Source organism: Devosia sp., assembly GCF_017744655.1.
In the GTDB taxonomy this organism is placed as follows: Bacteria; Pseudomonadota; Alphaproteobacteria; order Rhizobiales; family Devosiaceae; genus Devosia.
On sequence record NZ_JAGIAW010000010.1, the window covers coordinates 56816 to 113521 of the forward strand.

Below are 56706 nucleotides of genomic sequence, written 5' to 3' on the forward strand. Positions count from 1 at the left end.
GAATCGTTCATGCTCATCGTGTGTTGGCGCCAGCCTTTGGGGCTAGCGCTCCTTCGTGTACGGAATGCCCGAGGCTTTTGGTGCCACGGCGCGGCCGATGAAGCCGGCGAGCAGGATCACCGTCAGGATGTAGGGCAGAGCCTGAATGGCCTGAACCGGGACTTCGCCGATGATGGGGAAGACCTGGCCCTGGATACGGAACTGAACCGCATCGAGGAAGCCGAACATCAGACAGACCAAGAGGGCTGGACCCGGACGCCACTTGGCAAAGATCAGCGCGGCAAGCGCGATATAGCCACGGCCAGCGGACATGTTGTTGTTGAAGCCGGCCGACTGGGCGATCGAGAGATAGGCACCGCCAATGCCCACGAGCACCGCGGTGATGATCAGCGCCTGATAGCGGAGGCGCGTGACCGAAATACCGGCGGTATCGATGGCCTTGGGGTTTTCACCTACAGCGCGGAGGCGCAGGCCGAAGCGGGTACGGAAGAGCACCCAGGCGGTGACCGGCACGGCGATGAAGGCGAAATAGGTGATGATGTTGTGGCCCGAGATCAGCTCGTAATAGATCTGACCGAGGATCGGGACTTCGCGCAGTTCATTGGCGAATGGCAGGGTGATCGGGTTGAAGCGCTGGTCGCCAGCGAGCTGGGGCGTATAGCCGCCGCGCTTGAACCAGGACTGGCCGAGGAAGGTTGTCAAACCAGCAGCGAGGAAGTTGAGCGCCACGCCGGAAATGGTCTGGTTGCCCTTGAAGTTGATCGAGGCGAGGCCGTGAATGCCCGAGAACAGCAGGGCTGCGCCAATGCCGGCGAGGAGGCCCAGCCAGGCGGAACCAGACACAGCAGCCATGGCGGCGGCGGCAAAGGCACCGGCCAAGAGCTTACCTTCAAGGCCGATGTCGACGATGCCGGCGCGCTCGGAATAGAGACCGGCGAGACAGGCGAGGATCAGCGGGACCGCGAGGCGGACCGTCGAGTCCAAGATGAGGGTAATATCGACGAGATAGCTTTCCATCACTTGGCTCCCGTCGGGCTACTGGATCGGGTGAGCACTCGCGCCAGTGGCGCGCGCAGCATGTCGCCCATGGCGCCGGTGAAGAGAATGACGAGAGCCTGGATGGTCACGATCATTTCGCGGGTGATGCCGGGCATCTGGAAGGCCAGTTCCTGACCGCCCTGGTACAGGATACCGAACAGCAGTGCCGAGAGGCCGACGCCGACGGGATGCCCGCGGCCCATGAAGGCGACGGCAATGCCGACGAAGCCGGCGCCATTGACGAAGTTGAGGATCAGGCGGCCCTGGACTCCACCGACATTGTTGACCGCGACCATGGCGGCGAGGACGCCGGACATGGCCATGACGATCATGATCATCTTCTGATTGGAAATACCGGCATAGTTGGCGGCGACCGGGTTCTGCCCTAGGGCGCGGACGGCATAGCCGAACTTGGTGCGCCAGATCAGCCAGTAGATGAAGACCAGCGCAATGATGGCGAGGAAGAAGGTCAGGTTGACCGGGGAATTCTTGAACAGCTCGATAAAGGTGCGCAGCTGCGGCACGCGGGTGATGGCTTCGAGCGGGGCGCTTTCATCGGAATTGACGCCGGCCGGCTTCAAGACGCGCGAGATGAGGAAACCCATCATCGAGGTGGCGATGAAGTTGAAGAGGATGGTGGTGATAACGACGTGGCTACCGCGCTTCGCCTGCAGATAGCCGGGCACGAAGGCCCAGAGCGCGCCGAAGGCACCGCCGCAGATGATCATCAGCGGGAAGACAATAGCCCAATGCGTGCCATTGAGTGCCAGACCAATGAGGATGACGCCGAGGCCACCGACATAGGCCTGACCCTCGGGGCCGATATTGAAGAGGCCGGCGTGATAGGCCAGCGACACGGCGAGGCCGGCAAAGATGAAGTCGGTGGTGTAGTAGAGCGTGTAGCCGAAGCCTGAGCCGTAGCCGAAGGCGCCATAGAGCATGATGCCCACGGCCTGCAGCGGGTTCTGGCCGACGGCGAGAACGATGAGGCCGCCGACGAGGAAGGCCAGAACGACATTGAGGAGCGGCAGGAGGACGACGTCGGCCCAGCGCGGCAAAGGGGTCATCAGTTGGGATCCTTGCCGGAATTGTCTTGCGGGCTCATCTGCGTGAGGGTCTGCTGCACGGGCGTTTCATGGGGGGCGAGCGTGCCGGGCTCGGAAACGGTGCCGACATCGTCGGCATGCGAGCCGGTCATCAGCAGGCCGAGTTCGGTTTCGTCTGATGTGGCCGGGTCGGCTTCGCCGACGATCTTGCCGTCGAAAATCACCAGAATACGGTCGGCGAGCGAGCGGATTTCATCCAGTTCCACCGAGACGAGCAGGATGGCCTTGCCGGCATCGCGCATCTTGATGATCTGATTGTGGATGAACTCAATGGCGCCGATATCGACGCCGCGGGTCGGCTGGCCGACGATGAGCACGTCGGGATTGCGCTCCATCTCGCGGGCCAGAACGATCTTCTGCTGATTGCCGCCGGAGAAATTGGCGGTTTTCAGATCGAGGTTCGGCGGACGGATGTCGAATTTCTTGATGTATTCTTCGGCTGTCTCACGGGCCTTGGCGATGTCGAGGCCGGGGCCCGAGCCATAGGCGTGCTGATAGCCGAGGATGGAATTTTCCCACTCAGAGAAAGTGGTCACGAGGCCCATGCGCAGGCGATCTTCGGGAACGTGGGCGAGGCCAGCGGCACGGGCACGCGCGGCGCCGTCGTCGCCTTCAAGGCTCAGCACTTCGCCATTGAGGAGAATGGTGCCCAGAAGCTGATCGCGCATGCCGGCAATGGATTCGAGGAGTTCGGACTGGCCGTTGCCAGCGACGCCGGCAATGCCGACGATTTCACCGGCACGGACCTGGAACGAGACGCCCTTGACACGCGGCACCTTGAAATCGTCGGTGACGACGAGATCCTGCACATCGAGCAGGACTTTCCCGGGGCTGGCAGGGCCTTTTTCGACACGCAGGAGCACGCGGCGGCCAACCATCAGCTCGGCCAATTCGCCGGGCGAGGTGTCCTTGGTGGTCAGGGTCTTGACCATGGCACCCTGGCGCATGACCGAGACTTCGTCGGTGATGGCCATGATTTCACGCAGCTTGTGCGTGATGAGGATAATGGTTTTGCCTTCCTCGCGCAGTTTGCCGAGGATGCGGAAGAGGTGATCGGCCTCGTCGGGTGTGAGAACGCCGGTGGGCTCGTCGAGAATGAGGGTTTCGGCACCGCGATAGAGCGCCTTCAGGATTTCGACGCGCTGCTGCTGGCCCACCGAGAGGTTTTCGATGATGGCGTCGGGATCGACTTCGAGGCCGTAGTCGCGGGCCAGCGCCTTGAGCTGGGTGCGCGCCTTGTTCAGCGTCGGAGCGAGAAAGGCGGAATCCTCGGCGCCGAGCACGACGTTTTCGAGGACGGAGAAATTGTCGACCAGCATGAAGTGCTGGTGAACCATGCCGATGCCGAGCGCGAGCGCGTGGCGCGAATCGGTGATGGTCGCCGGCGTGCCGTTGACGCGGATTTCGCCGCTGTCGGCCGTGTAGAAGCCGTAGAGGATCGACATCAGGGTCGATTTGCCAGCGCCGTTTTCGCCAACGATGCCATGCACCGTGCCGCGTTTGATCGCGAGGTGAATGTCACGATTGGCGTGGACCGGGCCGAAATGCTTGTTGATGCCGACAAGCTCGATAGCGAGCGGGGCAGCAGCGGCCCCTTCGGACCGCTGCGCATTTGTCGGGTGAAGACTTGTCATTGGAAGTCCTCCCCTTCTTCGTTCGCTTAGAGAGACGGGCAGGCCTTGTCGGTGCGGAAGTCATGCACGGTGACAGCGCCCGAGATGATGTCGGCAGAGGCCTTTTCGACCGCGGCTTTCATGTCATCGGTGATGAGCGAAGCATTGTTGTCGTCGAAGGCAGCGCCAACGCCGTCTTCGGCGAGACCCAGAACGATCGTACCGGGAGCCCAGGTGCCGTCTTCAACGCCCTTCATGGCGTTGTAGGTGGCAACGTCGACGCGCTTGACCATGGAGGTCAGGACCGAGCCGGGGTGCAGGTGGTTCTGGTTGCTATCAACGCCGATGCCGAACTTGCCGGCGTCGGCAGCAGCCTGGAGCACGCCAGCGCCGGCGCCACCGGCAACCTGGAAGATCACGTCAGCGCCCTGGTCGAGCTGGGACTTGGCGACCTCGGTGGCCTTGCCGGGATCGTTGAAGGCTTCAAAGCCGGTGCCGACATAGGTTTCGAGCACTTCGATGTCCGGGTTAACGGACTTGGCGCCCTGAGCATAGCCGCAGGCGAAGGCTTCGAGCAGGTCGAAGTTGAAGGCCGGGACGACGCCGATCTTGCCCGATTCCGACTTCATCGCAGCAAGGATACCGACGAGGTAGGAGCCTTCCTGTTCCTTGAAGACGACCGACTGCACGTTGGGCAGGTCGACGACGGTGTCGATGATGGTGAACTTGGTATCCGGGAATTCCGGCGCGACGGTCTTCAGCGCGGTTTCCCACGAGAAGCCGGGCATGACGATCGGGTTATTGCCGCGCGAAGCGAACTGGCGGATGGCCTGTTCGCGCATGGCGTCGCCCGAGATTTCGAGATCCTGATAGGCGCCGCCTTCGGCCTTGAACATTTCGGCGCCGTTATAGGCGGCTTCGTTGAACGACTTGTCGAACTTGCCACCGCCGTCATAGACGAGAGCGGCGTCAGCGAAGGCTGCACCAGCCATGAGTGCGCTCAGAGCAACGCCGCCAGCAACGGCCTTGGTAAGGGTCGAGAATTTCATTGATTAGTCTCCCTGTCTCGCAGCGGACGCAAGAAATGCACCCTCGTTTATCCGCATGCGCTGAAGGGCGATAAAATCGTGCAATCACGCCCTTCGCAAGAGGGACGATGTCAAATTTTTCCGATTGGTCAAAAATTGGCGTTAATTCTCCAGGCCAGCGCCTTACCAGCGGGCGAGAACGGCTGAGAACAGGGTGCCGAGATCGACATCGGCATAAAGCACGGCAAGCACGGCGGCGAAGGCGATGACGTAGAGGGCGAGGCTATCGCGGGATGAACTGGACATGTGCGATTTGAGACAAATTGTAATGAACGATGCACTGTCTCTACATCGCAGGCGGCGGCGGGATTAAGGCCGGTTCGGGGCGGATATGGACGTGGTTAAGAGCTGGTAAACGCTCAGCTATTTTCGCGCGGCAGTGGGGTGACCTCGACGCCTGCGGCATTGCCGAAACGCTCGAAAAAGCCGTCGATGATGCGCTGGGCGGAATTGCCGATGATGGCCTTGCCCAGCTTCATGATCTGGCCTGAGGCGCCGCCATTGGCGATGAAGGTGAGGATGGTGTTTTCCCCATCATCTTCGAGAATGACATCGGCGCTGCCTTCCGCGAGGCCCAGCATGCCGCCCTTGCCGCGACCGGAAAGGGTGTAGCTGACGGCAGGCACGATATTGGACAGTGCGAGTTCGCCTTTGAAGGTCGGGTGCATGACGCCGAGGTTGACCTTGATCTCGAGGTCAAGCGTATCGGGGCCAGACCAGGCGATCAAATGGCAGCCGGGAATAGCGGCTTTGAGCATTTCGGGATCGTTGAGCGCATCCCAGATGCGGGCGCGCGGGGCACTCATTTTGTAGCGTCCACCGAACTCCATCAGATCTGCCTTCCTATGTCGCAAAGCCGGCATAATGCTTGGGCAAGACTGATCTCATTCATGGTGGCGAACCCTACTCTTTACGTGCGGCTTTTTCGCACCAATATGGACTAAATAGTTGCAGGGATCGGGGGATGCAATTGTCAGCGGAGCCCCCACGCGCAATCTAGGGCTTAGGCAAATGCCGGCCCCAAAGCCAAACTATGCCAGGGAGCAGATGATGACCGACCAAGTGACGACCGCCCCGCAGACCAGCGCGCCGGCCATTGCCGAAAAGCCGTTGCAGTACCTGGACAAGGCGGTCAACGCCATCCGCGACCTTGGTATCTGGCCCGAACAGCAGGGCGAACAGCCGATCACCGGGCTTTTGAGCCAGATCACAGAATTGGACGAAACCCGCGTCATCCTGATCGGGCGCACGCTCTCTCAGGCGAGCGCCTTCAACGAAGTGGTGCGCGAGCAGGTTGCCGCCATGAAGATCGGCGAGCGCTACGAGGACATCACCAAGGGCTTTGACTCGATCCGCGACGATGCCAAAGGCATGGTCGACCAGCTGGCCGACAACAAACTCGATCTTTTCGAGCGTGCTTCCAACGTGTGGATGAAAGTAAGCCGCGGCGATATCGCGACGCGCTTCAACAAGATTCGCGACACATATCTGGAAGTCACCAAGGACACCAAGGACCAGATCGACCGCGAGCAGACGATCCTCGAAGCCTATCGCGATTTCCGCGGTGCCCTGAAGCAGTCCGAAGTGATGGCACTTGAAGTGCTGCAGACGGCGGAAAAGCGCCTCGAAGAGCAGAAGAACATCCTGCAGAAGGCGGCTGACGAACTGGCCGCTTTTGCCGGCGATGTGCCGGCCGATCGCGCCCGCCTCGAAATGGCGCGCGACGAAAAGCTGCGCGACATGCAGAACGAGGAAAAGCGCTACCAGATCGCCAAGGACCTCTCTGACAACCTGACCATTTCCTACAATACTTCGGAAGTGGTGATGGCGCGGCTGATGCAGACTACCAATGCCAAGGAACGCGTCTATCAGCAGTCGATCTCGTTCTTCTCGACCAACGAAACCGTGCTAACCGCCCTCTCCGCCTCGTTCACCGGCATGTTTGGCCTCCATGAATCGACGGCCACGCTCAATGCGATGAAGGAAGGTATGTCCAAGAGCCTCGAAACGCTCTCTGAGATTGGCGACAAGGTGCAGGAAGAAGCGGTCAAAGCCGGCTATGGCCCGACCGTGCGTGCCGATGCCGTCAAGAAGCTCGTCGATTCCGTCGTCAACTTTCAGGAAAAGAGCCGTACCATCATCAATGAGATGCGTATTGCCTCGACCAAGAACTCTGCCGAGATCCGCGATGCGGTGGAAGACGGCAAGCGGCGCCTGGCGACCCTCGCCGCCGAGGGCAATGCCCTGCTGCTCGAAACCAAGAACTGAAACTCTCCCACTGTCATCCCGGCCCTCGGATCAGGTCCGAGGGCGAACTGCGGGGTTCCATCCTGAGATCTCAAGATGGGCCCCGGCCTTCGCCGGGGTGACAATCGAGAGTGGAACGAGCCTACAAAAACACGGAACACTCTGAATTTATGCATAGCGGCGACGGGATTAAGAAAAGAGGATGAGCGACGCGACGGCCAAATCGGCTGCTCCACTCGATGAAGTCATGTTGGCCATGGATGTGGTGGATACGCTCCGCCATCGCCAGGATCTGGTAACGCGCGAACTCGACGGCACGGCACGCGAAGGCCAGCTGATCGAGCGTCTGCGCGAAATCTACCGGCAGCAAGGCATCGAGGTTCCGGACCATATTCTCAAGGAAGGCGTCGAAGCGCTGGCGGAAAGCCGCTTCGCCTATGACCCGCCTGCCCCCGGGCTCAATACCAACCTCGCCCGCCTCTATGTGAGCCGCAAAAGCTGGGGCCGCCCGGTACTACTGGCGCTCGGCGCCCTTCTGGTGTTGGGCGTAGGCTATTTCGGCATCTACCAACCCTTCCAGGCGGGACGAGCGCATCAGCAACAGATCGAGCTGACCGAGGGCCTGCCGGCGCAAATGGATGCGCTCTACAACACCATTTTCGAAGAAACGAAGGTGCAGCAGGCTGTGGTTCAGGCCGAGGCGCTGGTCAGCCGGGGCAAGGCCTTTGCCTCCGAAGGCAATCGGCCCGGCGCCGAAGGGATCGTCGAAGACCTGACGGCGCTGCGCGACAAGCTGCGCCAGGAATATGTCGTGCGTGTCGTCAATCGCTCGGACGAACAATCGGGCTTCTGGACCTTTCCGGAAATCAATACCGATGCCACGAACTACTATCTCGTCGTCGAGGCGATCGATCCGAACGGCAAGGCGCTGAGCCTGCCCATTCTCAACGAGGAAACGGGCGAAACCGAAGTGGTTGCTCAGTGGGGCCAGCGCGTACCTGAAGCGGTCTACAATGCCGTGGCGGCCGACAAGCGCGACGATGGCATTATCCAGACCAATGAGGTGGGGCTCAAATCCGACGGTTTCCTCGATGTCCAATATCAGATGCCGGTGCTGGACGGCGCGGTGACCCGGTGGTGATGGCATGAGCATAGGTGGTCCACAGGCTCTGGCGAGCCTGGAAGAAGCGATGCGCGACATCCGGCGCGAGGAAGACGAGATTTCCCGCCGTCTGGCGCGCTCGACCGAAATCGTCGCCAAGATCAAGGAAAGCGAAGCGGAGCTGTTTCGCCAATTGGCGCAGCTGCGTCTCGATCCGGCTATTCAATCCGAACTCGACGGGCGCATTTCGAGCGCCGAAAGCAAGGCGCGTGAATCGCTGAAGTCGCATGGCAAGGCCGTAGACAAGGCGCAACAGACCATCGAGGAACTGGAAGCAGCGCGGGTTTCGCTGGTCGAACGCCGCCGCAATGCCGTTGCCGATCTTGCGGAAACGCAGAAGGCGCTCGATGCACTGTCTCAGCAGGTTTCGGCTCAGCTTAAAACCGATCCGGCCTATGTCGAGAAGCAGACGGCAGCACAGGCGCTTGGCGAGGTAGCCGACCAGTCGATGGAAAAGACCCGGCTCGCCGAACAGGATCGGGAAGAAAAGGGTAAGCCATATCGCGACGACCCGCTCTTCATGTATCTGTGGGATAGCGGCTATGGCACCTCGGCCTATAAGGCCAACAATCTCATTCGCTATCTCGATGGCCTGGTGGCGGGTCTGGTCGGCTTTCACAAGGCGCGGCCCAATTACGCCATGCTCAACGATATTCCCTTGCGCCTGCGCGAGCATGCCGAGCGGCAGGAGGCCAATGCGCAGGCCGCGGAAGCCGAACTCGAGACGCTAGCGAACAAGGCGGCGGACGCTGCCGGCGCGAAACCTCTGCGCGAGGCCAAGAGCAAGGCCGAGGCCGACATGCAGGCCATTGATGCCGCCATCGTCGAGGCCGAGGACAAGCGCAACGAGGCCGGCGAAGCTCTGCAATCCCTGACCAATGGCAGCGACCCGGCTCTGGCGTCGGCGGCTGAGGCTCTTGCCGCCGCGCTCGGCCAGGAAGACATTCAGACCCTCCTTGCCGAGGCGCGGCGCACCCGCACCGGCAAGGACGACACCATCGTCGCCCAGATCGATGAATCGCGCACCCGCATGCGCGAGGAAGAAGAGGAAAACCGGGACCTGCGCGAGCGCAGCAAGACCCTCGCCGCGCGACGGCGGGAACTCGAAGACATTCAGTGGGAATTCAAGAAGCAGCGCTTTGACGACCCACGCTCGACCTTCCGGGAAGACAAGCTGGTCGGAGACTTGCTCAACGACTTCCTGCGCGGCGGCATTTCGGCGGCGAGCTATTGGGACCAGTGGCGGAAAAGCCAGAACTGGGCGCCGGGCAATGAATGGGGCGCAGGCAATTCCTCGACGCGCCGCAGCGGCGGCCAATCCTCCCCCTGGGGTGACCAGGGCGGCGGCGGTTTCAACTGGCCGGACGGCAGCTTTGGCGGCTCGTCATCGAGCGGGCGGAAATCGAAGCCGTCGAGCGGGGGGTTTGGCGGCGGCTGGGGCGGCGGCGGAAGCAGTGGCGGCGGATTCTCACGGCCGCGCACAGGCGATGCCGGCACGCGCAAGCATACGGGCTTCAAGACGGGCGGCGGGTTTTAGTTTTTTGGGAACTGGCGCCGGGATCTCGATTTCCATCCACGATGTCATTCCCGCGAAAGCGGGAACCCCTGTTTGGAAACGGAGGTCCCCGCTTGCGCGGGGATGACACGCGGTGGGGACAGGCATCAGAGCTGACCGGTAGTAAAGTGTCCTCGGGTCAGGCCCGAGGATGACGTTCGGTGCCTAAACCGGCTGGCTGCCCAGCACCGCAAGCAGGCGCGGGTTGATCTTGCCGCTTTCGCTCATGCCGGTGCCACGCTCGAAAGTGCGGATGGCTTCGGCGGTCTTGGGGCCGGCGACGCCGTCGGGGGTGCCGACATTGAAGCCGAGACGATTGAGCGCCTGCTGCACACGGGAAACGACTTCCTTGTTGGAAATCGCCTCGCCGGGATCGAAATCGGCCGCCCAGGTGCCGATGGGGGCGAAATTGACGTTGAGGGCGATGGGCTCGCTGGTCCAGGTCTCGACTTCGCCGCCAATGCGGTTGACGGCATCGGCCGTGAGGGATTTGGCGATATCGTCGCGCGCCTTGCCGGCATCGGCGTCACCTGCCTTGGCGGCGAGTGAGAACCACTTGTAGGACTGCTCGAAATCCTGTTCGACGCCGAGACCGCGGGCATAGAGCATGCCGAGGTTGAACTGGCTATCGACCATGCCGAGGGTGGCGGCCTGGGTGAACCACTGGGCCGCTTCCTCGAACTGCTGTTCACCCAACTGACCGCTGGCATAGAGCGCGGCAAGATTGTGCATGGCCATGCGATTGCCGGCTTCGGCGGCGCGCTGGTACCAGAGGCGGGCCATTTCGAGGTCTTTTTCGACGCCCGTGCCGGCTTCGTAGAGATTGCCGAGGCGGTATTGCGCAGGCACGAAACCCTGGGCTGCCGAGCGCTCGTACCACTTGGCGGCTTCCTCGGGGCTCGCTTCGATGGCGCGGCCTTCGGTGTAGATGGCAGCGATTTCGAACTGGGCCTTGGCGTCGCCATCGGCAGCGGCCTGACGCAGCGGCTCGGGGCCGAGTGCTTCGGGTGGTAGTTCGAACTGTTCGGGGGCGACAGAGGCGGCGATGGAACCCGTCGGCGGAGTCGCGTCGTCGGTGATCGTTTCGACCGCTGCATCGGCAGCGCCGCTCGTGTCCTGAGCCAGGAGGGTCGGCGGCATGGGCGTTTCGGTGGCGCGGGTAAAGCTCATGCGCTCGCCCGGATTGATCGAGCCGACGGCGGTAGCATCGACCATGTCGATGACGCGGGGCGCAACGAGTTCGGAGACTTCGGCGGCCGGGGTCGGATCGACCGGGCTCGTCGTCGGCGTGGTCTCGGTCGAGGTGGCGGCGGCGGGTTGGGGCGCTGGCGTCGAACGCATGCGCTGCATGACGAGATTGAGCGTCAGCATGGAGACGGCGACGACTGCGGCGGCGAGCAGCAGCGTGCGGCGGTTGCGCATGAGGAAGTTTGGACGCGCCTCTTCGGCTTCATCGCTCGGGGCGACGGCGACGGGCGCCTCTGGCACCGGCTTGCGTGGACGACGCTTTTCGGCCTTGGGCTCGGGCGCCGGAGTGGGCGCGGCTTCTTCAGCGGCAGCCTTGGGCTGGGGACGGACACGCGCCAAGGCGCGGCCGATCAGCGAATTGCCGCTCGCGGGTTCAGTGACTTGCTCTTGCCGGGCGCGCTGGGCGCGGCGGGCGGCGGCAACGAAAGTGCTGGTATTGGAGACCGGGGCTTCGACGGCCGGGGCCGACGTCTCAGCGCGCGCGGGGGCGGCGAAACCATCGCGATCGAACTGGGCAAAGCTCGACTGCGGGCGCGGCGGGCGCTCGACCTTTTCGGGGTCGAAGGCGGGCTGAACTTCGGGGCGTGCGGAACGGGCCGGTTCGGGAGCAGGTGTAGCAGGACGCGGGGCGGGTGCGGCAGCGCGGGGCTGGGGCACGTCAGCGAAGCCGCGATCGACCAGCGGGGCTTCGTCGGCCGGGTTGGACGGCATGGTATCAGCGCGCTTCTTGCCGTTGAGGCTCGACAGGATGGAATCGAGACGAGCGGTGCTCGGCTCTTCGACGGCGGCGTCGAATTCAGACGCATGGCTCTGGGGTTTTGCGGACTGCGGCGCGGGCATCTCGGCGCGGGTCGGGGCGGCGGCTGGAGCCGGGGCGGAGGTGCGCGAGGCGAGTGCGGCTTCGAGGCGGGCCAAGCGTTCGGCGGTGTCCTTGCCGGCGGTATTGAAGACGGCGGTCATGCGCTTTTCGAGCGCATCAAAACCTTCGGGATTGAGGACGGGAACCGGGGCGCCGGATTTGACGAAGGCGGCGGAGGTCTTTTCGGCAACGAGGCTGGCGATGGTTTCGGCGTCGGCACCCGCCCCCTTGCTGACGGAGCGCACGAGGCTCGAAATCCGGTCTTCGATGGTTTTGAGGCTTTCGGGGCCGAACATGGCGACGGGGGCCGGGGCCTTGCGGCTCATGGCGTCGCTGGTGCGTTCGGCAACGAGGGTCGCGAGAGTTTCGAAATCGGGCTTATCGCCGGCATCGTGATAGAGCCGGGCCAGACCATCGAGCTGAGCGCCGGCTTCGTCCATGCGCGTCATCAGGGCCTTGAGCTGGCCTTCGACGGCGGAGGTATCGACCGGAGCGACCTTGCTCGAAAGGGCTTCAAGCTGGCTCTCGAGGCGCGTAAAGCGCGGCTCCATGGTTTTGAGCACGGATTGTTGCAGGGCGGCGATGTCGTCCTTGAGCGCCAGGACGTCGTCGCTGCTGCCATCGACGGACTGGAGGCGCTGCGCCAGGGTTTCGACGCGGGAGGCGAGGAGTTCCGGATTGGCGGCACTGTCGCGCAGGGCCTGGGTGACCTCGGCCATTTCGCTGGTCAGGCGTTCGAAATCGCCGCCGGAAATACTCATATTGCGCTCGATGGCGTCGATGCGATCATAGACGCTGCGCACATTGGCTTCGATGGAGGCCATGGCCGGCTCGAAATTGCCCTTGGGGGCAAATTCGGCGCGCTCCTCGCGGATGATCTCGCGCTCCATCTGCTGGGCCTGGAGTTCGGCGAGTTTTGCGACGGTGGCCGAAACATCGTCGAGGCGCGAATTGACGGCGGAGAGATCGACCTTGGGGGCTTGGCTCATCATCGAGGCAAGAGCGCCGATCTGGGTTTCCAAGCGCTTGACCTGGCCGGTTTCGCCGACGGCGCCAGCGAGGAGTTCGACAACCTGGGTCAGTTGTTCGACCTGGGAAGCGACTTCGAGGACGTCAGAAGAACTGTTGCGGGCAGTGCGAAGCTGGCCTTCGAGGCGACCGAGGCGATCGCCCATGCCGGAAACAAGGCTTGAAAGCTCGCGGAATTCGGGCATTTCGGAGGGACGGCGATCAATGGCCGAAATGGTCTGCGCGCCCTGGCGGCTGCGGATTTCGGCAATAGCGGCGTTGAGATCGTCGGCTTCGTCCTCATGCGGGGTGAAGCGATCGACGGCGCGCTTGACGCTGCGCAGGGCCTCGGAGCGGCGACGACTTGCCGGATCGGGTGTGTTGACCTGATCGCGCAGGTGCCGGACGCGGCTGGAGACCCCTCCCCCGTCCGATACGGCGCCGAAGCGACTTTCCACCTGATCGAGCAAAGCGACCAATTCGCCGCGCAGGGCCTGCCAATCCCCGGCGCCAGGATCGAAAGCGGTATCGGCGTAGTCCGATTGCGGATAAGCGCGGGCCATGGTCAGTCCCTGTCAAAGCGAGCGCGTGCCAAGCCGAAGCAGCACGAAGGTCTAACGGTCACTTTTGGGAAAACATGGTAAAGAAGCCGTTAAGGATTGCTGCAATATGCAAATGCCCCGGGCGGAAAAGAGTGGTTTTCTGGTTTCGCCCCCTGATTTGGAGTAGTTTAGGCCCATGACTCGTCGCCGCATCATCATCGTGGATGACCATCCCCTGTTCCGGGCGGCGCTGCGCCAGACGCTGGCCGGAGGCGATGCTACGGTCAGCGTGGAAGAGGCGGGCGACCTCGCAAATCTCAGCAAATCGCTCGATGCCGATCGCGATTGCGATCTCGTGCTGCTCGATCTCAATATGCCGGGCGTGCGTGGCTTTTCGGGGCTCCTGCTCGTTCGGGCGCAGTATCCGGAAATTCCGGTGATGATCATTTCGGCCGTGGAAGACGCGACCGTGGTGCGGCGCGCATTTGAGCTTGGGGCTTCGGGGTACCTGCATAAATCCGAGGGACCGACCGAGATCCGCCGCGCCATCGAGACGGTGCTGGCCGGCGAAGTGTTCGTGCCCAAGGGAACGACGATCACCGGGGACGACGAGCAATCGGGGTTGATGAAGCGGCTGGCAAGCCTGACGCCGCAGCAGGTGCGCGTGTTGATGATGCTCAGCGATGGGCTGATGAACAAGCAGATCGCCTATGAGCTGTCCATTTCGGAAGCGACGGTGAAGGCGCATGTTTCCGCCATTTTGCAGAAGCTCGATGTGGATAGCCGCACGCAGGCCGTCATTGCCGCAGCGCGAATTGAAGAGGGACAATTCGAAGCTCTCTTTGCGACTGGAGCTGAAAAAGCTTAGGCTCGTCCGGCACATAGAGAAGGACGAGGCGATGAAGCCCAAGATCAACATCATCACCATCGGCGTCGACGAACTCGAACGCGCCTTTGTGTTTTATCGCGCGCTGTTCGATATCGAGGACGACAAGATCGGTGCGGGCGAGGATCACGTCGCCTTCTTTTTCGACGACAGCTTTTCCTTCGTGCTGTTTCCGCGCGAGCAGATCGCGCAGACGGCGGGAAAACCCGAGGCGCTGGAGGGCACGCCAGGGTTTGTCCTGAGCCATCAGGCCGAAAACGCTGAGGAGGTCGACACCATTCTTGAGCGTGTACTGATCGGCGGCGGCTCGATCATTGCCGCGGGAACCGAAACGGAATGGGGCTATTCGGCCTATTTCGAGGATACCGAAGGCAATGTCTGGGAATTGATGGCGTCGCCGACGGCGAATTAGCGGTGGTCTGCGCTCGGCGCCCCCCTCACCCGTCTCGCGCTACGCGCGATCCACCCTCTCCCCAAGAGGGAGAGGAATGGTGGCTCCCTCTTGTTTCTTCTCCCCCTCGGGGAGAAGGTGGCGCGCAGCGCCGGATGAGGGGGGCGCAAGTGAGAGCGCAGGAGCTGCCCCACATAAAAATTCCAACCATTTGATACAATTTTGTCCTGTTTTTCTGGAACCTTGACCACTTGTTGACGGTCTAGCCGTTAGCCTCTGGCGCAAACAACCAATGCAAAACGGGACCCAGGGTCTTGCAGATCTATCTGCCGATCGCCGAGCTTTCCGTGAACCTCTTCTTTCTCGTGGGGATCGGAGGGGCGGTCGGCTTTTTGTCGGGTCTGTTCGGCGTGGGCGGCGGTTTTCTGCTGACACCACTGCTGATCTTCTCGGGTGTGCCGGCGCCGGTGGCCGTTGCCTCGGTGACGGGACAGGTGGTGGCAGCGTCGACCTCGGGTGCGCTCAGTCATTATAGGCGCGGCGGCATCGACCTCCATCTCGCCATGTATCTCATTCTCTCGGGTATTTTGGGCGCGTTTGGCGGGGTCGCGACGTTCTCCGTGCTGCGCGCAGCGGGCCAGCTCGATCTCGTGATTGCCGTGGGCTTTGTGGTTCTGCTCGGTTTCGTCGGCATCTTGATGCTGCAGGAAGCGGTGCGGGCGCTGTTGAAAAGCCGGCAGGGCGTGGTGGTGCGCGAGCGCCTGCCCAATCAGCATAGCTGGATCCATGGCCTGCCCTGGCGCGTGCGCTTCAAGAAGAGCCGGCTCTATATCAGCGTGCTTCCGGTCCTCGCCATTGGCCTCTTCATCGGCTTTGTCGGCTCGCTGCTCGGCATTGGCGGCGGCTTCGTCATGGTGCCGGCGCTGGTTTATCTCTTGCGCGTGCCGGGCAATGTCGTCATTGGCACATCGCTGGCGCAGGTCGTGGCCATGATGGCGGCGACGACGATCATGCATGCCGTGCAAAGCCAGAGCGTCGATATCCTGCTCGCCTTCTGCCTGATGGTCGGTGGCACGGCCGGGGCGCAATTTGGTGCTGCGGCCGGGCAGCATCTGCGCGGCGAACAGTTGCGCGGACTTTTGGCGCTGCTGGTGTTGGCTGTCGCCATTCGCTTCGGCCTGTCGCTGGTGCTGGCGCCGGACGATGTGTTCTCCATGGCCGTGACGAGTGTGGTGCGATGAGCCGCCTTCTCGCGCTTTTGCTTATCGTACTCCTGTCGGCAGTGCCGGTTTGTGCGGCGGCGCGGCTGGTTTCGGGCGTTTCCAACGATACGATCCAGATCACGTCGAGCTTTGACGGCGAAAGATTGACCTTTTTCGGCACCATTGCGCCGGAGGCGGGATCGGGGCAGCGCTATGTCGAGGGGCCGTTCGATGTGGTGATCGTGGTGCTTGGACCGACGCAGGATCGGGTGGCGCGCGAAAAAACGCATAATTTCGGCATCTGGCTCAATACCGAGCAGGTCGAGTTCAAGCGCTTTCCGAGCTATTTTCATGTGCTCTCGAGCCGGCGGTTGCTGGAGATCGCCGACATTAACCTCCTCAACCAGAATTTCATCCTGCCTGAAGCCCATGCGATGATTCCCAATATTGCGGGGTTCATGAAGACGCTGGTGTTCGGGCGCGAGCTGATCCGGCTGATGTCGGAACAGGGGCTGTTCGGGGTGCAGGAAAATGGCGTCCAGTTCATGTCGGACACGTTCTATACGGCGCAGCTGACCCTGCCCAGTAGCGCGCCGCCGGGTCCCTATATCGCCCAGACCTATGTGTTCCAGAACGGGCAGATCATCGCGCGCAAGTCCGAAGGGTTTGCGGTACGCAAGATCGCCTTCGAGCGGTTTCTGGCGCAATCGGCGACGCAATATCCGCTGCTCTATGGCATTGCCTGCGTGATCCTGGCGCTGTTTACCGGGTGGTTGGGCGGGGTGCTGTTTAGGCGGTAGATGGCAGTTTGGCTGGGTATTCCGACCGACCACTAGCTGTCATCCCGGCGTAGGCCGGGAGCCATCTTGAGATCTCAGGATGGGCCCCGGCCTAGAGCCGGGGTGACAAATAGGGGGTGGTGCGGCTGTAGTGCCAGAACCGCCTCACCCGCGCACCAGGCGCTTTGTGGACACCGGATAGGTCCGGTCGCGGCCCAGCATGGTTACTTCCACCGTTGGCCAGTTCAGCAGACCGAAGAAGGCGGGCGACAGGATGTTGAGGGCGCCGGTGGAGCTGCCATAGGCAGGCAGGATCAGGAGGCGATTGTCGTGGACGAAGCAAGCGCTGCGCGCGGTGCGGCCGGTCATGGCGATACGGGCGGCGGGATGGAGATGGCCGGCGACGAGGCCGGGTTTTCCCTTTTTGGGCTCGTGCGAAAGGGTAAGCCCGTCGAGTTCGAGTTCGGCGCAGCAGAACCCGCCGATGGCATGGGGCGCGGGGTCGTGATTGCCCGAGAGCCAGGTGCAGTCGACGTTTTCGACGATGGCATCGAGGCGGAGGCGTTCGGTTGGGCCGAGGAGCGTGCTGGAATCGACGCGGTGAAAAGTGTCGCCGAGGGAGATCAGCTTTTGGGCGCCGGTGCGGCGCAAGTCGGCTTCGAGGCGGGAGAGCGTCATGCCCGTATCGTAGGGCGGCAGCATCTGGCCGCGGCGGGCGAAGCTGGCCATTTTCTCGAAGTGGAGATCGGCGACGAGCAGGGTTTGCCGGGCGTGCCAATAGAGCGCGCCGGACGGCAAGGGCTCGAAATTGTGGCCGGCGAAGCGCAGCAAGGGGGACTCGGTCGATTGGGCTAGGGCTACGCTGTTCATATGGTCATTCGACATCCATTCGAAAGGCCCCCTCACCCGGCCTTTTGGCCGACCTCTCCCCCAGAGGGAGAGGTGAAGAGCCCCCTCATCCGGCGCTATGCGCCACCTTCTCCCCGAGGGGGAGAAGAATAAGGGTCAGAGTTCGCCGATGGCTTCCCGAATGAGTTCGTCGGCTGCATCAGCCATAGCCGATTCGCGGGCTTCGCCGAAAATCGGCTCCTTGCCGATGTCGAGCATGACCGGCACGGCGAGGGGCGAAATCTGGTGCAGGGGCTTGTGGACGATGTGAGATTTGATGCGGGCAAGCATATTGCCGAGGCGTTCGATATCGAGGAGGCCGCGGGCAGCGTCGCTGCGGGTGGCTTCGATGAGGATGTGGTCGGGCTCGTGTTGGTAGAGCACGTCGTAGATGATGTCCGAACTCATGGTGATCTGGCGGCCGGATTTTTCCTTGCCGGGGTGGCGGCGCTCGATGAGGCCGGAGATGATAGCGCAGTTGCGGAAAGTGCGCTTCATCAGGGCTGACTCGTCGAGCCAGGATTCCAGATCATCCCCGAGCATGTCCTCGTCGAAGAGTTCATCGAGCGAGAGGCGATTGGTGCGGATGAGGGCCGAGAGATCGCCGAGGCCCCAGACGGCGAGGGCATACTCCGAGGCGACGAAGCCGAGCGGGCGGGCGCGCATGCGTTCGAGCCTTCGGGTGAGCAGCATGCCGAGGGTCTGGTGCGCGAGGCGACCTTCGAAGGGGTAACAGACCATGAAATGATTGGTGCCGCGCGGGAAGGTCTCCACCAAGAGACTGTCGCGGCGAGGGAGAACGGAAAAATCGCGCTGCAGGCGGAGCCAATCCGCAACCTGGTTTGGGAGTTTTTGCCACTCGTCCGGCGTGTCCATGATGCGGCGGACGCGTTCGGCGAGATAGGTCGAGAGCGGGAATTTTCCGCCCATATAGGATGGGATTTTCGGGTTTTGCGCGACGGCGCGGGAGACGAAAGCTTCGTTGTCCTTGATGCCTTCGAAGGCGACGATTTCGCCGCCGAACATGAAGGTATCACCGACTGAGAGCGTGCCGAAAAAGTATTCCTCCATTTCGCCGAGGACCCGGCCGCCGGCGCCGATGGGGCCGGTGGTGCGGCCGCGCTTCTGCTCCTTGGAGCGGATGAGGCGGACGCGAACCATGGGCTCTTCGATGATGGTGCCGATGTTCAAGCGGTATTGCTGGGCTACCGAGGGATGGGAAAGGCGCCAGGTGAGGTCGGGGTTTTGCTTGAGACGCGCATAACGCTCATAGGCGCGGAGGGCATAGCCGCCGGTGGCGACGAAATCGAGGACGCGGTCGAATTTTGCGCGCGTGAGATCGCGATAGGGCCAGGCGCGGGTGACTTCGGCATAGAGATCGTCGGCCAGAAAGGGTTCGGCGCAGGCCATGCCGAGGACGTGCTGGGCGAGGACGTCGTAGCCGCCGGGATGGGGATCTTCGCTATCCTGATGATTTTCGGCGACGGCTTCGACGGCGGCTTCGCATTCGAGAACTTCGAAGCGGTTGGAGGGGACGAGCAGGGCTTTTGAGGGTTCGTCGAGCCGGTGATTGGCGCGGCCGATGCGCTGCAGCATGCGCGAGGAGCCTTTTGGGGCGCCGACCTGCACGACGAGATCGACATCGCCCCAGTCGATGCCGAGGTCGAGGGTCGAGGTGCAGACGACAGCTTTCAGCCGGCCATCGGACATGGCGGCTTCCACCTTCCGGCGCTGTTCCACCGAGAGGGAGCCGTGGTGGAGGGCGATGGGCAGCATGTCGTCGTTGATGTCCCAGAGGCCCTGGAAGAGCATTTCGGCCTGGGAGCGGGTGTTGACGAAGAGGAGCGTCGTCTTGTGCTGCTTGATCGTCTCGTAGAGTTCGCGGTGAGCGTATTTGGCGGAGTGGCCGGCCCAGGGGAGGCGCTCTTCGGTTTCGAGGATGGCGAGGTCGGGCGGGGCGCCGCCGATCATGCGGAGGAGATCGGTGGGACGATCGGGATGGGGCTGGGCGATCCAATCGCGGAGGAGATCGGGGCGGGCGACCGTGGCCGAGAGCGCAGTGATGCGCATGTCGGGCGCGAGCTTGGCGAGGCGTGCGAGGCCAAGTGACAAAAGGTCGCCGCGCTTGGAGGTGACGAGCGCATGGAGTTCGTCGAGGACGACGCGGCGGAGGGTGCCGAACATGAGTTCGGCATGGGGGTGCGAGATGAGGAGCGCCAGTTGTTCGGGGGTGGTCAGGAGGATGTGGGGTGGTTTTACGCGCTGGCGGGTGCGTTTGCTGGCGGAGGTGTCGCCGGTGCGGGCTTCGACGGTGATGGGTAGACCCATGTCGGTGATGGGGTTGGAGAGGTTGCGGTGCACGTCGACCGCGAGGGCTTTTAGGGGCGAGATATAGAGGGTGTGGAGGCCTTGGAACTTGCCGTCGACCAGTTCGGAAAGGCTCGGGAGAAAGCCGGCCATGGTCTTGCCGGCGCCGGTGGGGGCGATGAGGAGCTGGCTCGCTCCGGATTGATAGCTGCGTAAAACGTCGAGCTGGTGCTGGCGGGGCGACCAGCCACGCGCGGCGAACCAGTTGGCGATGACAGGTGGGAGGGTGGTGATCATGGCTCTCCCCTGCTCTTCCTTCTCCCCTTGAGGGAGAAGGTGCCCGAAGGGCGGATGAGGGGTATTCTTTCCGCGCCCCTCAACTGGCTCCTCTGCGGAGGAGAGATACCCCTCACCCTGATTTTCTGCTGAACGCAGAAAATCTGTCCCTCTCCCTCAAGGGGCGAGGGAGAGTGCGGCGATCGGGGGAGCGCGAAAGTTGACAACAGGCACCTACTGCAAATCACCCACAAGCCTATATGATGGTCTCAACACTGCCAAACGGAGCCGCCTGATGACAGAAGACAGCCGACCCGCATCTCGTTCCGGTCTCGAGCGCCTATTGGGCGATCGGCCGGGGTCCCTCGCCATCAAGCTGGTGCTGATTTCGCTGTTTGTCGGCTTCATCATGTCGGTGTTCGGGTTCGACGCCGCCGATCTGGTGCGCGGGGCTGTGGAGGCCGTTCGCGATATGCTCAGAGATGGTGGTGCGGTGTTCCGGCAGCTGGGGACCTATGTGCTGACCGGTGCAGCGATTGTGTTGCCGGTCTGGTTGATCCTGCGCCTGATGCAGAGGCGCTGATGCTTGAGGGGCGGTTGACACTTACACCCATCGACGCACTGACTGAATTGACATGGAAAGCGCAGGAGCTGGCCGAGAGAGCCGGCGGCAAGCGCGTGGCCATTGGGCTGGCGGGAGGCCCCGGGACCGGCAAATCGACGCTGGCCGCGGAGCTGGTAGCGGCGCTGAATGTGTCGGCGCCGGGCTCGGCAGCGCTGGTGCCGATGGATGGTTTCCATATGAAGCATGCCAAGCTCGAGGCCATGGGGCAGACCGATTTCAAGGGTGCGCCGCATACATTCGAGGGCGGGGAGTTTGTTGCGTTTCTGGCCCGTCTGAAGGCGGCGACGGAAGCGATGAGTGGGCCGGGTTACTCGCGAAAAATCGAGGATACGGTCGACGACGCTTTTACGATCGCGCCGGAGGTGAAGGTGCTGGTGGTGGAGGGGAACTATTTGCTGCTGGGTGATGCGCCCTGGGCCGAGGTAAAGTCGCTGCTCGATTTTTCTGCCTTCATCACTGTGCCGCGCGAGATGGTGCGGGCGCGGTTGATGAAGCGGCATGGCGAAGAGGGGCTCTTCACCGAGGAGCGCAATCGGGCGCATATCGAGCGCAATGATTTACCGAACTATGATCGCGTGATGCTCTCGCAGGATCGGGCGGATGTGGTGATCACGCTGGATGTCGAGCGGTGAATAACTGGGGCATTGCCATGGCAATTCTCATCGGCGCGGGGATGGTTGCCGGCGCGATCCTATTGCGGCCCAGTCCATTTCAGGAATGCGTCGCAATCATCTCGGCCGATATCGTTCACCAGAACCTGACGGCGACGCTTGATCCACGCGATGTCGAAGTCGAGGCAGCGAAAGTCTGCTCGGGGGCGGCATTGTAGGCACGTCCTCGTGGTTCGAGGCTTCGCTACGCTATGCACCTCACCATGAGGACTACTGAGGTGTGATTACCCTATGAAACCTCGCCCTCCCCCCTTGCCCAGGCGTCGGTCTTGATGCCGACCAGTTCGGAAATGTTCTTCTTGCCCGCCGAGCGCACGCCGGCGACGAGGCCGCGCTTGAGGCGGTCGAGCAGGTCGAGGCCGCCAAAGACCATGGCCGAATAGAGCTGGATAGCATTGGCGCCGGCTTCGATTTTTGACAGGGCAGTTTGCGGGGAATGGATGCCGCCGACGCCGACCAGTGGCAGCGTGCCGACGCGCTGGCGCATCTGGGCGAGGCGCTGGGTGGAGAGTGGGAAGAGCGGTTTGCCCGAGAGGCCGCCTGTCTCTTCTGCGTTTTCTATGCCGGCGACGGGATCGCGCGAAATGGTGGTGTTGGAGACGATGAGGCCGTCGAGATCGGTCGCGAGGATGACGCGGGCTATGCCGTCCATGGCGGCTTCATCGAGATCGGGCGCGATCTTGAGGAGGACAGGCACGCGGGTTTTCGCCTTGGCTCGTGCGCTCAGGACCGCGTCGAGAAGCCTGGTGAGCGCTTCGTCGGCCTGCAGATTGCGGAGGCCCGGGGTGTTGGGCGAGGAGATGTTGACGGTGAGATAGTCGGCGAGGTCGGCGAAGCGGTTTACGCCCAACACATAGTCGGCGACGAAATCGTCGCTGTCCTTGTTGGCGCCGATATTGACGCCGAGCGCGGCGGGGACGCGCAGGCCCTTAAGGCGTACGAAGGCCGCCTCGTGTCCCTCATTGTTAAAGCCCATGCGATTGATGACGCCATCGGCGGGGCCGATGCGGAAGAGGCGCGGCTTGGGATTGCCCACCTGCGGGCGTGGGGTAACGGTGCCGATTTCGACCATGCCGAAACCCATAAGGGCGAGCGGACGCGGGACTTCGGCATTCTTGTCAAAGCCCGCGGCCATGCCGACCGGGTTCTTCAATTCCAGGCCGCAGAGGGTTGTTGCGAGTTCGGGCGGGTCCTTCTGCTCCTGCTGCGGGGCGAGACCCAGGCGCAGGGCGGTGATGGTGGCCCCGTGGGCGGTCTCGGGGTCCATGCGCAGCAACGTGTCGCGTGTCAGATTGGCGAGGCCGGCATTGCGCAGCAGCGGAGCGAAGGCAGAAAGGATCATTTGACACCTGCGGGCAGGGTACAGGAGCCGTCGGCGGCGACGCTGATCGGTTCCTCCCAGAGGATGGAGGACAGTTTCAAGGGGCCACCATAAAGATGCGGGAAGAGTTCGCCGCCGCGGGAGGGTTCCCAAACCAGGTCGTCGCCCAGATCGGCCGTCGGGACGGCGAGTAGCAGGAGACCCGCCTGACCGGCGAAATGCAGGCGCAGGGTTTCGGCCAATTGCGCCGCCGTCGAAAAGTGCATGTAGCCATCCTTGTGGTCGATGGGCATGCCTTCGAACTGGCCAGAAACGCGCGCCGGCGCAAAGGCCACGGCAGTGGTGATTTTGTAGATCAGCTCGGGTATCGACATGGGCGCGAACCTAGTTAAGTGATCAAGTCTGGGCAAGCATGATTGCGCGGGCTTTACAGGGGGAACGGCTGACATTAATCTAGGATTAATTTCCTCAATCCTGATCAATGTCCTTTTAACGGCTTCACCATGCTTTCTCACCGGGCTATCTGGGATGGTATCGACGCGCTGGCGCAGCGCCATGGCCATTCGGTTTCGGCCCTGGCGCGGCTGGCCGGGCTTGATGCAACCGCGTTCAACGTGTCCAAGCGCGTGAGCAAGGATGGACGCGAGCGCTGGCCATCGACCGAGAGCATTTCCAAAATTCTGGAAGCCACGGGGGAAGGGTTTGACAGCTTTCTCGCTGGAGCGGGAGCATTCATGCAGACCAGCAATACGCCCTATGGGCAGACGGTGCCGCTGCTGGGCCTGGCCCAGGCCGGCGCTGGCGGCTTTTTCGACAGTGCCGGTTTTCCGGCCGGGGAAGGCTGGGACGAGGTCACCCTGCCCTCGCCGGTCGATCCCGGGATTTATGCGCTTGAAATCCAGGGCGACAGCATGGAGCCGCTTTATCGCGAGGGTGACCGCGTGGTGGTTTCGCCCACCGAGCAGGTGCGGCGCGGCGACCGGGTGGTGGTGAAGACGCGCGAAGGCGAGGTGATGGCCAAAATCCTCTATCGCCAGAGCGCCAAGCAGATCGAACTGCATTCGCTCAATCCGGCCTATGAGCCACGGGTGCTCAATACCAGGGATATCGAATGGATCGCGCGGATCATCTGGGCCAGCCAGTGAGGGTTGCGTCGGCGACAACGGCGGATGCCGCGGACTGGTTGGCCATGCGGACGGCGTTGTGGCCGGGCGGTCGCGATGAAGAACATGCGGCCGATATTGCCGAACTGCTTGATGATGCCGGAGAGACGATCAACCTGATCGCACGTGGTGCGGACGGGACGGCGCTGGGCTTTGCCGAGGCGGCGCTGCGGCGCGATTATGTGAATGGTTGCAAGACGTCGCCGGTGGCGTTTCTCGAAGGGATTTTTGTAACACCCGAGGCGCGTGGGCAGGGCGTGGCACGGGCACTGGTTGTTGCCGTGGAGGCCTGGGCGCGAGAGCAGGGTTGTTCGGAATTTGCCTCGGACGCGGCTCTGGAGAATTTTGCGAGCCTCGATATGCATCGCGCGCTGGGTTTTGTGGAGACCCAGCGGGTGGTGTTTTTCAGGAAAGTGTTGGGGTAGCAGGGGTTCCGCTTTCGCGGGGAATGACACTAGGCTTGGGGCTGCTATTCGAGCATGGCTCTATGGCTAATCGCGCGGTGAGAGCGCTTCACCGTTCATCTGAAACACCAAAAACTCGATTGTCACCCCGGGCTCGACCCGGGGCCTATCTTGATATCTCAGGATGAGCCCCGGCCTGAAGCCGGGGTGATCGGTGTGTGGGAAGGTATCAGTTCAAACGTGAAATGCCCTAACCTTACGAGGCCATGTGAAGCTCTCCAGCCAGCGCCTTGGCGATGAGCTTGCGGGTGTTTTCGATGCCGTAGAGTGCGGCGAAGGAGCCGAAGCGGGGGCCGCGTTCCTGGCCAATCAGCACCTGATAGAGCATCTGGAAGAAGTCGCCGGAGACACCGGGACCGCCAGTGGGGCTCTTTTTCGTGTGGTCCTGATAGCGCTCGATGGTGCGAGCGACATCAAGGGCGGCCGTCTGGATGGTTTCGTTGTCGGCGTCGGCCGGGAGAGCGGCGAAGGCGGCAGAGACCGCTTCGAGCGCAGAGCGTTCGACATCGTCTGGGGCACGATAGGTCTTCTTCACAAAATCGCGGAAGTAGCGCATGGCGTAGCCGACCAGCGCATCGAGATGCGGATGGGTCTTGGCTGACACGCCCGGCGCATAGGCCGAGATATAGCCCCACATGACTTCCGGGGTTTCTGGATTGGATGCGGTAGCAAGGTTGAGCAGCAGCGCGAAGGTGACCGGCATGTCGACCTTGGGCACATTGCCATAGTGGACGTGGAAGGCCGGGTTTTCGAGGCGCGCAGCAGCATCCTGCTTTTCATAGGCTGCGACGTGGGCGAAATATTCGTCCACGGCACGCGGGATGACGTCGAAATGCAGGCGCTTGGCAACGCGCGGCTTCTGGAACATGTAGAGGCCGAGGCTCTCGGTCGGCGCATAGGTCAACCATTCGTCGATGGTCAGGCCATTGCCCTTGGACTTGGAGATCTTCTGGCCCTCGGCATCGAGGAACAATTCATACACGTAGTGCTCGGGCGGGGTGCCGCCGAGGATCGCGCAGATCTTGTCGTAGATGTGCTGATTGGTCTGGTGGTCCTTGCCGAACATTTCGAAATCGACGCCCAGCGCGGCCCAGCGCATGCCGAAGTCGGGCTTCCACTGCAGCTTGACGTGGCCGCCTGTGACTGGAACGGTGGTGTCGCGGCCGTCTTCGTCGGCGAAGGTGACCGTGCCGTCCTTGGCGTTGACTTCCTTCATCGGCACATAGAGCACACGGCCGGAAATCGGGGAGATCGGCAGGAAGGGCGAATAGGTTGCCTGGCGCTCGGCCCCGAGGGTCGGCAGCATCACATCCATGATCGCCTGATAGCGCTCGGCGGCGAGGCGCAGGACGGTGTCGAACTTGCCCGACCGATAGTAATCGGTGGCGCTGGCGAATTCGTAGTCGAACCCAAAGGTATCGAGGAAACGACGGAGCATGGCGTTGTTGTGGTGGCCAAAGCTCTCGTATTCGTTGGTCCAGGGATCGGGAACCGAGGTCAGCGGCTTTTGCAGATGCGGCTCCATCGCCTCCTTGGAGGGGACGGTATCCGGAATCTTGCGCATGCCATCGAGATCGTCCGAGAAGCACAGGAGCCGCGTCGGGATTTGGTCGCGCGTCAGAAGGCGGAAGGCGGTGCGGACCATGGTGGTGCGCGCCACTTCGCCAAAGGTGCCGATATGGGGCAGGCCCGAGGGGCCATAACCGGTCTCGAACAGGGCCTCGCCCTTGCCCGACTTTTCCAGCCGTTTGACGATCTTGCGTGCTTCTTCGAACGGCCAGGCGCGAGCGGACTGCGCAGGCTCAAAGAACGACGGATCGAGGGCGGGCAAAACAGCGGGCGACACTGGGCGATAGCCTTTCGGGTGGTGCAGGAAGGTAGAAGAATGGCGGTGTCGCATTCCCCTTGGCTTACGTCAATGTCGCAGGTGGTTGCGAAAGCGGGCGGCGCACCCTAGTTTTTGAACCACTTACCATTGCTGGAAGGCGCCATGACCATCTCTGCCCACGACGCTCTCATCCATCTGATGCTGGTGGCCGCCTCTTCGGACAGCACGATGACCGAACGCGAGCTCATCCGCATCCAGGCGCTGATCGACCGGCTGCCGGTATTCGAAGGCTTTGACAAGTCGCGGCTGACCGAGGTGGCCAATGAATGCGCGGACCTGCTCAACGGGCCGGATGGCCTCGATCGAGTGGTCGACAATGCGCTGGCGGCACTGCCGAAAAAGCTGGAAGACACCGCCTATGCGCTGGCGGTCGAGATCACGTCCGTTGACCTGCATCTCGAGCAGGAAGAGCTGCGCTATCTCGAAATGCTGCGGGATAAGTTGACGCTTGACCGGCTGACGACGGCGGCGATTGAAGTCGCGGCGCGGGCGCGGCATCGGCGGATGCCGAGCTAGTTCTTTTTCGACAGCCTTCCATCGGTCGTCACCACCGGGCTTGCCCCGGTGGTCCCCAGCGGAGGCGAGATGGATTGCCGGTACGAGCCCGGCAATGACGACGGGTTGGATGGTTTAGAGAAGCACTGGCCGCTTAGTAAAATCCCACCGGGAACCAGCGCAGGTAGAGTTCGTCGAGGGCGCCGTTTTCCTTGAGGCGGACCAGGGCCCAATCGATGGCGTGGCGGGCGGCGTCGTTGCCGGCGGGGACGGCGATGGTGAGGCCTTCGCCGAAGAGTTCGGGACGGAAATAGGGCTCGCCGGCAAAGGAGCAGCAGGCGGGATTGTCGTTGAGCCAGAAGGCGGAGCGCATGGCGTCGCCGAAATAGGCGTCCACCTTTTCGTCGCGCAGGGCGGTCAGGGCTTCAATTTCGGAATCGAAGGTTTCGAGCGTCACGTTGGGCAGGTAGCGCGCCATGAAATCGGCATGGGCTGATCCGGCGCGGATGGCGACGGTTTTGCCGGAGAGGTTTGCGACCGAGAAGGCGGCGACGTCATCGGTGCGGGTGACGAAGCGGCCCGGCAACGCGAGATAGGTCGAGGAAAAGTCGAATTTTGCGCCGTTTTCAGGGGTGACGGCGAGGCCGGCGATGAGGGCGTCGCCTTGCGCATCGGCGAGGGCATTGGCGGCTTGGTCCCAGGGCCAGGCCTGGAGCGTGCAGGCGATGTTGACCTCGGCGCAGATGCGCTTGGCGAGGTCGACGTTGAAGCCGATCAGCTCGCCATTGGTGTCACGGAAATTGAAGGGTGGGAAATCGGCCGTGGTGAGGAAGCGGATCGCCGGGACGGAACCCTGCAAGGGCAGGATTTCGCGGGCGTCGGGATCGGCGTGGTAGGGGAGTGGCTGGGCGAGTGTGGGGGTGGCGAAGGCCAGTCCACATAGAGCGAGCACCGCAAAACCAAGCCACACAATCCCCCTCCCCATCCCTCCCCGCAAGGGGGAGGGTGCCGAGCTGGTGCACTTGAACGGCCCTCGTCCCAAACGCGATGCGACACCTCCCCCCTGGCGGGGGAGGTTGGGAGGGGAGGCCGGTCGTGCACGGAGCAGATCAGTCATATCGGCGCTAAACCTGATCCAGCGCGTACATCAGGTCTGCGATCAGATCATCGGCATCTTCGAGGCCGACCGAGAGGCGCAACAGGCCCGGGGTGACGCCGGTTTCGAGGCGGACTTCTTCGGTGAGGCGCGCGTGGGTGGTGGTGCGCGGGTGGGTGATGAGCGATTTGGCATCGCCGAGATTATTCGAGATCAGCACCACCGCGAGGGAATCCGAGAGCGCGAAGGCCGCTTCCTGACCGCCCTTGAGGTCGAGGGCAAGGAGGGTCGAGCCGCGGCTCATCTGGCGCTTGGCGAGATCGTATTGCGGATGGCTCTTGTGGTGCGGATAGATGACGCGGTTGACCTTTGGATGCGATGCCAGCGCTTCGGCGATCTTTTCGGCGCTGTCGGTCATCTGGCGGATGCGCAGGGCGTAGGTTTCGAGGCCTTTCAGCAATACCCAGGCATTGAAAGCGCTGAGCGTGGCGCCGGTCTGGCGGAGGAAGGTGTGGACGTCGGCTTCGATGATGGCCTTTGAGCCGAGCACGATGCCGCCGAGCACCCTGCCCTGCCCGTCGATATGCTTGGTCGCCGAATAGGTGACGAGGTCGGCGCCGAGTTCGAGCGGTTTTTGGTAGAGGGCGGTCGAAAAGACATTGTCGACGATCAGCTTGGCGCCATGAGCGTGGGCGATGTCGGCGACGGCCTTGATGTCGACCAGCTCGAGCGTCGGATTGGTCGGGGTCTCAACGAAGACGACCCTGGTGTTCGGGCGCATGGCGCGCGCGAAATTTTCGGGGTCGCGGCCGTCGACGAGCGTCGATTCAACGCCGAAGCGCGGGGCGTAGTCTTCGACCACGTAGCGGCAACCACCGAAAAGCGCCTGGGCAGCGACGATGTGGTCACCGGCGCGCACCTGGCTCATCACCGCATTGGTGACGGCGGCCATGCCCGAGGCGAAACCGCGGGCAGCTTCAGCGCCTTCGATCAGCGCCATGCGCTCCTGGAACATGTCGACGGTTGGATTGGCAAAGCGCGAATAATTGTGGGCACCGGGGATCTTGTTGAGGAACAGGTCCTCGGCATGCTGCGAGCTCGGGTAGGAATAGCCGGAATTGAGATAGATGGCTTCGCTGGTTTCGTTGAAGGGCGAACGCTTGCCCCCGCCATGGACCATCTGCGTCGCCGCCGAGCGCCGTTTGGGATCAAGGAGGGGATTTTTATCTCTAGACATAACTTCGCCTTCGAACAAAAAAACCGGCACGCGAGTGGCGGCCGGTTACCAACGGTCTTTAGCAATTTCTTTAAAGTGGCTGCAAGCGACCGGCCAAATCACCACTGGAAATGACTAAACCGCAATTGGCCGGTGGCGTCAATGTTCAGGCTTTGCTAGGGAGAACGACCCCTGATTTGCCGGAGCATCGCACCATGGCAGAGGCCTGGCCGCAAGGCGTCTTTCCTGCACGATTGATCGAAAAGCTGCATGCGCAAGGCGCGATCGTGACGGCGCAGCCATTCGATGCCGATCAGGTACAGCCGGCAAGCCTTGACCTGAGGCTCGGCGATGTTGCCTATCGGGTGCGCTCGAGCTTTTTGCCGGGGCCGGCTCACTCCATGGTAGACCGGATCGAGGCGCTGAAACTGCATGAGATCGACCTGACGCGCGGGGCGGTGCTGGAGCGCGGTTGCGTCTATCTCGTGCCGCTGCAGGAAAGCCTCGACCTGCCAGCGGAGGTGAGTGCCTCGGCCAATCCCAAGAGTTCGACCGGGCGGCTCGATGTTTTTACCCGCGTCATTGGCGATCGGGCGCGCGGTTTTGACCAGATGCCGGCGGGATACAAGGGCCCGCTTTATCTCGAAGTCAGCCCGCGCACCTTTCCGGTGCTGGTGCGGACGGGTTCGCGCCTGAGCCAGATGCGCTTCCGCTGCGGAGATACGCGGCTTACTTCGGCCGAGCATCAGGCGCTGCATGCCAGCGATACGCTTGTCATCGGCGGTGACCAGCCGGTAGGCGAAGGTGTGGCATTGTCCATCGATCTTCAGGGCGAAGGCCGTAATGGGCTGATCGGGTTCCGCTCGAAGCGCCATACCGGTGTTGTCGATGTCGACAAAAAGAACGCACTCGACGTGCTCGACTTCTGGGAGCCGCTCTATAATCGCGGGCAACTTGAACTGACGCTCGACCCGGATGAATTCTATATCCTCGTATCGCACGAAGCCGTACATGTGCCGCCCAGCCATGCAGCTGAAATGGTACCCTTCGACCCTCTGGTGGGCGAATTCCGCGTACACTATGCAGGCTTTTTCGATCCCGGCTTTGGCCACTCCTCGGCCGGTGGCACAGGCAGCCGTGCGGTGCTGGAAGTGCGCAGCCGCGAAGTGCCATTCCTTCTCGGGCACGGGCAGAGCATCGGCAAGCTGATCTACGAAAAGCTCGCGGAACAGCCGGATCGCCTCTATGGCTCGGCGCTCGGCTCGAACTATCAGGCGCAGACGCTGAAGCTTTCGAAACACTTCAAGCCGTACCCCTGAGGGCGGCTTGACGGCTTCGCAGATTTCCCGCATCTAGTGGCGCGTCGCGGGTGTATCTCAATGGTAGAGAAGCAGCTTCCCAAGCTGATGACGAGGGTTCGATTCCCTTCACCCGCTCCAATCCCCACAAGAGCCCACCTGATGTCAGCGGTGCCACACCAGGCTCGAGCAGAGCGGGCGTGTTCCGGTGCGCGGACGTAAAGAAGGCCGAAAACGGTGATCCATTTTCGGCCCCAACTCGTCAGTCGCTTTTGTGTCGAAGCGACTACAGCTTACAGCGCGAAGAGCTTTTTCACCTCGTCGGCGGTGACCTTGCGGCCATAGTCGGCGAGCTGGAAGCTTTCGGCGAATTCGTGGCCGCCGCTCATGCCCGGCAGCGCGTACATGAATTCCGGCCAATATTTCAGGATGAAAGCACGCTCGGCGGCCCAGTCGCCGATCTTCGGGGCTTCGTTGAGGAAGCCGCGTTCGAAGGGCGCGAATTCGTAGAACTGGGTGGCGTGGGCGGCGCAGGCTTTGAGCTTGGCATCGATGGACGAGGCGACATCGAAGACGACATCGTGCCTGTGCACATCGAGGGCGCCGTAGTCGATCATTTTCAGGCAGATCGGGGCTTCGGCCAGCGGCGGCACTTCGGGGCAGATATTGCCATTGGTGCAGAAGCCGGAGGCTTCGCGCACGACCTTGCCGGCATTGCGGTTATCGAGGTGCCCCGGGCAATCGTCGTGGAAGGTGATGACCACATCGGCCTGCCAACGGCGAATGGAGGAGATGACGGCCGTGCGCAAGGCGAGGTCCGGCATCAGTTCGCCATCGTGGATATCGAGGATTTCATAGTCGAGCACGCCAAGATGGCGAGCGGCGGCATAGGCCTCGCGGGCGCGGCGGCGTTTTAGCGGATCGCGGTCCATCTGGTAGTGACCGGCATCGCCATTGGTGAGCGACATGAATTTGACGGCCACGCCACGATCGGCAAGGCGCCGCATGGTACCGCCGGTATACATTTCCGCTTCGTCGGGATGGGCTTCGATGACGAGCACTTTGAGCGGATAAAACATGGTCGGTATTACTCCTTTGCAGTAGAGGCGGCGCGCAGCACATCGGCGGCCGCCTTGAGGGTGGCGCCGCTGCGCGACACGAAACCCTCGAGTTCGTCGAGAGAGGGATTGGGTGAAAAATAGTCGTCCGGCGCGATCATCGTGCCGGCGCGGACGCCATCCTCGAAGACGCGGGAGAGGCGGATCAGCTCGAGGATTTCCCCGAGCACGGCATCCGGCTGGCGGGCCTGCCAATCGGGGTCGAAAAGCGGGATCTGGTTTTTGTCCGAGCCCCAGACATTTTCGATGGTGAAATTGGGCAGGCTGCCGGCTTCGAAGATGGCGCCGAGGACTTTGACCCAATCGATGACGCCATCGCCGCAGGCGCGGGTCTGGCGTTCGAGACCATGCGGACGCGCGAAGAGCACGATATCGCGCATGTGGGTTTTGCGCACGAAGGGGGCGAGGCGGCGCGTGGCAGCGACCGGGTCTTCGCCGCGCACCACCACATTGGCGAGATCGAGGGTGACGCCCAAGGTGTCGTCGCCCACTTGTTCGATCAGGCGGACGATTTCGGCCGTGGTGATCTCTTCGTGCGTTTCGACGGCGATGACGGCGCCGCGATCTCTAAGAACAGGCTTGAGTTTGAGCAGGAATTTTCTGGTGGCGTCGAGCTGGTCGGGCCAATCGACATCGGTGCGATAGCGGTCGATGGCATGAAGGCCCCAGCTATGGCGCTGGTAATTGGCCGTATCGCCCCAGAGAGCGGTGCAGCCAATGGCCGTGGTGGCCTCGATCATGCGGGTCATGCCGAGCACATAATCGCCCTGGCCGATATCGCGAACTTCGGGGGCTTCGGGTGTGTTGTAGGGATTGATCTTACCGAGGCCCATTTCGAGATAGAGGCCGAGTTCATCGGCGCGCTGTTTTACGGCGGCGAGGAAGCCGGCATCGAGCGTGGGTGAGACGTCGAGTACGGTGCGGAAGAAGACGCCGGCATGGCCGAGGGCGGCGCAGCGTTCGAGGAGAGCGATGGGGCCGAGTTCGGCGGCGCGCGGAAACTTTCTTCCGTCTATGCCGACGCGAAGTTCTGGAATGGTTGCAGTCATGGGAGGGCCACTTCTGGTTGGTCTGTCGGCAGCCCCAGCCCGCCGGGGACGGCGGCGATGAGGCGGCGCGTATAGTCGTGCTGGGGATTTTTGAGAACCGCCTTGGCGGACCCCTCTTCGACGAGCTTGCCGCGATGCATCACGGCGATGCGGTCGGCGATATAGCCGGCGCTGACCACGTCATGGGTGATGTAGAGCACTGCGACGCCCTGCTCATCGCGGAGGCGCGCGATGAGGTTGAGGATGTCGCGCCGGATCGAGACGTCGAGCATGGAAACCGGCTCGTCGGCCACCAGCAGCTTTGGCGAGGCGGCGAGCGCGCGGGCAAGACCGACACGCTGGCGCTGGCCGCCGGACAGCTCGTGCGGGCGACGGTCGAGATAGCTTTCGGTGGGGGTGAGGCCCACTTCGGTGAGGAGCGCGGCGACGCGGGCTTCCACATCGCGCTTGTCCGTTCCGGGCGCCGAGATTACGGCGCGGCGGAGGTGGTGGCCGATGGTATGGAGCGGATTGAGCGAACCATAGACATCCTGGAACACCATCTGCGCGGCACGTGGCGTACCGGGACGGCGGCGGGAAACCGGAACGGGTGTGTGGCCATCGACGAGGATATCGCCCGAGGTCGGACGGATGAGGCCGGTGACGATGCGCCCGAAGGTGGATTTTCCGCTGCCGGAGGCGCCCACCAGAGCAACAATTTCGCTTGGGGCGAGGCGGAAGGACATGTCGTCGACAGCCCGCAGAACGGCGCTGCCGGTGAAGGGATTGCGACCGTAGCTTTTGACGAGGTGGTGCGTTTCGAGGACGGGCGGAACGGGTCCCCGCTCGGCAACGGGTTGGATTGTCGTGAAATCGACCTTGGGCGTCGCCGAGAGCAAAGCCTTGGAATAGGGATGCTCCTGATGCTTGCGGAAGGTGGCGGTATCAGCCGCCTCGACGATCTTTCCGTCCTTCATCACCGCAATCCGGTCGGCCACGTCGAAGAGCAGCGGCAGGTCGTGGGTGATGAGGAGGACCGCAAAGCCCATGCGCTTTTGCAGGGCTTTTACCGTCACAAAGATTTCCTGCTGCACGATCACGTCGAGGGCCGTGGTCGGCTCGTCGAGAATGATCAATTGCGGCGAGAGGGCGAGCGCCATGGCGATGACAACGCGTTGCCGCTGGCCACCGGAAAGTTCATGCGGGAAAGCGCTGAGGCGGCTGGGGTCGATGTCGACCATTTCCAGCAGCTCGGCCGGCGTCTTGATGCCGCCACCGCGTTCGAGGACTTCCTTGAGCTGGGCGGAGATGCGCTTGACCGGATTGAGCGAGGTCAGAGCGTTTTGCAGCACGATGGAAGCCGTGTGCCAGCGCAGTTCGCGCACGCGATCAGAATTGGCAGTCAGCATGTCGTGGCCCGCGACGCGGATTTCGCCGCCGGTGATGACGCCCGGGGCGCGCAGCAGCCGCAGGATCGATTGGGCGATGGTGGATTTGCCGCAGCCCGATTCCCCGGCCAGGCCCATGAATTCGCCCGGCGCGATGCTGAAGGAGACTTTGTCTACCGCCGTGCGAATGCCGTCTTCGGTGGCATAGCCGACGGAGAGATTGGTGATTTCAAGAGCGGGAACGAGATCAGGCATCGCGCTTCACCGGGGTCATGAGCGAGGCGCTCGGTTTGCGGAAGCCGGCCTTTCGCAAGAGGCGATCGGCGCGGAGGCGCGGATTGCCCAATTCGTCGACGGCATTGTTGATGAGGGCGAGGGAGAAGGCCGTGAGCGCGATGGCCATGCCGGGGACCACAAAGGTCCACCAGGCGCCGCGGATCAGGGCCGAGGTATTTTGCGCCCAGAAGAGCATGGAGCCCCAGGTGACCTGGCCGCCATCGCCGAGGCCCAGAAATTCGAGCGAGGCCTGGGCGGTGATGGCAAAAATCACCTGATTGACGAAATAGGCGGCAACGACCGAACCCATATTTGGGAGGAGTTCAATGGCGACGATGCGCCAGCGGCGCTCGCCCACGTCTTCGGCGGCGGCAATGAATTCGCGTTCGCGGAGGCTCAATGCCTGAGAGCGGAAGAGGCGGGCGCCAAAGGCCCAGCCCGTGATGGTGAGCACCATGATCATGGTTGCCGGACCCGGCGTGAGGAAGGCGGCAAGGACGACGATCAGGGGCAGCGAGGGAATGACGAGGAAGACATTGGTGACGAGGGTCAGCACGTCATCGACCCAGCCGCGGAAATAGGCCGAGGTCAGCGCCACGATGAGCGCGAGCAGCGTGGTCAGAACCGCGATGGTGAAGGCGATCCAGAGTGTGTTCTGGCCGCCATAGAGGAATTGGCTGAGGACATCCTGCCCCTGCCCCGTCGTGCCGAAGGGATGGGCCCAGGAGGGGAATTCGTTGATGCCGCCGGTGGCGCGGGTGGGGTTGTAGGGGGCAATCCAGCGGGCCAGCGCCGTGCTGCCCACGAGGATCACAAGGATGACGACGCCGACGAGAACCGGGATGGACCCGAGGGCCTGACGCCGAATTTTGCCAAAAGTTTCGTAGAAGGACATGGCTCAGGCTCCCTGTCCGGCGCGGACACGCGGGTCGAGCAGCACATAGAGCGTGTCGACGAGAAAATTGGCTGCGAGCACGGAAAGCGTGATGATGAGGAAGAGCGCCTGCATCAGCGGATAATCGACGGCGCTGACGGCGCGCATGAGCGAATAGCCGAGGCCGGGATAGGTGAAGACTATCTCGGTGAGCAATTGGCCCGAGAAGACGCCACCGATCGCCGCACCGAGGGCGGTGATATTGGGCAGGAGCGCGGTGCGTACGGCGTGGGAGAAGAGCACGCGGCGGGGTTTGAGACCCTTGGCTTCGGCGAGCGTGAGATAGTCTTCGCTCAGGACGCCGATCATGGCGTTGCGCATGTTGAGGGTCCATGGCCCGAGCGAGACCAGCACCACGGTGAAAGCAGGGGCGATCAGGTGATAGAGCACATCGCCAATGCCCGAGAGGGTGAAGGGCGGCGGATTGACGCTCGAATAGGCATTGCCCATCGGGAACCACTTCAGCTTGAAGCAGAAGATGTAGAAGAGCAGCAGCGCCAGGAAGAAATAAGGGAAGGAGCCGAGGAAGAGCAGCACGGGTGGCGCGAACCGGTCAAAAATGCCGCCGCGTCGCCAGGCTGCGAGGGCGCCGAGGGCTGAACCAATGACGAAGCTCAGGAGCACTGAGGTCAGGCCGAGGAGTACGGACCAGCCGATGCCAGCCGCGATAATGTCGCTGACCTGAGCCGGGAAATTGGAGAGCGAACGGCCGAAATCGCCGCGCAGGATATTGCCGAGATAGGTCAGGTATTGCTGGAACAGCGGATCGTCGGTGAGGCCATAGGCCTGCCGCAGGGCTGCAAGGGATTCTTCGTTCAGCGTCGTCGAATAGGTGGCGACGATGGTCGAGGCCGGATCGCCCGGCGTCAGGCGCGGCAGGAAGAAGTTCACGGTGATGGCGACGAAGGCGGCCAGCACATAGAACGCCAAACGCTTAGCAATGTAGAGCATGAAAGGGCCTCCAAAGTGGGGCCCCCGCAAGCGGGAGCCCCGGTAGCGCCGAATGGGAGCTATTCAGCGCGACGTTCGAGCTTCGGCCAGACCAGCAGGGGACCATTGGTCATCTGCAGGCTCAAAGGCGCGTAAGCATTTTCTGCATTGGGAAAACCGGTGAACCGGGTGGTGTTGTAGAGGCCCCAATCCGGTTGCTCGTAAAGCGGAATAGCAGGCGCTGCTTCGTTAAACATGCCTTCAAGCTGGGCAATGATCGACTTCTGCTCGGCAGCGTCGGTGGAGGCGGCGAACTTGGCGAGAAGCTCGTCCACCGCCGGGTCGCCATAGCGCTGCTGGTTGTTCGGCGATGCCGTGCCCACCGGTTGAACCGACGAGGTCGCCATGTTGTTGCGATAGAACTCGAAGGGTGTGGCCGTACGCTGGGCGGTGCCAAGCGAGAGGTCGAACTGGCCGGTGAAGGTGGAATTGGTCCAGCTATCGGCTGTGGTCGTGCGCAGGGTTACGTCCATGCCGATATCGGCGAGGTTTTCCGCGACGATCTGGCTGGCCGAGACCCAGTCGTTCCAACCCGAGGGGACGATGATGTCATAGGCCATGGGCTGGCCATCCTTGTCGACGCGGATGCCATCGGCGCCGCGGGCATAGCCGGCATCGTCGAGCAGTTTGTTGGCCGCGTCGGGATCGATATTGACCCAGGAGGCACCGGCTTCGACGACGGCCGGATCGATCCAGTCCTTGAACGGACCTTCGGGCAGGCCGGTGGCATTGCCGGGCACGGACTTGCCCCAGACGCCGGTATTGATCATGCGCTGCCGATCGAGCGCGAGGCTCATGGCCTTTCGCACCGTCGTGTCGCCCAAGGCGCCGTCAGTGGTATTGGCGAGCAGCATCACGACGGAGGTGCGCGGCCACCAATAGCCAAAGTGTTCGGGATCGAGTGCCACGAAAGTGGTGTCCGGGTCGGGCACGAGCCCACCCCAATCGATATTGCCCGAGAGCACCGCGGCGCTGACCTGGTCATTGCCGTTAAAACCCTGGACGAAGACGCCTTCGATATTGAGGGGCTGCCAGTAATTGGGGTTCTTCGTCACCTGGTAGCGATCAGTGCCAAAGGCATCGATGGTGGTGAAGGGGCCGGTGCCGACCGGTTCTGAATTCTCGAAGGTAACGGGATCGGCCACGTCCTTCCAGACGTGCTCGGGCACGATGAACTGATCGACGATGGCGTAAAGGCCCGGCGTATAGGTGGTCGAGAAGGTGAATTTCACCGTCGTATCGTCAACGGCTTCGACGGCACTGAGATATTGACCGAAGGCGCCGGCGGCGGGGCCGATCAGGCCCGGATTGTCCTTCATCAGATTGAAGGTGAAGGCGACGTCGGCGGCGGTGAAGGCCTCGCCATCGGACCATTTGACGTCGTCGCGCAGGGTGAGCGTCAGGCTCAGCGCATCGGCAGACCACTCATAGCCCGTTGCCAGCCACGGATCGAGCTGACCCGTCGCATAGTTCTGGATCATGGTCGGTTCATACATGGTGCGGGTGCTGACCCAGCGCGCCGTGGGCGAGAAGGGATTGAAAGTGCGCGTAAAGCTGTTGCCGCCTTCAGCCACGATGCGCACGAGCTGATCGAGCGGCACTTCGGCCATGGCCGGAAGCGGCGCAGAGAGGGCCGCGACGCCTGCCAGGCCGGCCAAAGCCAGGGCGCGCAAACTTCTGGACAAGTGCCAGGGGGACTTCTTCAAACTTGAATGTCTGTGCATAAACGTCTCCGGGGAAGGCTGCTTCATCATCAGGGTGGTCCATCTCCTCACGGGAGGCCGCGTGCCGCGCTGCCTCCCGTGAACACGCGCTCACGAGCATGCTCGAGTGCGAGTTCTACGGCGCCCGCCCGCACGGCATTGCTGCTCACGGCGGTGGGAACAATTTGTGGAATGGCGATCGGCAGGCGCTTCAGCACGCCGATGACGCTGTCGCACAGCGCCCGCCCCCCGGCCCGGCCGACATCGCCGCCGAGCACGACCATTTCAGGATCGAGAATACCGATAGCGCCGGTAAGCGCCGCTGCGACCCGATAGCCAAGCTCGGCAAAGAAGGCCTCTTGCCCGTCGCGCGCCGCCTGGGCGATGGCATCGATGCTGTCGCTGCCGGCAAGACCGTATTTGGCAACGAGCGCGTCGATGGCCGAGACGTTGAGCAGGTCTTCGACGAGCGCCATGCGGACGTCTTCGCCAGGCTGGGCAAAACGATCGGGCACCATGGCGCCGCCCAATTCACCGGCCGTGCCGGTCGAGCCATGGATCAGGCGGCCGCCGATGACGGCGCCGGCGCCGACGCCATCGCCAACCCAGAGCAGGATGAAAGACTGGATGGAGGTGGCGGCGCCAAAAGTCATTTCTTCGATGGCGACGAGATTGACGTCGTTCTCGATCAGCACATGGCGATGGCCGAGCACTTCCTGCAGCGCGTCGGGGATGTGGTAGCCTTCCCAATTGGGAATCTGCTGGCCCTTGCGCAGGTTGCCCGCCGTCATATCGACAATGCCGGGGAGGCCGACGACGAGCTGGTCGATCTGCTTGATCTCGATGCCGGCTTCCTTGGTCACCGCTTGCAGGACTGCGGTGAGGCGCTCGTGAGCGTCGTAGCGTTCGCCGGGCTGCCCCTCGTGCCTGAAGGTGCCGATGATATTGCCGGCGATGTCGGCGATTGCCGCGTCTATTCCGTGCGTTCCGACATCGATGCCCGCGACGAAGGAGGCGGCGGGGTCAAGACCCCACAGACCTGCCTTGGGGCCATAGGTGCCGGCCTTTTCGCCGTCGCGGCGAATGAGGTTCACCGCTTCGAGCCGGCGCAGCAGATCGGACATGGCGGGCTTGGAAAGGCCGGTAAAGGCCTCGAGTTCCATGCGCGTTAGGGCACCCTCGCTGAGGAGGCGCTGCAGCACCGCCTTTTCATTGAGATTGCGAAGCAGCCTGGGACTGCCGGAGAGAACTTCCATCACCACTTGACCGTCTGGTAACTTTCCTTACAGTGATTAAGGTCTCATCTGAAACCGCTTGTCAAGAGACTGTCACAGGGTCGATGCCACCGATGAACACCAGAGCCCCCTCGCCTTTCGACGGCGCCTATCACGCACAAAGAATTCAACAGGGCCGAAGCCTGATGGAGCAGAAGGGGCTAGAGGCGATTCTGCTTTTTTCGGCGCCGCGCGGCCTTGCGGCAGGAACGCGGACGAGCGGAAATCTGGGCTGGTTTGCCGGGTTCAGCCCGATCTGGGCGCCGTCATTACTGGTGCTCACGGCAGACCGGGCAACGATCATTGCGCCAGGAAAGAACGAGGTTCGGCTTTTCTCGACGCGCGTCGGAGCGGCGTTTGACGTTGTAGGCGCGGGACCGGACGGGATCATGGCGACCGCATTGGAATTGCTCGGGAAGTGCCAATGGGTTGGTACGGCGGGAACCGACGAATTGCCGCCCCGCTTTGTTGCCCAGCTTGCGGCCGCCCTGCCCCAAGCCGTCGCCCTGGATGCCGAATTGCAGGCGCTGCGATTGACGCGGGCGCCGATCGAAACCGAATTGCACCGTCGGGCCAGCGCCATTTCCGATGCCATGATCGAACGCGCCTTTGCCTATGCGGCGGAGCCCGGCGCGACGCCGGCGGGCCTGATGGCGGAAGTCGAGCATGAGGGGCGCCGGCATGGTGCCGATGTCTCGCGGCTCTGGCTTTCCACTGGCCCCAAGCCGCCGGTGACCTATTTTGAAATGTTCGAATTGCCCGAAACGCTGGAACGCGGCGATCGGGTGCAGCTGGGTACCATGGTTTCCTATGAGGGCTATTTTGCCCAGGGGTTGCGTATCGGCAGTATCGGACCGGCGGACCCGGCGCTGGCTGACGCAATCGCGCGGATCGAAGCAATCCAGGACGATGCTCTGGCGCTGATGCGGCCCGGGCGGCCGGCGCATGAAATGGGCGATCTCATCGAAAGCCGGATCGACGCCATCTGCCCCTATACGCGCGAGAGCGATCCCTTCCGCTTCCAATCCTGCCATGGTCTGGGGCTCGATTATTCCGAGCCCGGCCTTGCTGCCGCGCTCGCGCCGCAGCGCGACCGGAGCCGCGATGACCATGGTCCGGTGCTTCAACCGGGCATGGTGTTTGAAATCCACCCCAATTTTTCGCTGCCCGAACTCGGTCATGTCTGCGCCGGGGATGTGGCTCTCGTCACCGAAACCGGGGCCGAATGGCTCACCCGGTTTCCGCGCGGCGTCTTTCCGATCACCTGAAGGAGTTGTCATGTACGCATTGATGCGCGGCAGCATTCCCAATGCCGGCAATGAGCCGTTCGAGGTTCTCAAAAAGGCCGCGGCTTTGGGGGCTTCGGAGGTCACCTTCTACAGCCTTTTCGAACTGAGCCCTACGCTGGACAAGGGCGCTTTGGGCGAGCTCAAGGCCGAGGCCGACCGCCTTGGTATCGCTATTGGCGCGAGCCTTGATTGGCTCAATCCGCTCCGCCTCGACCGTCACGGGCGGGAACTGGAGCTTGGCCAGGGGGAATTGTTGGGCGGCGTGGCAAGACTGCTCGAAACCGGAGCCAGCCTCGGCATGACCGACATGTTTTTTACCATCGGGACGCTGGAGGACCGGGCGGGCAATTGGGCGGCGCAACTCGATGCCGTTGGTGCGCTGCTCGCAAGCCTTCGGCCCAATCTTGCCGATCTCGGCATGCGGGCACTGGTCAAGACGCATGAGGAAATCACCTCTTATGAGTGCCTGGCTCTGATCGAGCGCGTCGGGGCCGACAGGCTCGGGGTGTCGTACGATCCGGTGAACATGCTGGTGCGGATCGAAGACCCAATCGCGGCAGCAAAACGTCTCGCGCCGCATATTGCCCAAGTGCATGTGGACGATGCGATATTGCGGCCGGAAGAGCCGGAATCCATTCGCCGCCATCTCGTGCCGGCGGGCGAAGGCATCATCGACTGGGGCGCGATTTTCGCGCTTGTGCCCGAAGCCAAGCGACTGATCGAACTGCACAATGGGCAATTCGCCATGCCTGTCTTCAACACCGACTGGCTCAAATCGCAGCCCTATATCGACCTCGGCGAATATGCGGGGCTTGTCGGCAAAGCAGTTGGCAAGCGCGAACCGGAGGTTGCGGACCAAGGCAAAAACGGAGATCGTCTCGCAGCAGCGATAGGGATTTGCGTGGCGGCAACGGCGCGCCCCAAGCAGTGAACCAATAGGGATTTTTGATGTCGCCACAGATACGCCAGGCACGCCCGGAAGACAGGGACGCCCTCTTTTCGATCTGTCTGCTTACGGCGGATGGTGGGGCCGATGCTTCAGCTCTCTATTCGGACCCCGACTATCCGGGACTGGTGTGGTCGGTGCCCTATCTCGATTTCGCCCCCGACCATGCCTTTGTGCTGGAGGATGACGGCGCCGTCATCGGCTATGTGGTCGGAACGACGGACACACAGGCTTTTGAACAGCGACTCGACGCCGAGTGGTGGCCCATGCTGGCGGAGAAATATGCCGGACGCGAGGCGGCCACCAAGCAGGACAAGAATGTTCTCGACCGCATTCGCCAGCCCAAACATGGCAATGCCTCGCTCTCGGATCGCTATCCCGCGCATCTCCACATCAACCTTTTGCCGCCGGCCCAATCGGGCGGCTGGGGCCGCAAGATGATCGAAGCAGAACTCGATTCACTGCGGAAGGCCGGCGCCAAGGCGATGCATCTCGGGCTCAGCCTGACCAATGATCGCGCCTATGGCTTTTACAAGCATATCGGGCTCAGCGAGATTGGCCGCGACGAGGCTATCTGGATGGGGATTACGCTCTAGCGTCTCGGCGCCGTCGAAGCTGATCAGCGGGTTGTTATCGAGATAGTCCACGGCCGAGCGCGTTCGCCTATCCCCTGCACATCGCCAAGCCGCCGCAGGCCGAGAGCACATTGCTGACAGTGGGAGTCGCCCCGAGAGCGTCACCGCGGCAGGTTCCGGCAGGCGCCAGAGTGTTGCGTCTCGTCGTATCGCGATCAGCGCAGTTCCTGCGCGAGTCCGATAAGGAGGCCTTCAGGTCCGCGGATGTAGCAAAGCCTATAGACGCCCTCATAGTCGACAACTTCGCCCGCGAGTTCAGCGCCGCGCTTGAACAGTCTGGTGAGGGTTTCGTCGAGATCGTCCACCGCGAACATGACGCGGAGATAGCCCAGGGCATTGACCGGTGCCTTGCGGTGATCGGCAATGACCTCTGGCCTCAGGAAACGCGAGAGTTCGAGCCGGCTGTGGCCGTCGGGCGTGCGCATCATGGCGATCTCGACATGCTGGTCGCCCAGCCCCGTGACCCGTCCGGCCCATTCGCCTTCGATCGTGGCGCGGCCCTCGAGCTCAAGGCCGAGTTCGAGAAAGAAATCGATCGCCCCGCCGAGATCAGCGACGACGATACCGACATTGTCCATGCGTTTGAGTGCCATAAAACCAGCCTACAAAGTGTCGCCCGCGCCGTAAACTCACAAAGCCGGCGACCGGAGGCAAGACGCGCCGCCTCCCCGGATCAAATTGCATATATTTGTTGACTCTATAATTCATATTAAATAGGGCTGCATTCGCGTAGCCAGCCGCCAGTCATCGCCAGCTCAGCCAGCCTCGCCTTTTCCTTATTCTCGGGGGCACCGATGAGCCGATCATTTCGGCCGGCAGAGCACAAGCGTGCTCGCCCGGCTATAACTGCGCACGCCTTGCTTTTGGCCACCGCACTTGTCTCTAGCCTGGCAACTGCAGGCGGTGCGCTGGCCCAGACCAGCGCGGCAGACCTTTCCAACACCCAGATTACGCTCCTCGAGCGGCTGGTCATTTCGGCGACACGCCAGAGCAAACGCCTGCTCGAAGTGCCGCAGACCATCACCGTGGTCACCCAGAACGATCTCGAAAATCGTGTCGTGCGCGATATGCAGGACCTCGTGCGTTATGAGCCGGGTGTGTCCGTCGATCGCCAAACCTCGATCACCAATCCCTGGGGCCAGCTCAACAGCTTTTCCATCCGCGGCATGGGTGGAAATCGCGTGCTGATGATGGTGGATGGCTCGCGCATCCAGGAACGCATCACAGACGGCAGCCGCGACTTTGTCGACACCTGGAACCTGCAGGCGGTCGAACTCGTGCGTGGCCCGAACTCGGTGCTGTGGGGCGCCGATGCGCTCGGCGGCACGGTCGCCATGCGCACCCGCGATCCCGCGGACCTGCTCGAAGGCCAGGACAAGAACTGGGCGCTGGAAGTGCGCACGGCCTTTGACAGCTACGACAATTCCTGGCGCAAGCAGGTTACCGGTGCCTATGATTTTGGCGCCGTGCAGGTGCTCGGCAGCTTTGGGCATATTTCATCCCAGGAGGCCAAGCTCACCAAGGGCGATCCCAATGGTGGTATCTGGAACAGTTGCACGCGTCCGGCCTATATCCGCTGCAACGAGCTCTTCCCGGCTGACACCAATGCGTACAACGCGCTGGTCAAGGTCGTTGTGACGCCGAATGACGATCACAAGATCACGCTGACGGGCGAGTATTTTGATCGCAATACGGTCATCCAGCAGATCTGGGATTCGAGTTCCACGCAGGGTGCGCCGACGACTACGGCGTATAATAGCACCGGTTACCCCCGTGAGCTGGACATGGAACGCTACCGTCTGGCCATCGAGCACGATTGGCAGGTCGGGACTGAGTGGCTCGACAGCGTCAAGTGGAACCTCAGCTACTCGCCGCAGCGGCGCATCACGAACAGCACGTCCTATCGCACCTACTCAAACCGCAAGCAGACCGTTTACCAGCTGCGTGACTATGGCGAGAACTTCCTTGAAGCCGACCTGCAACTGGTCTCCTCCTTTGCGGCAGGTCCGACGTTCCACACCCTGACCTACGGGTTTGACGGCGACTACACACAGACCAATTATGAGGGCCGCAACGAGACGTGGAGCTCGCTGACCAACAGCACGACTTACGCTTACAATCAGGGCTTCTCGTTCCCGAAAACGCAGACGGTTCGCGCCGACTTCTACATTCAGGACGAGATCAAATTGCTGGATGATCGCCTGACCATCACGCCGGGTCTGCGCTGGGCCAACTATCGCATCACGCCCGACGGCACGTATACAGGTCTCACGGGTTACACGCCCCAGGCGGTCAGCAGCTCGGAGCTGATCAAGAAGCTGTCGCTGCAGTACCAGTTGACCGATGCCTTCTCGGTCTATGCCGCTTATGGCGAAGGCTTCAAGATGCCCAACGCGCAGCAACTGTTCCAGTCGAGCTCGGGTATCGGCAACTTTGGCCTTGTCAATCTGGTGCCCAATCCGAACCTGAAGCCGGAATCGGTCAAGAACTATGAAGTCGGCCTGCGCGGCGAGTTCGAACAGGGCTGGTTCTCGGTGTCGGGCTTCTATTCGAAGTACTCCAACTTCATCCGCGGCCTGCAGGTCGCCCCGGGTGCCGTCCTCCTGCCCTCCGGCGACTGGTCGATGTACTGGTCCGACAACGTGGAAGCCGTCGATCTCTACGGCATCGAAGTCGGTGCAGAGTACGAGTTCTACGAGAACATCTTCGCCTCGGCCAACCTGACCTGGCAGCGCGGCACGCAGCAGGTTAGTTCCGGTGCAGCGACCACGCCATTCGATGGCGCCGTCCCGCTGACCGCCGTTCTCGGCCTACGCTACGAGATGCCGGAACACGGGCTCGAGTTCGAACTGCTGACCACGCTGGCGGCCGGCCCGACCGAGCGCGCGTCGGCCACGGCCTTCAAGCCCGATGGCTATGCCCTTCTCGACGGCTACGTCACCTGGAAGCCGACTGAAAATGTGGAGGTCAATTTTGGTGTCCAGAATATTTTCGACACCCGCTACTTCCCGAACACCTTGACAGGCTACGCCACGACCGCTCCGGCCAATGTCGCGGCCCAGAATCCGCTCGAAGGCCAGGTTGGTCCCGGACGGACGTTCAAGGTCGGCACCACGGTGCGCTTCTAAGGCACTCGAAAGGGACGCCCAAGGGCGTCCCACCTTCTCTCGGAGCAGACGATGTCACGAATTTTCGCCCAGTTCTGGCGCCTCATGCAGCTTTGCCTTGCCGGACCGGGCGGGAAATGGAGCATTGCGCTCTTTGCCCTCATCGTCGCGCTCGACCTGGGCGGGGTCTATGCCACTATTCTGATCGTCAGTTGGACCGGCGCCTTTTATGGCGCGCTTGAAGCCATGGATGGCGCCGAGGCTGTTCGGCAGGTCGGGATTTTCGGGATGATCGTCGCGGGCAATTCGGCCCGGCATCTCATTGGCCAATTGATGAGGAAGCGCTTGGAAATGCTCTGGCGCGGTCGCCTGACCTCGGGCGCGCTCGATATTTGGCTTGCCAACAAGGCCTACTGGCACATAGCCAATGCCACATTCGCGCATTGGGGCAACGCATCCGGCGGCCCGAAGGGCTATGCCGTCGACAATCCCGACCAGCGCATCGCCGATGATTGCCGGATTTTCATCACCGCGCTCCTTGGCGAAGTGCTCGATATGATCAGCCGCATTGTCGGGCTTTTTTCCTATATCGCGCTCCTCTGGAGCCTCACCAATTTTCCGCTCTCGCTTGCGCCCATCGGCATCAATATCGAGATCCCGAACTATATGATCTGGGCCGCCTTCATCTATGTGGCGCTGGCCAGCCTGCTGACGCATGCACTGGGTCATCCGCTCAAGGGACTTATGGTCGAACAGCAGCGTCGTGAGGCCAATTTCCGTTTCGCGCTGGCGCGGCTGCGTTCGAATTTTGATGAAGTGGCAATGAGCAATGGCGAACGGGCCGAGCGCGGCGTCTTCGATATGCGTTTTAATGCCATTGTCACTAACTGGAAGAAATTGGTGAATCGCGAGCTGATCCTCGGCTGCTTCACCTATCCCTTCAATCACTCGGTGCTGCGCATCCCCCTCTTTGTCGCCCTGCCCGGCTATCTTGCGGGCCACGTCGCCTTCGGCGGCCTGATGCAGCTCAGCACCGCCTTTTCCAGCGTCGTCACCAGCCTGTCCTGGTTCATCTTTTCCTATCGCGATCTTGCAGAACTCGTCGCGGCCTCTTCCCGCCTCGATAATTTCCTCGAAGCGGCCAAAGCTGCGGGCGCGACCGGGCGCGGTATCGTGCACGAGACCGCTGCGGGCCCCGTCCTGTCGCTGCGCGATGTCCGGGTCAACACGCCTGAAGCGCGGCCTCTGCTCGAAGTACCGATGATGGATATCAAACAGGGCGAGGCCGTCTGGCTGCGCGGCGCCTCAGGCCTTGGCAAGACGACGTTGATGAAGGCACTAGCCGGTCTCTGGCCGCATGGCGCAGGCACCATATTCTCGCCCGAGGCGAGCAAGACCTTCCTGCCGCAGCGCCCTTATTTCCCCATCGGCACGGTCCGCGACGCCCTGGCCTATCCGCGCGCTGTGGGCGACTATTCCGCGGAAACTCTGGATGCCACGCTCGAAAAGGTCGGCCTCAGCCACATCGCGGGCGTGGAATTCGGCCGCTCGGATACGCGCACCGGCCATGGCCTGTCCGGTGGCGAACAGCAGAGGTTGGCGCTCGCCCGCCTTCTCCTGCTGCGACCGCAATGGGCTTTGCTCGACGAGCCGGCCTCGGCGCTGGATCAAGCGGCGGAGGCAGAACTCTTTGCCTTGCTGCGCCGCGAATTGCCGGACGCCACCTTCATCATTGTCGCCCATCGCCAGCCGCAGGGACTTGGCGAGGTGCGTGTTGTGCATCTCGGCCCGGCCGTGGTTTCCACCCCATCCACTCTCCCCCAACTGCCAGACATAGTGCCAGCATGACCACCAATCGCCGCGAGATCCTGCCCGTTCCACCCGCTTCGGTCATCCGCAAGCTTCCCGCCATGGGCGATCTGATGATCACCGCCAAGCAGAACGGGGCTACGCATGAACGCATCGGCACCGTCGAGACGGTCAGCATCGAGGATGGCTGGCTCGTCTGCGGCGGGGCGGCCCACGATAGCCGCATCGACCCCACCCTGATTACCTCCGTCATTATCGACCGCACCTCGGTGATGCAGGAAAAGGTCTATCCGCGTATCGATTTCCGCCGCGGCGAAGAGGTTCTCTTCAGCGTCGTCGGTTTTGCCGGCATCGAGCCTTTCGATGCAGCGCTCGCCGAATTTGGCCCCGGCGAGGCTTTGCCCGAGGAACCCAAGGAGCCGCGCGCCAAGCGCGAGGATGCCAGTCTCGAAGACGCTGGCGCGCTGCCGCTGCAAGCGGCGCTCGAGGCCGGCACGAAGGTTTCGATCGGCTTCAGGCGTCCCGGTTTTGAGCAGAACTGGACCGGCGTCATCGAAAGCGTCAAGCCGGCCATGGGTTTCATCAATGTCATGCGCTCCGACTTCCATCTGCACCTGTTGGCCAACACTGTTTCGAGCTGGAATGATGGCGGAGCGCTCGACGCCGATGGCGTTCCGACCGGCCTGTCCCTGACACTGCACGACGAAACGGTCCCGGCATGACCGGTATTCCGCACGAACCCGGTCGCTGGCTCGACGGCGCGACCGGAACGCCGCTAAGCCACGGCGAGGTGATTGCGCGCATGGCGCATCGCCGCGTCGTGCTCCTCGGGGAAACCCACGACCGGTTCGACATCCACCGCTGGCAATTGCATGTCTGTGCCGGGCTTTTGGCCCAGCGCAGCGATATTGCCCTCGGCTTTGAAATGTTTCCGCGCCGCTGCCAGTCCGTGCTCGATCGCTGGGTGGCCGGCGAACTGAGCGCCGCCGATTTTCTGGAAAGGGCCGAATGGGACACCGTCTGGCGGTTCGATCCCGAGCTTTATATGCCGCTCTTCCAGTTCTGCCGCCAATTTCGTTTGCCCATGCTGGCGCTCAATTGCGAGCGGCCACTGGTCACCCGTGTCGGCAAGGAGGGCTGGGACGCCATTCCGGAAGAGGAACGCGATGGCCTGACGCCCGCCGTGCCGGCCAGCCTCGCCCATCGCCAATATCTCTTCGACATCACCGGCGGCGGCCGGTCAGATCGCCCCGTCACCCATGCCGCCGATCCCGGTTTTGACCGCTTCGTGCGTGCTCAACAGACCTGGGACCGGGCCTTTGCCTGCAATATTGCCAAGGCGCTCGACGCCGGCATTGCCGGCCAGATCGTCGGCATTATTGGCCGCGGTCACATGGACTTTGGCCACGGTACGCCTTTCCAGTTGGCCCAACTCGGCATCGATGACACGGCCATTCTACTGCCGTCAGACGAGGCAGAGTTCGGCTCGGACCACCGGAATATCGGCGACGCGCTGTTTCGCTTGCCCGGACCGCCAGACCGCGCTGCCCCCAGAAAACCCCTCCCTATCGAGAAGACTGTCAATGCGTAATCCCCTCTTTCCCGCCCTCCTTGCGCTCGGCCTTGCGCTGGCGCCCGTCAGTGCTCAGGAGGCGGCACCGAGTGCCGGCCTGCCCGGCGGCGCGCAATCGCTCAATGAGGAGCACGGCGACTGGACCGTTTCCTGCCGGGTGGAACAGGCCGCAAAGCTCTGCGTCATGTCGCAGACTTTGGCCAATAGCCAGAATGGTCAGCCGGTGTTGTCGATCGAGCTCGCGACGCCCGCCGTCGACAAGGCCGAAGGCATGTTGTTGCTGCCCTTCGGGCTTCGCCTTGCCGATGGCGCGACCCTCAAGGTCGACGGAACGGCTCTGGGCGGCAATTGGGCCTTTGTGACCTGCATCGCCACGGGCTGTCTCGTGCCCGTCACCTTGGACGCCAGCCAGATCAGCACGCTGCGCGCCGGCACGGAACTTGTCATCACCGCGCTCGGCGCTGGTGGGGGAGAACCGGTAGACCTCAAGGTGTCGCTGACCGGCTTTGCCCGGGCGGCCAACCGCTCGGTCGAACTCAGCCTCTAAATGCGAAATCTGGAAGCGACCCGAATGGCCGCTTCCAGATCACGGCTGTTGCAATGGGGTCGCTTCTAACCCCAGCGGACGCCGGAGCGCCGCGGGCTTGACGGCGCAAGGGACGTGGCTGCCAACCGTGCCGCCAGGAGGTCAAATATCCGCCGGCCCTTGCGGACATGCCAGCGCAGGGTGGCCCGAACGATCTGGACCGTTGTCATCGCCCCGCTTCCCATAGCGCTACTGCATCGGGACCGGCGGGGTAGCGCAACTGTTCCGTGCCATCCGTCGCGGCGCGCCAGATTGCCTCGGCCACGTCGCTTTCGCTGGTCGTCATTGCCGGCTTGGCAAAGGCTGCAAAGATGGGTCCTGCAACTTCGGCATAGGCCGGCGGGATCAGGTCCGCGATCGGCAGTTCGGTATTGGCGGTAAAGCGGGTGGTCGGCGCATAACCCGGCTCCACCAGTTTGACCCGGATATTGAAGCCGCGCAGTTCCTCCGCCAATGAGCCCGAAAAGCCCTCGATAGCCATTTTGGTCGCCGTATAGGCGGCGGCAAAGGGGGACGGCGCCAGAGTGACACTGGACGTGACGTTGATGATCGTCCCGCCACCATTTTCGCGCATGCCGGCGAGAGCTGCCTGCACCATGGCCATAGTGCCAATTGTATTGGTTTCGAAGAGTTTTCGGACATGGTTCAGCGGCGAGGCCTCGAAGGCGCCGACCATGCCGATGCCGGCATTATTGACCAGAACGTCGATCGGCCCGGCGGCATGGAGGCCGGCCGCGATGCTGTCGCTGTCGGTGACATCGATGGGCAGGACGCGGATGCGGTCGTCTGCCGGCAAGAGTTCGGGCTGCGGCCGGCGCATGGCGGCAATGACCTTCCAGCCCTGACGATGAAAGTGGCGGGCCGTTTCGAGGCCATAGCCCGAGGACGTGCCGGTGATGAGAATGGTGTTCATGATGATGTTCCTTTGTGTGCGGTGAGTGGGATGCTGCCGATCAGGCAGCGGCGTTGAGGAAGCGGCCGAGCCATGCCGTGCGGGCCTGGCGGGCGGTGGTGGAAAGAGGTGCGTCAGGGAACATGGCGTCGAAGCCATGGAAGCCGCCGGCCCAGATATGCAGTTCGGCCTGGCCGCCCGCCGCCCAGATGCGGCTCGCATAATCGGCATTTTCGTCGCGAAAGACTTCCGCCGTGCCCGCGTCGATATAGGCGGTCGGGAGGCCCGAAAGATCGGCTGCGCGGGCTGCGGAAACATAGGGCGACACTTCGGTTTCGCCGGTACCGCCGAGGACCGATTTCCAGCCGAAGGCATTCTTTTCCTGCGTCCAGACGCCGGGATCGCCGGCATATTGGCGGCTGGATATGGTGTCGTTCCGGTGGTCCAGCATCGGACAGATGAGGATTTGCGCTGAGATCGCGGGGCCGCCGAGATCGCGGGCCATGAGGACCATGCCTGCAGCGAGCCCGCCGCCAGCGCTGGCCCCGGCCACGATGATGCGGGCTGGATCGATCCCGAGGTCCGCAGCGTGGGCCGCGACCCAGGCCAGACCCTGATAGCAATCCTCGACCAGGGTGCTGCCGGAGACCTCTGGGGCCAGACGATAATCGACCGTGACAACGACGGCGCCGAAGCGCTCAAGCCATTCGAGCGGAATATCGAGATTGGCGAAACGATCGCCCATCACCATGCCGCCGCCATGCACCCAATAGATGCAAGGCGCGGCATCGGCATTGGCGCCGGCCTGGCGGAAGATGGACAGGGGCATGGCAAAACCATCTGCGGTTTCGACCTCGACCTCAAGATGATCGAGCGAGCGGCCTTCGAGATAGGTTTCGACCGGGGTCCTATATTGCCGCATCTGCAAGAGGATTTCGGCATCGAGGGTAACGCCCAGCGGCATGCCGGCGAGCCGGGCAGCGAGGTCGGGATCGAGAGCGGGACGTGGGAGAGACATGGTTTTTCCTTGCGTGGTTGAGCGCGAAAAAGGCGCGGCGATGTCTGGGTTTCTTTGGGCCCGAGGGCGTTAGCCGAGGAGGGCCTTGCCACCGACCGGCACGGCATCGACATAGGTCGATTCACCGCCAACGAGTGGGGCGAAGCGGGCGGTATAGGTCCGGGCGATGTCGCTTTCGAAAAAGCGGCCATGTGCCTCACGGCTGGTCCAGCCTTCGGTCACAAAGACCAGATCGGGATTGCTTGCCGACCGGGCGACGAGAAAGACCAGGCAATCGTCGTGGTGGAGGGCCGGTGCTTCGAGCAGCAGAGCGACAAGAGCGTCGCCCTTGCCGGGCTGAGCGGGGATGGTGGCGTGAAAACCGTGATTGATGGTCATTGGAAGGTCCTTTGGGGTTGCAGCAGCACTGGCTGCCGGTGATCCCAATCAACCACCAGACCGGGTCGCAGCGTTAGTCGAGGACTCTTCAAAACTTGCACAATCCTACCACCAAAGAGAGAATTGTTGCACTGGATGAATGGCGGGGCTATTGCTCTGACATTGAGAAAACCGAGGTCAGGCGATGCTGATCGACGAACTGCGTGACCTGATCGAGCGCCATGCGCGAGAAGATGGGACTACCCCTATCGATGGCGTTATGGTCGCGAGACACGATATATCGGCGCCGGAACATTCCATGTCCGGGTCGGTCATGGCGCTGATCGCCCAGGGGGTGAAACGCCTGGCTTTGGGGGACCGCGTTTATGAGTATGGCGCAGGTCAGTTTCTTGTTTCTTCGCTCGACATGCCCGTATCGGGCCAATTCGTCGGGGCCAGCAGCGCGGAACCGGCGCTGGGTTTTGGCCTGATATTGCATCCACCCAGCATTGCCGACCTGCTGTTGCGTTCCGGCGCTTCGATGGCGCGGGACGGTCGCGGCGCAGCCCCTTCGGCGATGGCTGTCAGCGATGCACCGCAGCAACTGCTCGAGGCGGTCGTTCGGCTATTGCGCTTGCTCGATTCTCCACGTGACCTGCCGGTGCTCGCACCGCTCATCAAGCAGGAAATTCTGTGGTGGCTAATCGTGGGCGAACAGGGCGCGGCGGTGCGCCATCTTGGCCTTGCGGACAGCAATCTCAGCCATATTGCGAGAGCGGTGAGCTGGATCCGCGAGCATTATGCACGGCCATTCCGCGTGGAGGATGTCGCCGAAATCTCGGGCATGAGCGCCTCGGCCTTTTACCGCCATTTTCAGGCCGTTACCGCCATGAGCCCGATCCAGTTCCAAAAACAGATCCGCCTGCAGGAAGCCCGTTTGAAGCTGGCATCGGGGCGCCATGACGTGACCGGCGTCGGCTATAGCGTCGGCTATGACAGCCCCACTCAGTTCAGCCGTGAATATCGCCGCCAGTTCGGCACGCCGCCGAGCCAAGATAGCGCCCGATTGCGTCAGTTGCCGGACGGAAAACTATCGGCGCTGGCTTGACGCCAATCTGGTTTCGGTAAGGACATCCCAGATGGCGTCGGCCAAGGCGGATTTGCTCATGACCGCGAAGTCACGCGGGGCATGGTCGCGGGCGAGGAGCGTGCCGCCATTGGTGCCGACCTGAAAGCCGGTCGCGCTGGCTTCGCCGATCCGGGCCACGGGATTGGCGAAAAGGAAATCGAGGCCCTTGCGATCGAGCTTGAGCTGGCCGTTTTCGACGACATCGTCGGTTTCGGCGGCAAAGCCGAGGAACCACTGGCCGCTCGCCGCATCACGGAGCGAGCCGAGCACATCAACGGAAGGCACGAGATCGAGCGTCGTGGCTGAATTGGCGCGCTTGAGCTTTTTGGCCGAGGGCTCGGCCACGCGATAATCCATGACGGCGGCGGTGGCGATGACACCATTGGCTTCGGGCAGAATTTTGAGGGCGGCGGCGGCCATTTCTTCGGCGGTGCGGACTTCTACAACGGTAAGGCGCGATGCGGCATCGGCCGACGCCACCGGACGAATGACGCCCTTGTCGACACCCAGCACCATGCTGACGCGGGCGCCGCGACGGAGCGCGGCTTCGGCCATGGCGGCGCCCATGCGGCCGGTCGAGTGATTGGTGATGTAGCGCACCGCATCGATCGGCGTGGTGGTCGGGCCGGAAGTGATGAGGACGTGGACGCCCGCCAGGTCCTCTTTGGTGGATTCGTTGAGTTGTGTGTTGATCGCCTGCACGATGCTGTCGACGCTGGCCAATTTGCCAACACCCACTTCGCCACAGGCCAGAATACCGGAGGCGGGGTCGACGAAGCGCGCGCCGGCATCGGCAAGGCTGCGCAGATGGGTCTGGGTGACGGGCTTGTTCCACATCACCGTGTTCATGGCCGGGGCAATGAGGAGCGGCGCTTCGGTTGCGAGCGCCACGGTAGTGAGAAGATCGTCTGCAAGGCCCAAGGCGAGCCTGGCGAGCGTATTGGCGCTGGCCGGCGCGACGACGAAAAGGTCGGCCCAGCGGGCGAGGTCGATATGTTCGGTGCCCGAAATGTCGGCGCCAAAAATGGCCGAGCGCACCGGGTTACCACTGAGGGTTTCGAGCACCAGCGGGGTGACGAACTGGGTGGCGCTTTCTGTGAGGATGCAGCGGACGCGATGGCCCTGCTTGATCAATTGCGAGACGACATCGGCCATCTTGTAGGCGGCGATGCTGCCGGTGATGCCGATGAGGATATTGCTAGCCATTGAGCAGCCCATAGCGGAAGAGGCCCAGGAGCGTCAGGTCGGGCTGGATATCGAAGCGAGGCGAGAGGGTGATGAGCTGCGTACAGCCGCCAGTGGCAATGAGCTTGGCGCCTTCGAGGCCGGAATCGCGGAGGAGGCGATCGGCGAGGCCTTCGATCAGGGCCTCATAGCCCTGCAGCACGCCGCTCTGGATCTGTGTTTCGGTGGTATTGCCGACGGCGCTTTGCGGCCGCACCAGTTCCACCGAGAAGAGCTTTGCCGCCCGGCTTTGGAGGGCCCGCCAACTGGTGTCGAGCCCCGGCACAATGGCGCCGCCGATATAGGCCGGGCGCGCGTCGATGAGGCAGAAGGTGGTGGCCGTGCCGGCATCGACAAGGAGGAATGGCGGCTCGGCAATGGCCAGGGCGCCGGCAACATTGGCGAGACGGTCGGCGCCGAGCTGGTCGGGGAAAGGCAGATCGAGCTCGAAATCGCGCTTGAGTTTTGAGGAGATCGCAATCACTTCAATGGGGCGCCTGCCGCTAGCGCAGGCACCCCGCACGGTCTTTTCAAGAACTGGCACAACGGTCGAGAGGATCGCGCGGTTCGCAACTTCCCAGATGCTGTCTTCAAGATGCTCGGCAAAGAGCTGATTGAGATGCACGCGATATTCGTCGGCAGTGGCCAGGGGATCGGTGCGGAAGCGCACTTCCGCGACGACCTGGCCAGCGTCGCTGAACAGGCCCGCCACCGTGTGGGTGTTGCCGATGTCGAGCAGCAGCCAATATTGCGTCATTCAATCCGTCTTTCAGCCGAGCCTATGCTGCGGCCTTCAGAACATGCGCGTCGTTGTTGCGCAAGCGGGTCAGATAGAGATCGACGAAGTCGGCGGGTGCCGCCTCCTTGACGCTCGGACGTGCCGCGAGGTTTTTCCGCCAGGCGGAAAGCTTCGGCAAATCGGCAGTGAGGCCCATCGCAACAACGGTTTCGAGCGCATCTAATTGGCGAAAGGCCGGGGCGAAAACAGCGTCAACCAGACTGAATTGTGTTCCGGCGAAGAAGGGGCCGACGATGGTGTCTTCGAGGCGGCGAAGCTTTGTCGCGAGGGACTGGCTGGCGTTGTCAAGCTCGCCCTGATCCTTGGCGGCGCTGAGGCGCCAGAGATCGCCCAAGACCTGCGAGCCGAACTCGATCCAGGAGCGGTGCTGCGCGCGTTCGAGCGTATCGATTGGATGGAGTCGCTTTTCCGTGATCGTATCTTCGAGATATTCGAGGATGACGGCGCTTTCGAAGACGATCGCCGGCTCGTGGCCATCACGCTCGACCTTTAACACCGGCACCTTGCCCAGCGGCGAGATGGCCAGAAACCAGTCGGGCTTGTTGGCGAGGTCGATATAGATGACCTCGAAGGGCACGCCCTTTTCCTTGAGCGCAATGACGGCGCGCTGCACATAGGGGCAGGTGGGGAAGCTGATCAAAGTAAGTTTTGACATGAATTCTTCTGTGGCTGACGCCCCGGGGAGGTTGGGGCAAAGGCGTGTCGTTCCAGCATAGCCGGTCGGGGCGATCGAGGCGAGAAAGGGGGTGCCCCGGGAACGGCGTGACGGGCAATGAAACAACAAAGTCGGGCCCGTGCAGGCAAAACCGTATCCGCCTGTCCCGGGATCTGACCCCAAATTCGCAGCTTGTTAAAGTTAACCAGAAATAGACTGAGAATCCCCGATATTGGAGCCCGAACGCTGGCGTCCAGAAGGATTGCAGCCGGCGTCTGGGAGGAAGAAGTGCGTCTTAATTCTCTACCGGTCAGGGTTTCCCTGTTCGCGGGTCTTGTCATTGCCTTGGTCTTTTGCGTCGGGATGACTTTCCTGGTGCAGCGTATCGGAAGCTCGGTGGAGCAACAGACAACGGAACTGCAGGCGGAAACGACGCGGTCGCTCGCCGAAAAGGTTTCCCGCGATCTCGCGCTTGCCAAGCAAGCGGCGGCCGATATCGGCAGCGCCACGGCAGCGATGCGAACGGCAGGGGTCGTCGACCGCGCCAGCTATGACAAGGTGCTTGAGACGGTCCTGGCCGAGAATCCGCAATTGCTCGCGACCTGGGCAGCATGGGCGCCCAATGCGCTCGATGGCAAGGACGCCGAATTTGCCGGCGTGGCACCATGGGACGCAACCGGACGCTATGTGCCCTATTGGCAGCGTGGCGGCGGGCCCATCGTGCAGGAAATGCTGCTCGACTATGACACGCCCGGCGTCGGCGACTATGCGCTTCTGCCCAAGAACCTCGACCGGGCCGTGGCCATCGAGCCCTACCCCTATGTGATCAGCGGCAAGGAAGTGCTGATCACCTCGTTCGGCCTGCCGATCAAGGTAGACGGCGCCTATGTCGGCACGGCTGGCATCGACCTGTCGCTGGGCGCCATCAACGATGAGCTGGCAGCGCTGCGGCCGTTCGAAACCGGCAATGTGGCGCTGATTTCGGCGACAGGCATTGTCATTGCCCATCCCGATACGAGCCTTGTCGGCACGACGCTGGCGGCGGACGCAGAGCTGGCGCAGGTTTCGGCAGCGGCGAGCAAGAGCGAGGGCTATGTCGAGGCGGAAGCAGCTGGGCCTGATGGCGCCCCATGGCGCTATATGGCGATCAGCTTTGATGCCGGTGGCACGCAGGACCGCTGGAGCATTGTTTCCATGGTGCCGCAGGCGACCCTTGGTGCCGCCGTTTCGGAAGCGCGCTGGACCATTATCGCGCTTTCGGCGATCTGCGTTGCGGCGGCCGTCGGCATCGTCTTCGTGCTGATGTTGTGGCTCGTGGGCCGGCCGCTCAAGCAACTTGGTACCACGGTCGAAACCATGGCCGATGGCAATTACGACCTGACCGTGCCCTTCATGACGCGGCAGGACGAAATCGGCACACTGTCGCGCTCGGTGGAGGTATTCCGCGACAATGGCATCAAGGTTGCGCAGATGACTGAGGCGGAAGCGGCTCGGATCATTCGGGATCGCGATGCGCGGGCGCAGATGATGACCGAGCTGCAATC

General features: G+C 62.5%; 52 protein-coding genes, 1 tRNA gene, 1 pseudogene and 1 riboswitch (2 of these 55 only partly in view). Of the genes and pseudogenes, 25 read left to right on the forward strand and 29 right to left on the reverse strand.

Going from position 1 to position 56706, the window contains the following annotated elements; all coding sequences use genetic code 11:
• The 7 genes and pseudogenes from J7557_RS18385 to J7557_RS18415 form a co-directional block, all read right to left on the reverse strand.
• On the reverse strand, positions 1-11 hold the start of the coding sequence (locus J7557_RS18385) for a cytidine deaminase (protein WP_291421483.1). It extends 394 nt beyond the left edge of the window; the window shows 11 of its 405 coding nt (coding positions 1-11); its start codon is at positions 9-11; the stop codon falls past the left edge of the window.
• Positions 12-42: 31 nt separating this feature from the next.
• The gene (locus J7557_RS18390) at positions 43-1017 is read right to left on the reverse strand and encodes an ABC transporter permease (protein ID WP_291421484.1); all 975 of its coding nucleotides are present in this window, start codon (positions 1015-1017) and stop codon (positions 43-45) included.
• Complete coding sequence (locus J7557_RS18395; RefSeq protein ID WP_291421485.1) at positions 1017-2105, reverse strand: ABC transporter permease; 1089 nt, start codon at positions 2103-2105, stop codon at positions 1017-1019. The genes J7557_RS18390 and J7557_RS18395 overlap by 1 nt, the downstream gene beginning before the upstream one ends.
• Positions 2106-2218: 113 nt before the next feature.
• A pseudogene (locus J7557_RS18400) lies at positions 2219-3778 on the reverse strand (ABC transporter ATP-binding protein); the annotation flags it as partial.
• A gap of 26 nt (positions 3779-3804) precedes the next feature.
• Complete coding sequence (locus J7557_RS18405; protein WP_291421545.1) at positions 3805-4749, reverse strand: BMP family ABC transporter substrate-binding protein; 945 nt, start codon at positions 4747-4749, stop codon at positions 3805-3807.
• 219 nt (positions 4750-4968) lie between these two features.
• A complete protein-coding gene (locus J7557_RS18410) occupies positions 4969-5091 on the reverse strand; it encodes a hypothetical protein (protein WP_291421486.1) in 123 nt (40 codons plus the stop codon).
• A 113-nt stretch (positions 5092-5204) separates the two neighbouring features.
• Complete coding sequence (locus J7557_RS18415) at positions 5205-5651, reverse strand: CoxG family protein (RefSeq protein WP_291421487.1); 447 nt, start codon at positions 5649-5651, stop codon at positions 5205-5207.
• 244 nt (positions 5652-5895) lie between these two features.
• On the opposite strand from J7557_RS18415, the gene J7557_RS18420 reads away from it, so the two are divergent.
• The 3 genes from J7557_RS18420 to J7557_RS18430 all read left to right on the forward strand — a co-directional run bounded on the left by J7557_RS18420 (position 5896) and on the right by J7557_RS18430 (position 9791).
• On the forward strand, positions 5896-7113 hold the full coding sequence (locus J7557_RS18420) for a cell surface protein (protein ID WP_291421488.1): 1218 nt from the start codon (positions 5896-5898) through the stop codon (positions 7111-7113).
• Between the two features lie 181 nt (positions 7114-7294).
• Positions 7295-8233 carry a DUF6384 family protein gene (locus tag J7557_RS18425; RefSeq protein WP_291421489.1) on the forward strand — a complete coding sequence of 313 codons (939 nt, stop codon included), beginning with the start codon at positions 7295-7297 and terminating at the stop codon, positions 8231-8233.
• Between the two features lie 4 nt (positions 8234-8237).
• Positions 8238-9791 carry a hypothetical protein gene (locus J7557_RS18430; RefSeq protein WP_291421490.1) on the forward strand — a complete coding sequence of 518 codons (1554 nt, stop codon included), beginning with the start codon at positions 8238-8240 and terminating at the stop codon, positions 9789-9791.
• A gap of 183 nt (positions 9792-9974) precedes the next feature.
• On the opposite strand, the gene J7557_RS18435 is transcribed toward J7557_RS18430, so the two are convergent.
• Positions 9975-13487 (reverse strand): peptidoglycan-binding protein, encoded by a 3513-nt coding sequence (locus J7557_RS18435; protein ID WP_291421491.1) that lies wholly within the window; start codon positions 13485-13487, stop codon positions 9975-9977.
• Between the two features lie 175 nt (positions 13488-13662).
• Here J7557_RS18435 and J7557_RS18440 point away from each other — a divergent pair, with 175 nt between their 5' ends.
• The 4 genes from J7557_RS18440 (at position 13663) to J7557_RS18455 (ending at position 16745) form a co-directional block, all read left to right on the forward strand.
• On the forward strand, positions 13663-14334 hold the full coding sequence (locus tag J7557_RS18440) for a response regulator transcription factor (protein ID WP_291421492.1): 672 nt from the start codon (positions 13663-13665) through the stop codon (positions 14332-14334).
• Between the two features lie 31 nt (positions 14335-14365).
• Entirely contained in the window at positions 14366-14764 is a 399-nt protein-coding gene (locus J7557_RS18445; RefSeq protein WP_291421493.1) for a VOC family protein, read from the forward strand.
• Between the two features lie 293 nt (positions 14765-15057).
• Positions 15058-15984: a sulfite exporter TauE/SafE family protein gene (locus J7557_RS18450; RefSeq protein WP_035082873.1), complete on the forward strand. Its 927-nt coding sequence runs from the start codon at positions 15058-15060 to the stop codon at positions 15982-15984.
• Entirely contained in the window at positions 15981-16745 is a 765-nt protein-coding gene (locus J7557_RS18455) for a TIGR02186 family protein (protein WP_291421494.1), read from the forward strand. Before J7557_RS18450 ends, J7557_RS18455 begins: the two co-directional genes overlap by 4 nt.
• Positions 16746-16889: 144 nt before the next feature.
• On the opposite strand, the gene pdeM is transcribed toward J7557_RS18455, so the two are convergent.
• Together pdeM and J7557_RS18465 are read right to left on the reverse strand one after the other, a co-directional pair.
• Positions 16890-17594: a ligase-associated DNA damage response endonuclease PdeM gene (pdeM, locus tag J7557_RS18460; protein ID WP_291421495.1), complete on the reverse strand. Its 705-nt coding sequence runs from the start codon at positions 17592-17594 to the stop codon at positions 16890-16892.
• A 135-nt stretch (positions 17595-17729) separates the two neighbouring features.
• Complete coding sequence (locus J7557_RS18465; RefSeq protein WP_291421496.1) at positions 17730-20216, reverse strand: ligase-associated DNA damage response DEXH box helicase; 2487 nt, start codon at positions 20214-20216, stop codon at positions 17730-17732.
• Between the two features lie 274 nt (positions 20217-20490).
• Between J7557_RS18465 and J7557_RS18470 the strand changes: the two genes are divergently transcribed.
• Genes J7557_RS18470 through J7557_RS18480 form a run of 3 tightly spaced genes read left to right on the forward strand, consistent with a single transcriptional unit; the run spans position 20491 to position 21649 of the window.
• Positions 20491-20778, forward strand: coding sequence for a DUF6460 domain-containing protein (locus J7557_RS18470; protein WP_291421497.1), 288 nt, complete (start codon positions 20491-20493; stop codon positions 20776-20778).
• Between the two features lie 14 nt (positions 20779-20792).
• A complete protein-coding gene (locus J7557_RS18475) occupies positions 20793-21452 on the forward strand; it encodes a nucleoside/nucleotide kinase family protein (RefSeq protein ID WP_291421498.1) in 660 nt (219 codons plus the stop codon).
• 17 nt (positions 21453-21469) lie between these two features.
• On the forward strand, positions 21470-21649 hold the full coding sequence (locus J7557_RS18480) for a hypothetical protein (protein ID WP_291421499.1): 180 nt from the start codon (positions 21470-21472) through the stop codon (positions 21647-21649).
• A gap of 71 nt (positions 21650-21720) precedes the next feature.
• Here J7557_RS18480 and J7557_RS18485 read toward each other — a convergent pair whose 3' ends face one another.
• Positions 21721-22833: a quinone-dependent dihydroorotate dehydrogenase gene (locus J7557_RS18485; RefSeq protein WP_291421500.1), complete on the reverse strand. Its 1113-nt coding sequence runs from the start codon at positions 22831-22833 to the stop codon at positions 21721-21723.
• Entirely contained in the window at positions 22830-23186 is a 357-nt protein-coding gene (locus J7557_RS18490) for a DUF952 domain-containing protein (RefSeq protein ID WP_291421501.1), read from the reverse strand. Before J7557_RS18490 ends, J7557_RS18485 begins: the two co-directional genes overlap by 4 nt.
• Positions 23187-23315: 129 nt before the next feature.
• Here J7557_RS18490 and J7557_RS18495 point away from each other — a divergent pair, with 129 nt between their 5' ends.
• Complete coding sequence (locus J7557_RS18495) at positions 23316-23957, forward strand: helix-turn-helix transcriptional regulator (protein WP_291421502.1); 642 nt, start codon at positions 23316-23318, stop codon at positions 23955-23957.
• Positions 23924-24400: an aminoglycoside 6'-N-acetyltransferase gene (aac(6'), locus tag J7557_RS18500; RefSeq protein WP_367272912.1), complete on the forward strand. Its 477-nt coding sequence runs from the start codon at positions 23924-23926 to the stop codon at positions 24398-24400. Before J7557_RS18495 ends, aac(6') begins: the two co-directional genes overlap by 34 nt.
• A gap of 235 nt (positions 24401-24635) precedes the next feature.
• Here aac(6') and J7557_RS18505 read toward each other — a convergent pair whose 3' ends face one another.
• Complete coding sequence (locus tag J7557_RS18505) at positions 24636-26285, reverse strand: lysine--tRNA ligase (RefSeq protein WP_291421503.1); 1650 nt, start codon at positions 26283-26285, stop codon at positions 24636-24638.
• A 144-nt stretch (positions 26286-26429) separates the two neighbouring features.
• Here J7557_RS18505 and J7557_RS18510 point away from each other — a divergent pair, with 144 nt between their 5' ends.
• Positions 26430-26843: a tellurite resistance TerB family protein gene (locus tag J7557_RS18510; protein ID WP_291421504.1), complete on the forward strand. Its 414-nt coding sequence runs from the start codon at positions 26430-26432 to the stop codon at positions 26841-26843.
• A gap of 133 nt (positions 26844-26976) precedes the next feature.
• Here J7557_RS18510 and J7557_RS18515 read toward each other — a convergent pair whose 3' ends face one another.
• Positions 26977-27792, reverse strand: coding sequence for a transporter substrate-binding domain-containing protein (locus J7557_RS18515; protein WP_291421505.1), 816 nt, complete (start codon positions 27790-27792; stop codon positions 26977-26979).
• Positions 27793-27946: 154 nt separating this feature from the next.
• Positions 27947-29155: an O-succinylhomoserine sulfhydrylase gene (gene metZ, locus J7557_RS18520; protein ID WP_291421506.1), complete on the reverse strand. Its 1209-nt coding sequence runs from the start codon at positions 29153-29155 to the stop codon at positions 27947-27949.
• Positions 29156-29194: 39 nt separating this feature from the next.
• A riboswitch (SAM riboswitch) is annotated at positions 29195-29270 on the reverse strand.
• 79 nt (positions 29271-29349) lie between these two features.
• On the opposite strand from metZ, the gene J7557_RS18525 reads away from it, so the two are divergent.
• On the forward strand, positions 29350-30453 hold the full coding sequence (locus J7557_RS18525) for a 2'-deoxycytidine 5'-triphosphate deaminase (RefSeq protein ID WP_291421507.1): 1104 nt from the start codon (positions 29350-29352) through the stop codon (positions 30451-30453).
• Between the two features lie 46 nt (positions 30454-30499).
• Positions 30500-30573, forward strand: a tRNA-Gly gene (locus J7557_RS18530).
• 152 nt (positions 30574-30725) lie between these two features.
• Here the strand turns inward: J7557_RS18530 and J7557_RS18535 are convergent.
• The 7 genes from J7557_RS18535 to J7557_RS18565 form a co-directional block, all read right to left on the reverse strand.
• Complete coding sequence (locus J7557_RS18535) at positions 30726-31511, reverse strand: PIG-L deacetylase family protein (RefSeq protein WP_291421508.1); 786 nt, start codon at positions 31509-31511, stop codon at positions 30726-30728.
• An 8-nt stretch (positions 31512-31519) separates the two neighbouring features.
• Positions 31520-32599, reverse strand: coding sequence for a TIM barrel protein (locus J7557_RS18540; RefSeq protein ID WP_291421509.1), 1080 nt, complete (start codon positions 32597-32599; stop codon positions 31520-31522).
• Positions 32596-34221, reverse strand: a complete 1626-nt coding sequence (locus J7557_RS18545) for an ABC transporter ATP-binding protein (protein ID WP_291421510.1) — start codon at positions 34219-34221, stop codon at positions 32596-32598. Before J7557_RS18545 ends, J7557_RS18540 begins: the two co-directional genes overlap by 4 nt.
• Positions 34214-35137 (reverse strand): ABC transporter permease, encoded by a 924-nt coding sequence (locus tag J7557_RS18550; protein WP_291421511.1) that lies wholly within the window; start codon positions 35135-35137, stop codon positions 34214-34216. The genes J7557_RS18545 and J7557_RS18550 overlap by 8 nt, the downstream gene beginning before the upstream one ends.
• A gap of 3 nt (positions 35138-35140) precedes the next feature.
• Positions 35141-36127, reverse strand: a complete 987-nt coding sequence (locus J7557_RS18555) for an ABC transporter permease (protein WP_291421512.1) — start codon at positions 36125-36127, stop codon at positions 35141-35143.
• A gap of 59 nt (positions 36128-36186) precedes the next feature.
• Entirely contained in the window at positions 36187-37851 is a 1665-nt protein-coding gene (locus J7557_RS18560) for an ABC transporter substrate-binding protein (RefSeq protein ID WP_291421513.1), read from the reverse strand.
• Positions 37852-37937: 86 nt separating this feature from the next.
• The gene (locus J7557_RS18565; protein WP_291421547.1) at positions 37938-39125 is read right to left on the reverse strand and encodes an ROK family transcriptional regulator; all 1188 of its coding nucleotides are present in this window, start codon (positions 39123-39125) and stop codon (positions 37938-37940) included.
• Between the two features lie 92 nt (positions 39126-39217).
• Between J7557_RS18565 and J7557_RS18570 the strand changes: the two genes are divergently transcribed.
• The 3 genes from J7557_RS18570 to J7557_RS18580 are packed head-to-tail and all read left to right on the forward strand — an operon-like array spanning position 39218 to position 41974.
• Positions 39218-40411, forward strand: coding sequence for a Xaa-Pro peptidase family protein (locus J7557_RS18570; RefSeq protein ID WP_291421514.1), 1194 nt, complete (start codon positions 39218-39220; stop codon positions 40409-40411).
• A gap of 10 nt (positions 40412-40421) precedes the next feature.
• Complete coding sequence (locus J7557_RS18575; RefSeq protein ID WP_291421515.1) at positions 40422-41363, forward strand: TIM barrel protein; 942 nt, start codon at positions 40422-40424, stop codon at positions 41361-41363.
• Between the two features lie 17 nt (positions 41364-41380).
• A complete protein-coding gene (locus tag J7557_RS18580) occupies positions 41381-41974 on the forward strand; it encodes a GNAT family N-acetyltransferase (RefSeq protein WP_291421516.1) in 594 nt (197 codons plus the stop codon).
• Positions 41975-42168: 194 nt separating this feature from the next.
• Here the strand turns inward: J7557_RS18580 and J7557_RS18585 are convergent, their stop codons facing one another.
• Positions 42169-42606, reverse strand: coding sequence for a VOC family protein (locus J7557_RS18585; RefSeq protein WP_291421517.1), 438 nt, complete (start codon positions 42604-42606; stop codon positions 42169-42171).
• A 270-nt stretch (positions 42607-42876) separates the two neighbouring features.
• Here J7557_RS18585 and J7557_RS18590 point away from each other — a divergent pair, with 270 nt between their 5' ends.
• From J7557_RS18590 to J7557_RS18610, 5 genes are read left to right on the forward strand one after another with little or no spacing between them, the layout of a single operon-like run.
• A complete protein-coding gene (locus tag J7557_RS18590) occupies positions 42877-45141 on the forward strand; it encodes a TonB-dependent hemoglobin/transferrin/lactoferrin family receptor (protein ID WP_291421518.1) in 2265 nt (754 codons plus the stop codon).
• 51 nt (positions 45142-45192) lie between these two features.
• A complete protein-coding gene (locus J7557_RS18595; RefSeq protein WP_291421519.1) occupies positions 45193-46968 on the forward strand; it encodes an ABC transporter ATP-binding protein/permease in 1776 nt (591 codons plus the stop codon).
• The gene (locus J7557_RS18600; RefSeq protein ID WP_291421520.1) at positions 46965-47651 is read left to right on the forward strand and encodes a hypothetical protein; all 687 of its coding nucleotides are present in this window, start codon (positions 46965-46967) and stop codon (positions 47649-47651) included. Before J7557_RS18595 ends, J7557_RS18600 begins: the two co-directional genes overlap by 4 nt.
• Positions 47648-48520, forward strand: coding sequence for a ChaN family lipoprotein (locus J7557_RS18605; RefSeq protein ID WP_291421521.1), 873 nt, complete (start codon positions 47648-47650; stop codon positions 48518-48520). The genes J7557_RS18600 and J7557_RS18605 overlap by 4 nt, the downstream gene beginning before the upstream one ends.
• On the forward strand, positions 48513-49049 hold the full coding sequence (locus tag J7557_RS18610) for an invasion associated locus B family protein (RefSeq protein ID WP_291421522.1): 537 nt from the start codon (positions 48513-48515) through the stop codon (positions 49047-49049). Before J7557_RS18605 ends, J7557_RS18610 begins: the two co-directional genes overlap by 8 nt.
• Before the next feature lie 205 nt (positions 49050-49254).
• Here the strand turns inward: J7557_RS18610 and J7557_RS18615 are convergent, their stop codons facing one another.
• The 3 genes from J7557_RS18615 to J7557_RS18625 form a co-directional block, all read right to left on the reverse strand.
• Positions 49255-50001 (reverse strand): SDR family oxidoreductase, encoded by a 747-nt coding sequence (locus J7557_RS18615; RefSeq protein WP_291421523.1) that lies wholly within the window; start codon positions 49999-50001, stop codon positions 49255-49257.
• A gap of 40 nt (positions 50002-50041) precedes the next feature.
• On the reverse strand, positions 50042-50998 hold the full coding sequence (locus J7557_RS18620) for an alpha/beta hydrolase (RefSeq protein ID WP_291421524.1): 957 nt from the start codon (positions 50996-50998) through the stop codon (positions 50042-50044).
• A gap of 69 nt (positions 50999-51067) precedes the next feature.
• Positions 51068-51376: a putative quinol monooxygenase gene (locus J7557_RS18625; protein WP_291421525.1), complete on the reverse strand. Its 309-nt coding sequence runs from the start codon at positions 51374-51376 to the stop codon at positions 51068-51070.
• Between the two features lie 184 nt (positions 51377-51560).
• Here J7557_RS18625 and J7557_RS18630 point away from each other — a divergent pair, with 184 nt between their 5' ends.
• On the forward strand, positions 51561-52463 hold the full coding sequence (locus J7557_RS18630; RefSeq protein ID WP_291421526.1) for an AraC family transcriptional regulator: 903 nt from the start codon (positions 51561-51563) through the stop codon (positions 52461-52463).
• On the opposite strand, the gene coaBC is transcribed toward J7557_RS18630, so the two are convergent.
• The 3 genes from coaBC to J7557_RS18645 are packed head-to-tail and all read right to left on the reverse strand — an operon-like array spanning position 52446 to position 55162.
• Positions 52446-53690, reverse strand: a complete 1245-nt coding sequence (gene coaBC / locus J7557_RS18635; protein WP_291421527.1) for a bifunctional phosphopantothenoylcysteine decarboxylase/phosphopantothenate--cysteine ligase CoaBC — start codon at positions 53688-53690, stop codon at positions 52446-52448. The genes J7557_RS18630 and coaBC overlap by 18 nt on opposite strands.
• The gene (locus J7557_RS18640; RefSeq protein ID WP_291421528.1) at positions 53683-54465 is read right to left on the reverse strand and encodes a type III pantothenate kinase; all 783 of its coding nucleotides are present in this window, start codon (positions 54463-54465) and stop codon (positions 53683-53685) included. Before J7557_RS18640 ends, coaBC begins: the two co-directional genes overlap by 8 nt.
• 22 nt (positions 54466-54487) lie before the next feature.
• Positions 54488-55162, reverse strand: coding sequence for a glutathione S-transferase family protein (locus J7557_RS18645; RefSeq protein ID WP_291421529.1), 675 nt, complete (start codon positions 55160-55162; stop codon positions 54488-54490).
• 288 nt (positions 55163-55450) lie between these two features.
• Here J7557_RS18645 and J7557_RS18650 point away from each other — a divergent pair, with 288 nt between their 5' ends.
• Positions 55451-56706 carry the 5' portion of a methyl-accepting chemotaxis protein gene (locus J7557_RS18650; RefSeq protein ID WP_291421530.1) on the forward strand. It continues 1138 nt past the right edge of the window, so the window shows 1256 of its 2394 coding nt (coding positions 1-1256); it begins with the start codon at positions 55451-55453; the stop codon falls past the right edge of the window.

Bases quoted from the DNA above. Each gene is read 5' to 3' on its own strand.
- coaBC (WP_291421527.1), bottom strand. From the start codon at position 53,690: ATGGCTAGCAATATCCTCATCGGCATCACCGGCAGCATCGCCGCCTAC.
- J7557_RS18525 (WP_291421507.1), top strand. From the start codon at position 29,350: ATGGCAGAGGCCTGGCCGCAAGGCGTCTTTCCTGCACGATTGATCGAA.
- J7557_RS18420 (WP_291421488.1), top strand. From the start codon at position 5,896: ATGACCGACCAAGTGACGACCGCCCCGCAGACCAGCGCGCCGGCCATT.
- J7557_RS18470 (WP_291421497.1), top strand. From the start codon at position 20,491: ATGACAGAAGACAGCCGACCCGCATCTCGTTCCGGTCTCGAGCGCCTA.
- J7557_RS18555 (WP_291421512.1), bottom strand. From the start codon at position 36,127: ATGCTCTACATTGCTAAGCGTTTGGCGTTCTATGTGCTGGCCGCCTTC.
- J7557_RS18605 (WP_291421521.1), top strand. From the start codon at position 47,648: ATGACCGGTATTCCGCACGAACCCGGTCGCTGGCTCGACGGCGCGACC.
- J7557_RS18495 (WP_291421502.1), top strand. From the start codon at position 23,316: ATGCTTTCTCACCGGGCTATCTGGGATGGTATCGACGCGCTGGCGCAG.
- J7557_RS18390 (WP_291421484.1), bottom strand. From the start codon at position 1,017: ATGGAAAGCTATCTCGTCGATATTACCCTCATCTTGGACTCGACGGTC.
- J7557_RS18430 (WP_291421490.1), top strand. From the start codon at position 8,238: ATGAGCATAGGTGGTCCACAGGCTCTGGCGAGCCTGGAAGAAGCGATG.
- J7557_RS18410 (WP_291421486.1), bottom strand. From the start codon at position 5,091: ATGTCCAGTTCATCCCGCGATAGCCTCGCCCTCTACGTCATCGCCTTC.
- J7557_RS18570 (WP_291421514.1), top strand. From the start codon at position 39,218: ATGAACACCAGAGCCCCCTCGCCTTTCGACGGCGCCTATCACGCACAA.
- J7557_RS18535 (WP_291421508.1), bottom strand. From the start codon at position 31,511: ATGTTTTATCCGCTCAAAGTGCTCGTCATCGAAGCCCATCCCGACGAA.
- J7557_RS18620 (WP_291421524.1), bottom strand. From the start codon at position 50,998: ATGTCTCTCCCACGTCCCGCTCTCGATCCCGACCTCGCTGCCCGGCTC.
- J7557_RS18440 (WP_291421492.1), top strand. From the start codon at position 13,663: ATGACTCGTCGCCGCATCATCATCGTGGATGACCATCCCCTGTTCCGG.
- J7557_RS18645 (WP_291421529.1), bottom strand. From the start codon at position 55,162: ATGTCAAAACTTACTTTGATCAGCTTCCCCACCTGCCCCTATGTGCAG.
- J7557_RS18395 (WP_291421485.1), bottom strand. From the start codon at position 2,105: ATGACCCCTTTGCCGCGCTGGGCCGACGTCGTCCTCCTGCCGCTCCTC.
- J7557_RS18575 (WP_291421515.1), top strand. From the start codon at position 40,422: ATGTACGCATTGATGCGCGGCAGCATTCCCAATGCCGGCAATGAGCCG.
- J7557_RS18485 (WP_291421500.1), bottom strand. From the start codon at position 22,833: ATGATCCTTTCTGCCTTCGCTCCGCTGCTGCGCAATGCCGGCCTCGCC.
- J7557_RS18610 (WP_291421522.1), top strand. From the start codon at position 48,513: ATGCGTAATCCCCTCTTTCCCGCCCTCCTTGCGCTCGGCCTTGCGCTG.
- J7557_RS18630 (WP_291421526.1), top strand. From the start codon at position 51,561: ATGCTGATCGACGAACTGCGTGACCTGATCGAGCGCCATGCGCGAGAA.
- J7557_RS18415 (WP_291421487.1), bottom strand. From the start codon at position 5,651: ATGAGTGCCCCGCGCGCCCGCATCTGGGATGCGCTCAACGATCCCGAA.
- J7557_RS18425 (WP_291421489.1), top strand. From the start codon at position 7,295: ATGAGCGACGCGACGGCCAAATCGGCTGCTCCACTCGATGAAGTCATG.
- metZ (WP_291421506.1), bottom strand. From the start codon at position 29,155: ATGTCTAGAGATAAAAATCCCCTCCTTGATCCCAAACGGCGCTCGGCG.
- J7557_RS18625 (WP_291421525.1), bottom strand. From the start codon at position 51,376: ATGACCATCAATCACGGTTTTCACGCCACCATCCCCGCTCAGCCCGGC.
- J7557_RS18545 (WP_291421510.1), bottom strand. From the start codon at position 34,221: ATGCCTGATCTCGTTCCCGCTCTTGAAATCACCAATCTCTCCGTCGGC.
- J7557_RS18565 (WP_291421547.1), bottom strand. From the start codon at position 39,125: ATGGAAGTTCTCTCCGGCAGTCCCAGGCTGCTTCGCAATCTCAATGAA.
- J7557_RS18480 (WP_291421499.1), top strand. From the start codon at position 21,470: ATGGCAATTCTCATCGGCGCGGGGATGGTTGCCGGCGCGATCCTATTG.
- J7557_RS18405 (WP_291421545.1), bottom strand. From the start codon at position 4,749: ATGGCTGGTGCAGCCTTCGCTGACGCCGCTCTCGTCTATGACGGCGGT.
- J7557_RS18615 (WP_291421523.1), bottom strand. From the start codon at position 50,001: ATGAACACCATTCTCATCACCGGCACGTCCTCGGGCTATGGCCTCGAA.
- J7557_RS18550 (WP_291421511.1), bottom strand. From the start codon at position 35,137: ATGTCCTTCTACGAAACTTTTGGCAAAATTCGGCGTCAGGCCCTCGGG.
- J7557_RS18540 (WP_291421509.1), bottom strand. From the start codon at position 32,599: ATGACTGCAACCATTCCAGAACTTCGCGTCGGCATAGACGGAAGAAAG.
- J7557_RS18600 (WP_291421520.1), top strand. From the start codon at position 46,965: ATGACCACCAATCGCCGCGAGATCCTGCCCGTTCCACCCGCTTCGGTC.
- J7557_RS18580 (WP_291421516.1), top strand. From the start codon at position 41,381: ATGTCGCCACAGATACGCCAGGCACGCCCGGAAGACAGGGACGCCCTC.
- J7557_RS18445 (WP_291421493.1), top strand. From the start codon at position 14,366: ATGAAGCCCAAGATCAACATCATCACCATCGGCGTCGACGAACTCGAA.
- J7557_RS18585 (WP_291421517.1), bottom strand. From the start codon at position 42,606: ATGGCACTCAAACGCATGGACAATGTCGGTATCGTCGTCGCTGATCTC.
- J7557_RS18465 (WP_291421496.1), bottom strand. From the start codon at position 20,216: ATGATCACCACCCTCCCACCTGTCATCGCCAACTGGTTCGCCGCGCGT.
- J7557_RS18455 (WP_291421494.1), top strand. From the start codon at position 15,981: ATGAGCCGCCTTCTCGCGCTTTTGCTTATCGTACTCCTGTCGGCAGTG.
- J7557_RS18435 (WP_291421491.1), bottom strand. From the start codon at position 13,487: ATGGCCCGCGCTTATCCGCAATCGGACTACGCCGATACCGCTTTCGAT.
- J7557_RS18595 (WP_291421519.1), top strand. From the start codon at position 45,193: ATGTCACGAATTTTCGCCCAGTTCTGGCGCCTCATGCAGCTTTGCCTT.
- pdeM (WP_291421495.1), bottom strand. From the start codon at position 17,594: ATGAACAGCGTAGCCCTAGCCCAATCGACCGAGTCCCCCTTGCTGCGC.
- J7557_RS18490 (WP_291421501.1), bottom strand. From the start codon at position 23,186: ATGTCGATACCCGAGCTGATCTACAAAATCACCACTGCCGTGGCCTTT.
- J7557_RS18640 (WP_291421528.1), bottom strand. From the start codon at position 54,465: ATGACGCAATATTGGCTGCTGCTCGACATCGGCAACACCCACACGGTG.
- J7557_RS18510 (WP_291421504.1), top strand. From the start codon at position 26,430: ATGACCATCTCTGCCCACGACGCTCTCATCCATCTGATGCTGGTGGCC.